The sequence below is a fragment of the Pseudomonas sp. OV546 genome (assembly GCF_900116845.1).
Taxonomy (GTDB): Bacteria; Pseudomonadota; Gammaproteobacteria; order Pseudomonadales; family Pseudomonadaceae; genus Aquipseudomonas; species Aquipseudomonas petroselini.
This window is the reverse complement of record NZ_FPCE01000002.1, coordinates 1-56070: the sequence shown is the minus strand read 5'-3', so window position 1 is coordinate 56070 and position 56070 is coordinate 1. Positions and strand designations below refer to the sequence as shown.

Genomic DNA, 56070 nt, shown 5'->3' with positions numbered 1-56070 from the left:
GGAGCGTGTCCTTTACCCAAAACCTCTACCTCGGCCCGTCACTGCTCGACGATCCCACAGGCAAACCGCTGTTTGCCTGCACGTGGGAGGTCACGAACATCGACGATCCGGACCAATATCGCCCGCTGCAGGAGTAGCCCATGTTCGATGCACTGCTACGCATGCAACTGGGGCCGATCGTCGAACGCCTGGCGGAAATGGAAACTCAGCTGGAAGACCTGTATCGACGCGCAGAGAGCTTTTGCCGGATTGGCGTGTGCCAGGAGGTCGACGCCGCCAGCAATACCTGCAAGGTCAGCCATGGTGATTTGCTCAGCCCGGCGATCCGATTCTTCAACCCAAGCGCTGGAGCGCAAACCGAAACGCGCATTCCTTCAGTGGGCGAACAATGCCTGCTGCTCAATTACGGCGGTGGGGAAGGGGGCGCGCAGTCAGTGGCGTTGTTCGGCCTCAACAGCAGTCTCTTTCCGTCGGTGTCCGCCGTTGCGTCGCTGACGCGGCGTCGCTACCAGGACGGCACCCAAAGCGACTACGACGACGCCAGCCACCTGTTCAATTGGGTTAACGGCCCGACCACGTTCAGCGGCTCCCGCGAGCAGGTCGACGTCAAGGTCGGTGCCGCCAGCCTGACCATGAATGCCCAAAGCATCACCCTGCAACTCGGCGCCACCGGCGTGTTGCTGGATGCCGCCGGCGTGCATTTGAGCGGCCCGGTGGTGGATCACCAAGGCCGCGTGATCAGCAGCGCATAAGGATTTGCCATGATCGGAATCGATAGGAACACCGGGGCAGCCGTCGATGACTGGCTGCAATTCGTGCAGCGCGCCACCCGAGCGCTGACCACCCCGCTGGGCACTCGGCAGAAACGCCCGCTGTACGGCTCGATGATCCCGCAACTGCTCGGCCAGAACCTCGGCGACGACCTGTTGATCCTCGCCCAAAGCCACGCCGCGCAGGCGTTCTACAACGCCCAGAACGGCATCGCCGACTTTCAACCCCAGGTCATCGTCGCCACCCGCCAGGGCGCCGGTTTGTTGCTGCGTTTTGCCGGCACCTGGAAAAACCGCCAACAATCCTTCGAGGTCGTGACATGAGCATGTTGATCCCTGGCCAGAACCAACTGGCGGAACCGGCCCTCATCGCTGTCGATGAGTTCGAACCCTTGTTGGCCGAGTTCAAGGCCTTCTTGGTCGACTACGTCGCCATCCGCGCGCCGCAAAGCGCGGCCAAACTCAGGGTCAGCCTCGACAATGAAAGCGAACTGCTGACCCTGGCCCTGGAAGCGTTTTGCGTGCGCCTGCAAACCCACGAGCGCAAGTACAACGCCCGCATCAAACAGATGCTGGCGTGGTGGGCCACCGGCAGCAACCTGGATGCACGCCTGGCCGACATGGGCCTGGAGCGCCAGGTGCTCGACCCCGGTGACCCGGCCGCCTTCCCGCCGGTGCCGCCGGTGCTGGAAAGCGACGACGACGCCCGCCTGCGTTACTACCTGGCCCCACACGCCCCGGCGGCGGGTTCGCGCATGCAATATCGCCGCGAGGTGTTCACCCTGGGCGAGCGGCCGTCGGTCAAGGTGCAAAGCGCCACGCCGGGTGTGGTCACCGTCAGCTATACCTTTGACCCGGACGGCTATGCGGCTCAGGTCAAGGACGGCAACGGCCGACGCATCGCCCCCGGCGAGGTGATGGTCACTGTGCTTTCAAGAGACGGTGATGGCACCGCGTCTGCCGATTTGCTTGACGGCGTACGGCGACATTTCGCACGACCCGATGTAAGGCCGGAAACCGATCTTGTCACCGTCCAAGGGGCACAGATCCAGCGCTATAAAATTCGTGTGGTCGCCAAGATCAACGCCGGTCCTGATTCGGGGTTGACCCAAGTGGCTGCTCAGCAACTGCTGCAAACCTACGCCGACTCCTGCCATCGCCTGGAAGGCCGAGTCGACCCAAGCTGGATCGACTACGCCATCCACAGCGCCGGCGCCGCGCAACTGCAGATCCTCGAACCGCTGGAGCCGATCATCAGCTCGGCATTCCAGGCTCCGTACTGCACGGGCGTCGAGGTGGAGGTGCGTACGCTATGAGTGAACCCAAAGCGAGCCTGTTGCCTGCCAACAGCTCACCGCTGGAAAAGGCGTTGGACCTGGGCTTCGGCTATTTGCTGGAACGGGTGACGCCACCCTTCCCTCAACTGATGGACCCGGATCACACACCGGCGGCGTTCTTGCCCTACCTGGCAGCGGACCGCGCGGTGAACGAATGGAGCACCACGGCCCCCGAGGCCGAGAAGCGCCTGACCGTCAAACTCGCTTGGCCTACCGCACGGCAGGCCGGCACCCGCCAAGCCCTGGAAAACGCCGCCAAGGGCCTGCAACTCAGCCCCGAAGTGCGCGCCTGGTACGAGCAAAAACCGCCCGGCGTGCCCTACAGCTTTGCCGTACGCGCCTGGACCGAATTGCCCTACAGCGAAACCATCGACGCCCGACTCGACCGCCGCTTGGCCGACGCCAAAAGCGAGCGCGACATCCTGTCGATCTCCGTGGGCCTGAGCGCCTCCGGTCGCCACAGCATCGGCGCCGCCACGCTGTGCGGCGAACTCACCACGATCTATCCCAACGTGCTGGCAGGGGTCGAGGCCTCAGGGCGCGCCTTTATGGCGGCCGGCCTCTACACCGTCGAAACCACCACCCTTTATCCACAGGAGCACTAAATGGCTGACTATTACACCCTGCTCACCGACGCGGGGATCGCCTACGAAACCGCCTGCAAGGCCGCCGGCGTGCCGATCAAACTGGCGCAGATCTCCGTCGGCGACGGCAACGGCGCTGTTTATAACCCTGATGCCAGCGCAAAAGCGCTGAAACGCGAAGTCTGGCGCGGGCCGTTGAACGCTTTATTCCAAGATGAGAAAAACGCCAACTGGTTGATGGCCGAAGTCACCATCCCGTCGGATGTGGGCGGCTGGTATGTGCGCGAAGCCGGTTTGTGGACGGATACCGGGATTTTGTATGCCATCGTTAAATACCCGGAGTCGTATAAGCCAGTGTTGGCGACGTCAGGATCGGGGAAGGAGTTTTATATTCGCTCGATTTTCGAGACGAGTAATGCGGCGATTGTGACGTTGTTGATTGATGACACGGTGGTGAAGGCTACTCGGGCTTGGGTGATGGATTATCTGGGTCGGCAGTTGGCTGAGGGAACGTATACCAAGGCTGAGATTGAGATGCTGATTGCTCAGTCTTCAGCGTTGCCTGTGGGGTCTATGGTTGCGTTTCCAGTCGATAAAGTCCCGGTAGGGTTCCTGGAAATTGACGGTAGCGTGAAGAGTGCCACGGCCTATCCTGATTTGGCGAAGTTTCTGGGTACGGCCTTCAATAAGGGTGATGAGGGCGCGGGCAATTTCAGACTGCCAGAGTCGCGTGGGGAGTTTTTGCGTGGGTGGGATCATGGGCGTGGTGTGGATGCTGGGCGCTTAGCGGGTAGCTATCAAACTGACCAGTTCAAGAGTCATACGCATGAGTACGACACTATGCAGGGCGGAGGGGCAGCGAATAGTGTCTCCGACACGATAGCTGCTCAAAGTAACGCAACTTCGCAAACGGGTCATATTACTGGTGGGGCAGGCGGGAGTGAAACACGTCCGCGTAACTTGGCTGTGATGTGGTGCATCAAGGCTTGGAATGCGCCAATCAATCAGGGAAATATTGACGTTGCGGCGCTTGTCCGAGAGTTAGATACACTTAAGTCGGCGATCCCGGTTGGCTCAATTGTCTCCTTCCCTATCGCAACAGTACCAATTGGATATTTGGAACTAGACGGCAGTGTACAAAGTATTGCGACATATCCCGACTTAGCTGCGTACCTTGGTTCCACATTCAACACAGGTGGTGAGTCGATTGGTTTCTTTCGGCTTCCTGATTATCGTGGCGAGTTTCTTAGGGGTTGGGATCATGGGCGTGGCGTAGATTCAGGGCGCCTCATTGGTAGTTCGCAAAAAGGTACATTGCAGACTTTTGACTACAGCTCTGATAGCCCGGCAACTTCAGGTCTTTGGCATACAGGGCTCGATGCTGGTGCTGCGAGTGCTCATGGTTTGGACTCGGTTGTGCAAAGCAGCTATCCGACGAGTTATGTTGTTTTCGGTAACGGGACCCAAACAATACAGAACATAGGTTTAGGGGTGATGCGTCCCCGAAACATGACAGTTATGTGGTGTATCAAAGCCTGGAACGCTCCAATTAATCAAGGAAACATCGATATTGCGGCGCTGGTACCTTTCACGTCGCAGTCTACGGAAATCAATCAGGGTACGGCAAAAATCGCAACACAGCCGTTGACGGATACCGGAACAGATGACGCGACTATCGTAACCCCGAAGAAAATGCGGTTCGGCTTCCAGTTCATTAAGGGAGTCAACGGAGCGATAATTTTTCCAACTTGGCTGGGTGGCTGGATTATTCAGTGGGGATCAACTCCTGAGATCCCTAACGCTACGGCAGCTACGTTCAATTACACCGTGCCTTTCCCTACTGCCGCGATTTGTCCGGGGGCTTTTCGTCGAACCCAAGGTAATAACTCGGCCACCGTATCCACGACACTGAGTCAGATCACCATCAACAACCGTCCGCATTACACACCTGATGTATCGGGCACTGCGAATCTTTACTATTTCTTTTGCTTTGGTTATTGAGGGGGCGCAATGCGCAAGTTTCTAGCTTTGAATGACAATCGAGAAGTGATTGCACACTTGATTGAGGGGGTGCATGAAATCCCGTTAGGTGCCGCCTTGATGGATGGCGAACTCTGGTATGAAGTTACACAGGACATTGGCTGCACTTGGCATGTGAGCGACGCTGGGGTTCTATCAAAGCGCTCCAAAGTTGACTTTCTTAAAGATCCCGCAACGTTCGAACGTGAGTGGCGCGGTGCTGAGTTGGCTGCCGTCATATGGCTGCGCGAACGTCACCGTGACGAGCAGGAACTTGGCGGAGAAACGACATTGTCCGCCGAGCAGTTCGCAGAGTTGCTGGCCTATATGCAGTCCCTGCGCAACTGGCCCCAATCGCCCGACTTTCCAGATAGCAGGCATCGGCCCATAGCCCCACCTTGGATCGCCGAGCAATCCGAATAAACGCCGCGCACTGACTGGGCGTTTTCTTTCCCGATCTGATACCCGCCGCCTTGAGCGGCTTTTTTGTGCCTGGAGATCCTACTATGCCCACCCGCCAAACCTACACCGTCCTCATCCCATTCCCCACCGGCGCCGGCCATTGGTCCACCGTCGGTCAGGAATTGGAGTTGCTGGACGTTGAAGCATCCGCCCTGCGCACCGCTGGCCGTCTGGAACTCACCAGCGTCCTTAACGCCACCCCGGCCAAAAAGGCCACTACCAAGAAGGCTGAATAACCATGGCTGAGGTTCTGAACTTCGAGCACAACGGCATCACCGTGAATGCCACTGAATCTCCCGAGGCCATGGGTGGCCTGGGTGACAACGTGATTGGCCTGGTCGGCACTGCGCCGAAGGCCCATGCGTCGATCCCGAAAAACGCGCCGTTCCGTATCAACAGTTTCACCACCCAGGCATTGCTGGACCCCACCGGTACCGAGTCGGGCACGCTGTTCCACGCGGTCTACCAGATCCTCAAGGTGGTCAAGGTGCCGGTCTATGTGGTGATCGTGGAGGAGGGCGCGACCCCGGCGGACACCCTCAACAATGTAATCGGCGGTGACGAGCCGGTTACCGGTCGCAAGCTGGGCCTGGCTGCACTGGCCAGCGTGCCGGAAGACCTGACCATCATCGGGGCTCCGGGCTTTACCGGTACCAAGGCCGTGGCCGGCGAGTTCGCCTCGTTCGGCAAGCGCATCAAGGCCCGCGTGGTGCTGGACGGCAAAGACGCAAGCGTTGCCGACCAGGTGACCTACAGCGGCGAACTGGGCGGTGCCGACCTGGGCTTCGACCGTTGCCTGCTGGTGCACAACATGCCGTCGGTGTACTCCAAGGCGGCGAAGAAGAACGTGTTCCTCGCGCCATCGTCCCTGGCTATCGCGGCGCTGGCCAAGGTCAAGCAATGGGAAAGCCCGGGAAATCAGGTGACGTTCGCCGAGGACGTTTCCCGCGTGGTTGAGTACAACATCCTCGACACTTCGACCGAAGGCGACCTGCTCAACCGTTATGGCGTGAGCTACTACGCCCGCACCATTCTCGGCGGTTTCTCGCTGCTGGGTAACCGCTCCATCACCGGCAAGTTCATCAGTTACGTCGGCCTCGAAGACGCCATCAGCCGCAAGCTGGTCAAGGCCGGCCAGAAAGCCATGGCCAAGAACCTCACCAAGTCTTTTATGGATCAGGAGGTCAAGCGCATCAACGATTGGCTGCAAACCCTGGTCGCCGACGAAACCATCCCCGGCGGCAGCGTGTACCTGCACCCGGAGTTGAACAGTGTCGAGAAGTACAAGAACGGCACCTGGTTCATCGTCATCGACTACGGCCGCTACGCGCCAAACGAACACATGATTTATCAACTCAATGCCCGCGATGAAATCATCGAGCAGTTCCTGGAGGACGTTCTCTAATGTTTACCAACCGAGTCAGACAGGCCATTGCGGCCACCCTTCAAGGCCTGCCGTTGTCCGCGACGGTGGACTCCTTCACGCCGCCGAAGATCGAGTTCGAAATGGAAGCCATGACCGGCGGCCGTTTCATTGCCGAAGAAATGGCCAGGAGTGGCAAGCCTTTGACCGCCACCTTGATTCTGCAAGGTGCCGGCCCGGAAATCATGCTGGCCTTGGGCGTGCGTCTGGGCGATGACATCCTGCTCAACGTGCGTGAAGCCGGCCAGGACCAGGACGGCAAGACCTATTTCACCTACCACACCGTTGGCGGCAAGCTCAAATCCTTGAGCGAGGCGGCGATGGTGATGAATACCAAGGCCACCACCACGCTGGAGCTGTCCTGCCGCACCTACAACCGCCTGGAAAACGGCATTCCGGTGATCGACATCGACGTGCGCACCCAGAAGTTCGTGCTCAACGGCGTCGACATTCTCGGCGATGCCCGCCGCGCCGTGCTGATGCCGTAATCCCCCGGGGGCGGGTTCGCTCGCCCCCTACTTCACCAAGGAGCTGCCCCATGGCCTGGATGCCACCGCTGCACCGCCTGCTCTCGCCGATCAACGCCGACACCGGCGCGACGATCGAACAGGTGCAACTCAAGCCGCTGTACTACGCCGCGCAAAAAGAAGCGCTGGCCCGGGCCGGTGATGACGAGGACGACCAGTTCTTCGAACTGGCGAAACTCGCCACCGGCCTGTCGGAAAAAGAGCTCGACCAACTCAAGCGCCCGGACTACGTGACCATTGCCCAATACGTACACGAGATGTCGACACGTCCCGCGTCGTTTTTCCTCGGCACGCCGGCGGAATCGGGCCACGACCAGCCCGTCCACTTGCTGCTGCCCCTCGATGCCGCCGGCCGTACCTTTACCGAGTTGTCCCTGGAAATGCCCGCCCTGCGCGCGACCAAGGTGATGAAGAAACTCGCCACCAACAAAGAGCGCGCCGAGTTCATCACCGCTCACTGCAGTGGCTTGATGATCCCTGATCTTGCCGGCTTGACCGTACCCGACTGGACCGAACTGCAGGCGCGCATCGACGATTTTTTAAATCAACCGGCGGCCTTCTTTCGCAACGCGACATCGAAGTGATCCTCGATGTGGTGCCGCTGGTTTACTCGGTAACTGAAGCGGAGATCCTCGACTGGGATGCCGCCAAAGCATTGCGCCGCTACGACATCGCGATCACTCGCCTTGGGGTTAAACAGGAGTAGAGCGGGATGCAGGAAACTAAATATGGGATCAAGCTCGCCCAGGAGGACTTCCGCTGGATGATCGGCGAGGCCGATCTCGGCAATGTGCTCGCACCGTTTTCCACCCGTGCCGCGGCACCTGTGAGCCTGGAGGCTGCCTCGCAGCCACAGTTGGAGCTGCGCTCTACGCTGGTCACACTCAGTGTGGACATCAACGCCTTGACCCAAGAGCAAGTGCGACTGCGCGAGACGTTGGAGACGCTTAACAGTACGTTGTTCATCAACAGCGATTCCCTGGCGCCCAGGGCGGCTGATGTCGCCGCGAGTGCGTTGAAAGATGAACCCAAGGCGCCCGCTGAGGGGGCTGTGATGGGCATGGTCAAGGCTGTTGGCGGCGAATTGTGGGATGCGCTGAAAGGCAAACTCGCAGAAAAGGCCATTGATGGGCTCCTGGACCCGATCAGCAAGAAGGTCAAAGGTCGCAAAAAAATCGGTGGGGGTGGTTCAGGCCTACTTAACCTGTTCGGGCAAGCCCGCCAGGCCCTGGGTGGCTCGCCACCAGGCATTCAGTCGGGTGCGACCTCGCAAGGCTTTCAGTCCTTTGCCGGGACAAGCGTCGCAGCGCCAAGGCTCAGCCTGCCAAGCGGCCCCTCGGGTGCCTTGACCGATACCGTTGCCACGCTCGGAACCGTCGGCATCCGGCGGCTCGCCCCCTTGAGAACCGCCGAAGCCGCCCTGGACGTGATCCAGGGCGTACGCAACGGCGATGCCAACGCCGTCGGTTCCGGCCTGAGTACTGCCGGTGGAGCCTGGGCCGGCGCCTCTGCCGGCGCAGCCATCGGCACTCTGGTTTTACCCGGCGTAGGCACTGCCGTCGGCGGCGCGATCGGTGGTCTGCTGGGCAGTGAGGCGGGCGCCTGGTTGGGGGACAAACTGTTCGGTTCGAGTGATCGCTTGCCGTCACCGAACGCGGTCAGCAAAGAACTCAACCATGCGCGCCCGGACAACGTTCAAGTCTCGATCGCCCCCAGTATCCAGATCACCGGGGTCAATCCTGCCGACGCCCAGCAGGTGGTCAACCAGGTTATCCAGGCCCTGCAATTCCAATGTGTGCCGATGCTCACCGATGCGTTGGGGATCCGGCGCAACGCGGCTTTGGCCGATCCAGGAGGTGATTGATGCGACAGCAAATGGTACTGGGCGCCTTTATTTTTGGCCTCTCCCGAGGGTTTGCCTATTCCACGTTGGCCCGTAGCAGCGATGGCGGCTGGAGCGACCTGGCGATAATCGCCAGCAAGCCGCAGTCGCGGCAGAGCGGCCAGAAGCTGGAAAAACTTACGTTCAGTGGCACGGCCATGTACGGCATCGGTATGCAGCGACTGGATGAATTGCGCGCGCTGCAAAATCAGCGCACGCCGTTGCCGCTGGTGGATGGGATCGGCCGTAACTGGGGCTTGTGGCGGATCAACTCGGTGATGGAAACCCAGAACAATGTGATCGATGACGGCACCGCCATGGTCATGACCTGGAGCCTTGAGCTGGAGGAATTCGTCAATGCGTAGAGTGCGAAGTATCGCCGGTGATTCGGTCAACCTGCTGCTCTACCGCGAGCTTGGGCGTTGCGATGATGGCGCCGAAGAAACCTTGTGGCGCCTGAACCCGGACCTTGCCGAGTACGGGCCGGTGCTTCCGGCCGGTGTGTGGGTGAGCGTGCCTGAAATGCAATCGCGGCCGACTGCGTTGCAGCCTGTTCTGGCATGGGATTGAGGAGGTTTTATGGCACAGGGATTTACGCCGATCGTGGAGTTTTACGGCGCCAACGCGGCGTTGCTCAATCAACGCATCATGCGTTGGAGTCACACTGACGCGGCGGGCATAGAGTCTGACCGGCTGGAACTGACGCTCAATATCGAAGGCCTTGAAGGCCTGCCAAGCTTGAGCGGCAAAGTCGGCATGCGCGTGGGTTACTCGGAGTCGGGGCTGGTAGAGAAGGGCGAGTTCGTCATCACCCAGCGAACCCCCGTGCTGTTTCCCATGCGCCTGATGATCGTGGCGACGGCCGCGCCTTTCAGCGTGGGCGACCCACACGGCTACCGTCAGCGTCGTTCCGCCAGTTACGGGCCTACCACGCTGGGGGCGCTGTTTCGGCAATTGGTCGGCCGGCATGGTTTTTCACCGCGTGTGGCGCCGTCGCTGGAGGGCATTCCGATTGCCCACATCGACCAATCCAACGAAAGCGATATGGCGTTTATCACGCGTCTGGCCAGGCGCTATAGCGCGGTGACCAAACCGTTCAACGAGCTGTATGTGCTGGCAGAGGCCGGGCAAGTCAAATCGCTGTCCCTTCAACAACTGCCGGAAGTGAAATTGTCCGTGACCCAGGACAACCGCCCCGGTGACCACGCCTTCATCACCGCCACGCTCAATGACAACGCGCGCTCCAAATACGGCGGCAGCCGTGTCACCTGGTGGGATGTTGCCGGGGGCAGGCAGCGCGTGGTTGAGATCGGGGTCGCGCCGTTCAAGACCGTGCGCCAGCGGTGTCAGAACGAAGAAGAAGCGCGTGCCGTCGCCGAAGGTGAGTTGCGCCGTGTGGGGCGGGAGGGGCTGGAGCTGTTGATCGATTGCCCCGGCAACCCGTTGTTGGCCGCCGAAGGGCTGTTGCGCCTGGACGACACCTGGCCGGCGTACATGCAGGGGCAATGGTCGATAACCAAGGTCATCAATGTGGGCGACCCGGTGACGGGGTATCGCAGTTCGATCACGGCCGGTGGTTTGTCCACCTAGGGGGCTTTCAAGGTGAGTGTGGTGGTGATAACTCAGCCTCAATTGATTCAAATCATGCCAGGAGCCCGCCGTGTAGCGGGCCTTTTTTTACCCGCGTTGAATGCGGCTTTCATTCGTTACGAAATCAACAGCGTGCAGCGTGCCGCTGCTTTTCTCGCGCAGATCGGCCACGAGTCCGGCGAACTGCACTACGTGCGCGAACTCGGCAGTGACGCCTATTTGAGCAAGTACGATACCGGTGCATTGGCTGCGCGCTTGGGCAACACGCCCGAGCCGGATGGCGATGGCCAAAAGTACCGAGGCCGCGGGCTGATCCAGATCACCGGTCGGCGCAATTACCTCGCTTGCAGCCAGGCGCTGTTCGGTGATGAACGATTATTGCGTGAGCCGGTGTTGCTGGAGCAACCCCAATGGGCTGCCGAGTCCGCCGCCTGGTTTTGGCAGAGCAATGGCCTGAACGAGCTGGCGGATAAGGATCAGTTCACCACCATCACGCGGCGTATCAACGGCGGGCTCAATGGCCTGGAAGACCGTTTGCGCTTGTGGGCGCGGGCGAAGGCGGTGTTATGCGCTTCTTAGGCGTATGCCGCCTCATCGGCGCGTGCTTGCTGGTGGCGCTGACCTGGCAGGTGCAGGCCTGGCGCCATGCTGCGCAGCTTGAACATGTGTTGATGGCGCAGGCGCAGGCGCTATCTGCGCAAAGCCAGGCAGCCTTGCATCAACAGCAGGCTGAACACGCCAAACGGCTGGCCCTAGAGCAACAGCTCAACGCCAGTGACCAACACCATGCGCGGGAGTTAAGCGATGCCCAACGTCACCAAGCTGCTCTGCGCGACCGCCTGGCCACTGCTGATGTGCGGTTGTCAGTCCTTCTCGACGCCACCGAGTCCACCAGTGGCTGCACAATGCCAGCCTCCGCCCCCGCCGGCAGCGTGGTTCATGCAGCCACGCGAGCCCGACTTGACCCGGCGCATGCTCAGCGAATTATCGGCATCACCGACGACGGAGACAACGCCCTGATTGCCTTGCGGGCCTGTCAGGCCTATGTGCGCGCGGTCGCCCGTTAATCTCTTGTTCCAGTCTGTCGCTTGCATGAGCGATTTGCTCCTGTAGGGTAGGCAAATCCCCGCCCACTTCTGGAGACGACCGTGAAGGAAATCACTCAATTGGCTGCCGAACTGGGTCGCCGCTTGCAGGTGCTCAATGCGCATGTCACCACGGCCGAGTCCTGCACCGGCGGCGGTATCGCGGAAGCCATCACGCGGGTCCCGGGAAGCTCGGCCTGGTTCGAGGCGGGTTACGTCACGTATTCCAACCGCCAGAAGACCCGGCAGTTGAATGTGCCGGAAACGTTGTTTCCAAAAGTCGGCGCGGTCAGCCAGGAAGTGGTGGAGGCGATGGTCCGTGGCGCACAGGAAAAAAGCCTCGCGCGATTTGCCGTAGCGGTCAGCGGCGTGGCTGGGCCGGACGGTGGTTCGCCGGACAAACCGGTGGGTACTGTATGGCTGGCCTTTGGCGTTGGTGACGAGCTGACGGCCGAGCTGCAGCACTTCCCCGGCAACCGCGACGAGGTCCGCCGACAAACGGTAAAGGCCGCGTTAGAGGGCTTGTTGCGACGAGCTGCAGCAGAAATAGAAAATCAGGGGTAGGCGATCTCCGATCTTTGTGGAACAATACTGTCTACTTATACAGGTGTTGGCCGCCCCGGCCTTATTGATTACGTGAGGACTTTAATGGACGACAACAAGAAGAAAGCCTTGGCTGCGGCCCTGGGTCAGATCGAACGTCAATTCGGCAAGGGTGCCGTAATGCGTATGGGCGATCACGACCGTCAGGCGATCCCGGCTATTTCCACTGGCTCTCTGGGTCTGGACATCGCGCTCGGCATTGGCGGTCTGCCAAAAGGCCGTATCGTTGAAATCTACGGTCCTGAATCTTCCGGTAAAACCACCTTGACCCTGTCGGTGATTGCCCAGGCGCAGAAAATGGGCGCCACCTGTGCGTTCGTCGACGCCGAGCACGCCCTCGACCCTGAATACGCCGGCAAACTGGGCGTCAATGTTGACGACCTGCTGGTTTCCCAGCCGGACACCGGTGAGCAAGCCCTGGAAATCACCGACATGCTGGTGCGCTCCAACGCCATCGACGTGATCGTGGTCGACTCCGTGGCAGCCCTGGTACCCAAGGCTGAAATCGAAGGCGAAATGGGTGACATGCATGTGGGCCTGCAAGCCCGTCTGATGTCCCAGGCGCTGCGTAAAATCACCGGTAACATCAAGAACGCCAACTGCCTGGTGATCTTCATCAACCAGATCCGTATGAAAATCGGCGTGATGTTCGGTAGCCCGGAAACCACCACCGGTGGTAACGCGCTGAAGTTCTACGCTTCGGTCCGTCTGGATATCCGCCGTACCGGCGCGGTGAAAGAAGGTGACGAGGTGGTGGGTAGCGAAACCCGCGTTAAAGTCGTGAAGAACAAAGTGGCACCGCCTTTCCGTCAGGCTGAGTTCCAGATTCTCTACGGCAAGGGTATCTACCTGAACGGCGAGATGATCGACCTGGGCGTGCTGCACGGTTTCGTCGAGAAATCCGGTGCATGGTATGCCTACAACGGCAGCAAGATCGGCCAAGGCAAGGCCAACTCAGCCAAGTTCCTGGCGGACAACCCGGACATCGCTGCCACGCTTGAAAAGCAGATCCGCGACAAGCTGCTGACCGCAGCGCCAGACGTGAAAGCTGCCGCCAACCGTGAACCGGTTGCAGAAGTTGAAGAAGCTGACACTGACATCTGAAGCAAACGATGACTGTTGTACTGGATACACTCGTCGCCGTTCGGCGCACCGCAATGGACCTGCTCGCTCGCCGCGAGCATGGTCGAGTCGAGCTGACGCGTAAATTGCGTCAGCGCGGCGCGGAGCCCGAGATGATCGAAACTGCCCTCGACCGCTTGACGGAAGAGGGGCTGCTTTCCGAGTCTCGTTACCTTGAAAGTTTTGTCTCCTACCGAGCCCGCTCCGGCTACGGCCCAGCGCGCATCCGTGAAGAGCTGAGCCAACGTGGTCTGCAACGTGCGGACATCGACCTTGCCCTGCGTGAGTGCGGTATCAGTTGGCAGGCGCAGCTGGAAGACACCTGGCGACGCAAGTTCTCTGGCCATCTTCCGATTGATGCCAGGGAGCGTGCGAAGCAGGGGCGATTCCTGAGTTATCGCGGGTTTTCTATGGAGATGATCAGCCGCTTGCTGAGCGGTCGGGATATGGACGCCTGAGTATCTTGGTGTACAGGCCGTTGTGGTGAGCGGGCGTACCGTGGCTAAGGCGCTTGCCGTGGCGAGGGGGCTTGTTGTGGCAAGTGAGCTAGCTGTGGCAAGGGGGCTTGTTGTGGCAAGGGAGCTAGCTGTGGCGAGGGAGCTTGCTCCCGCTGGGCTGCGAAGCAGCCCCATCACCATAACCCCATCCCCCCCACTGAGCCCCCCCAAAAAAGACCCACTATGAAAATAGTGGGTCTTTTTTTTTGCCCTCAAAAAATCAAGCCGGCTCCGGTGCCACCCGCTGCTGCGCCTTCCCCTGAGCCTGCGCCCAGTTCTCCGGCAAGTTGATGTAATCCACCAACTCGCGCAACCGCCCCTGATCGCGACCATTGAAGTTGAACACCAACCGCGTCAAATGGCCGAACCTCGGCTCATCATGCTCCTCGCCGGTGTACGCAAGCTGCTGAAACTCCCCGCTCAACCGCAGGCTGGCAAACTCACTCTGCAGATGGGCCAATGCCCGGTCACTGAGTGGGTGATGCATGCGCACCACAAACTCCCGCTTCAACCAGCGTGTGGAGTGGAAGTTGGCATAAAACTGGTTGATCTCTTCAACCGCCTCTTCGGCGCTGTACACCAGGCGTACCAGCTTGAGGTCGGTGGGCAGGATGTAGCGGTTGGCTTCCAACTGGCTGCGGATAAAGTCCAGGGCGCCTTGCCAGAACCCGCCGCCTGGCGCGTCCAGCAGCACCACCGGCACCAGCGGGCTCTTGCCGGTCTGGATCAGTGTCAGTACTTCCAGCGCTTCATCCAGGGTGCCAAAACCACCCGGGCACAAGACCAATGCATCGGCTTCCTTGACGAAGAACAGCTTGCGGGTAAAGAAGAAGTGGAAAGACAGCAGGTTCTCCGTGCCATCGATGGTCGGGTTGGCATGCTGCTCAAACGGCAGCGTGATATTGAACCCCAAGCTATGTTCCAGGCCCGCGCCTTCGTGGGCGGCGGCCATGATGCCACCACCGCCGCCGGTGATCACCATCAGGTCCGAGCGCGCCAGTGCAGCGCCAACTTCTCGGGCCAGGGCGTACAGCGGGCTTTCCACCGGGGTGCGTGCCGAACCGAACACGGTGACCTTGCGTCGGCCCTTGAACTGTTCCAGCACGCGGAAGGCGTGGTCGAGTTCGCGGATGGCTTGCAGGGTGATTTTGGCGTTCCAGCGGTTGCGGTCGTCCTGGGCCATGCGCAGCACGGTGAGGATCATGTCGCGATACAGAGGGATATTAGGGCTGTTGGGAGCGATCAGCTGGAGTTGGGCTTCGACCTGCTGTGTAAGGTCGGCGCCGTTTTCTTCAAAATGCCGGAGCAGGCTGTCATTCGGTTCGTAAGGCATTCAACTTCTCCTTCTTCACAGAGGCGGGGCCTGCGGCGAGAAATTCGTCCGGCGGCCGCGACACTGCATGTGTCGCTGCATGCCCAAGGCATTGCACATGTTCGCCAGGCGGCAAACGGGCTCTGTATGTTCCTTGTGATTTAAAAACCTTTGCACTGCACGTCGCAGGAGGGCAACCCTCTTTTGCCCTGAAAATGTTACAGAACGGCGTGAAAACCGTTGTGAACGGGCGGTTGGGATGGCTTGATCATGGGCCGAAAAACCCTTGGCTGGCAACCGCTTATTGGTCACTCATCAGGGAGTTTAGCCGCGTACAGGGCGTTGAAGCGGGGGGAGTGCGCGCCACCGGACAGCAGCGCGCGACGGTCAGGCCAAGGTTACTTTTTCTTCTTCGCCGCAGCCGGTGCCGGGCAATCCGCTTCGACGAACTTTACCGATGCCACAGGACGGTTGGTCTTGTTCTCGGTGATTTCGTAGCGCATCACCGCGCCCTTGGCCATCAGCTCGCGGTAGCCTTTGTTCAGGCACACGCTCTGGCCCAGTTGGAAATACACCGCCTTGGGGTTGGCGCGCATCTGTTCGGCGCGGTCGGGCAAGACGCTGAGGTGATCGATCAGCTGCATGCCTTCTACGGTGTAGGCGACTTCCAGGGTTTTTTCGTCGATTTCCCGGGGCAGGTCCTTGTTGCTCTCCGCCGCGACGCTTTGCAGCTTGCGGTTCATTTGGGCCTCCAGCAGCGAGGCCGCCTGGGCGCACACGGGCAATACCAGCGCGAGGGCGACGGATGGGGCGACAAAACGCAGCATGGAACGCAGCATGAAACTCTCCTGATTCGGTTACTGGTGCATAGACCAGCCACTGCGCTGTGCGTTCAGTGGCGCGCAATTATAGGTGAGCCCCTGCCACTACAGCCAGGCGTATCGCTGGTAAACTGCGGCCACTTCCGCCTTCCACGAGTTTTTACCGTGTCGATTTACCCGTTCCCACGGCGCATCCGATGAGCCACGCCGTTTCCCGCCTGCGCACCCAGCGCCTGGCCCGCGCCGTCCGGCCGTTCCTCAACCGTGGTTCGCGTGCCGAGCGTTGCCCTGGCTGCCGGGTCATCCCTGAATACTGCCTGTGTGCCTGGCGGCCCAAGGTCGCGGCGAAATCCGCCATGTGCCTGCTGATGCATGACGTTGAGCCGATGAAACCCAGCAACACCGGCTGGCTGATCGCCGATGTCATCGACGACACCACGGCGTTCGCCTGGTCGCGTACCGAAGTTGACCCTGAATTGCTCACTTTGCTGGCCGACCCACAATGGCAGCCCTATATCGTGTTCCCCGGCGAATTCGTCGCGCCCGAGCGTGTCGTCAGCGAAGTGACGGTGGCAGAGGGCAAGCGCCCATTGTTCATCTTGCTCGATGGCACCTGGAGTGAGGCGCGCAAGATGTTCCGCAAAAGCCCCTACCTGGAGCATCTACCGGTACTCAGCCTGGCGCCGGAACAGCTGTCACGCTACAAACTGCGTCGTTCCAAGCGCGACGACCACTTCTGTACCGCCGAAGTCGCCGCCCTGTGCCTTGAGCTGGCGGATGACCAGGCCGCCTGCGAAGTACTCGACGCCTACCTGGACGTGTTCAGCACCCATTACCTGGCGGCCAAGTTCCAATTACCCCTGGACCCGACGGACATCGTCCATACTCGTCTTGCGCCCTATGTAACGGCGGTATAACCAGACGACGTTTGCATGATGGCACCCTAAACCCGCACGCCGCTAAAATGCCCATGGGCGTAGTGCTTGACCCCCCAGGCTACGCTGGGCATGCTGGGCGCCGATTGGGGTGCAACCGTGAATTTTTCGACGTCGTTCCAGGGGCTTTTGACGTTGAGCGTGCCCTGTGGCGATAGCTGCCTGGCTGTCGCCTTGTGTACTGGCGAACCCTGAACCCATCAGGGCTCCCATAAAAAACAGGATCATTTAATCAATGGCCACATACGAAATCCTGATAGCCGACGACCACCCGCTGTTTCGCAGCGCGCTGCACCAAGCAGTGACCCTGGGCCTTGGCCCGGACGTGCGCCTGGTCGAAGTGGCCAGCATTGCCGAGCTGGAAGCCCGCCTCACCGAAAAATCCGACTGGGACCTGGTGCTGCTCGATCTGAACATGCCCGGCGCCTACGGTTTCTCCGGGCTGGTGCTGTTGCGTGGGCAATACCCGCAGATCCCCGTGGTGATGGTCTCCGCCCAGGAAGAGGCCGATGTGGTGGTGCGCTCCAAGGAGTTTGGCGCCAGCGGTTTCATTCCCAAGTCCAGTGCGATGGAAGAGATCCAGAAAGCGGTGCGCGCCGTGCTGGATGGCGATGTGTCCTGGCCGCCGCAGGCGTTTGAAGAAATCAATGTGTCCGACGAGGCCAAGGCCGCCCGTGATGGCCTCGCCAGCCTGACGCCCCAGCAGTTCCGGGTGCTGACCATGGTCTGTGAGGGCTTGTTGAACAAGCAGATTGCCTACGAACTGAGCGTGTCGGAAGCGACGATCAAGGCCCATGTGACGGCGATTTTCCGCAAGCTGGGCGTGCGTACACGTACCCAGGCGGCGCTGCTCTTGCAACAACTTGAGTCAATTTCGCAGCACTAGGCGTTCACCGCTTCACGCTTTTTTGACTTTGCGTGATCTAGTTTCCCCACTCCTTTGGTTCAGTTGCCTATCTCTATGTCGCCTTTCAAGGGTCAAACCGGTATCAAACGTATTTTCAATGCAGGGGGATATTCCCTGGACGGCCTGCGCGCAGCGTTCACCGGCGAGGCGGCGTTCCGCCAACTGGTGCTGCTCAACGTGATTCTGATCCCGGTGAGCTTTTTCCTGAATGTCAGCCGGGTCGAGCGGGCCTTGCTGATCGCCGTGTGCCTGCTGGCGTTGATCGTCGAGTTGCTTAACTCGGCGGTGGAGGCGGCGATCGACCGCATCTCCCTGGACCGCCACCCACTGTCGAAAAACGCCAAGGACATGGGCAGCGCCGCCCAGTTCGTCGCGCTGACCATGATTACTCTGGTGTGGGCCGTGATCCTGGTCTGACCCTCAGGCAATGCTCGGCAGCACGATCTCGTCGCTGCGCTGGACCCCGGCGGTGAAGGCGCGGCACAGCTCCAGGAACTCGCGCATGGCCGAGGTCTGGTACTTCTGTTTATGCCAGATGAAGTAGAACTGCCGGGCCAGGTCCAGGTCCGGGGTTTCCACCGGCACCAGGCTGCCACGGCGGAATGCATCGCGCAGCGCCAGCCGCGAAATGCAGCCGATCCCCAACCCTGACTCCACTGCACGCTTGATCGCCTCGGTATGTTCCAGCTCCAAGCGGATATTCAGCGTGCTGCGGTGGTGGCGCATGGCTTGGTCGAACGTCAAGCGCGTGCCCGAACCCTGTTCACGCAGGATCCACGCTTCGTGGGTCAACTCATCCATGCTCGCCATGCCACGCTTGGCCAGATGATGCTGCGGCGCACAAAACACCACCAATTCATCCTCGACCCAGGTTTGCACCTCGATATCCGGGTGGCTGCAGTCGCCTTCGATTAGACCCAGGTCAATTTCGTAATGCGCGACCTGGTGCACGATATGGGCAGTGTTCTGCACATGCAGCTTCACCTGGCTCTCGGGGTGCTGTTGCATGAAGCTGCCGATCAGCAGGGTGGCCAAATAGTTGCCGATGGTGAGGGTAGCGCCGACCGCCAGGGAGCCAAAGCCGGACTTGCCGTTCAGCAGGTCCTCGATCTCCTTGGCCTGGTCCAGCAGCGCCACGGCCTGAGGCAGCAACTGGTGGCCGAGGGCGTTGAGGCTCAGGCGTTTACCGGCGCGGTCGAATAATTGGCAGCTGGATTGACGCTCCAGCTCAGTAATGGAAGTGCTGGCGGCGGATTGAGATAAGGCCAGAAGGCCAGCAGCGCGTGAGACGCTTTCCTGCTGGGCGACGGCGACGAAGACTTGCAGTTGACGGAGAGTAAATCGCATATCGATATAACCGATAACCCTTATCTTAATAATCCAGTTAACAGATATTGTCGCCGCCATTAGAATGCTGTGCAATTGCGCATCCACACCTTTGGCGCAGACCCATTTCCAGGAGTTCCCCGTACATGAGCAACATGAACCACGAGCGTGTCCTCAGTGTTCATCACTGGAACGACACTCTGTTCAGCTTCAAGTGCACCCGCGATCCGGGCCTGCGCTTCGAGAACGGTCAGTTCGTGATGATCGGCCTGCAACAGCCCAACGGCCGCCCGCTCATGCGCGCTTACTCCATTGCCAGCCCGAACTGGGAAGAGCATCTGGAGTTCTTCAGCATCAAGGTGCCGGATGGTCCGCTGACCTCCCAATTGCAGCACTTGAAGGAAGGCGACGAGATCATCATCAGCAAAAAACCGACAGGCACCCTGGTGCTTGACGATTTGAAGCCGGGCAAACACCTGTACCTGCTCAGCACCGGTACTGGCCTGGCGCCATTTATGAGCGTGATCCAGGACCCGGAAACCTACGAGCGTTTCGAAAAAGTGATCCTGTGCCACGGCGTGCGTTACGTCAACGAAGTCGCTTACCGCGAGTTCATCACCGAGCACCTGCCGCAGAACGAATTCTTCGGCGAGGCCCTGCGTGACAAGTTGATCTACTACCCGACCGTGACCCGCGAGCCGTTCGAAAACGAAGGCCGCCTGACCGACCTGATGCGCAGCGGCAAGTTGTTCAGCGACATCGGCCTGCCGCCGATCAATCCTGAAGATGACCGCGCCATGCTGTGCGGCAGCCCAAGCATGCTGGACGAAACCAGCGAAGTGTTGAACAGCTTCGGTCTGAAGGTTTCGCCGCGCATGCGTGAGCCGGGTGATTACCTGATCGAGCGCGCGTTCGTCGAGAAATAAACACCGGTCAAAAAAATGTGGGAGGGGGGCAATCCCCCTCCCACATTTTGTTTCCGGTTTATTCAGTTAGCTGGCAGCACTTCAAGCACACAAATCACCCCAGCCTCCGGATAGTGCCAACGCACATCCACATCCCAGAATTGCGCACCGTATTCCCGCTCTGGTCCCGGTGTCTGGTACGCCGGCCGTGGATCCTGCGCCAAACACTGATCGATCAATTCCACTAGTGGCTCGCCAAGGCGCTGGGCATGGCCTTGTGCCTGTTGCAGGGCGGTCTTCAGCCACTGCACGGGGATCAACTGCGGCGCACCGCTGGCGATGTCATTGGTGGCCGTGTCGACGATGTCGGCATACGGCACATACGGCTTGATATCCAGCACCGGCGTGCCATCCAGCAAGTCGATCCCGGAAATCCACAACCGCCCCGGTTCCACCTTGTCCAGCTTCACCACCGACTGGCCAATGCCATTGGGTCGATGGGTCGCGCGCGTGGCAAACACGCCCATGGACGTGTTGCCGCCCAGGCGGGGAGGGCGCACTTTCAGGCGGGGTTTGTCTTCCAGCGCCTGGTGGAACAGGAACAGCAGCCATACATGGCTGACCTGTTCCAGGCCCTGCACCGCGTCACCGCCGTCGAATGGCGCCACCAGCTCCAACACACCACGGGCGGCGGGCGCCAGCTGTGGTTGGCGTGGGATGGCAAACTTCTCCTTGAAGCAGGAGCGCACGAACCCGACGGGCGAGACGTTGTAACTCATGGCTTACGCACGAACCCGCAGCGTCAGGCCCTTGAGGAAGTTACGCAGCAGCTGGTCGCCACAGGTCCGGTAGTTGGTGTGGCCGAACTTGCGGAACAGCGCGCTCAGCTCAGGCTTGGACACCGGAAACTCGGCGGCCTTGAGGATCGCATGCATGTCGTCTTCCTTCAGTTCGAAGGCCACGCGCAGTTTCTTGAGGATGATGTTGTTGGTCACCGGGGTCTCGATCGGCTGCGGCGGGCGGCTTTCGTCCTTGCCGCGCTTGAAGATCACCAGGCCATCGAGGAAGTGGGCCATGACCTCATCCGGGCAGAACACGAAGCCTTCTTCCTCATCTTTCTTGAGGTAGGTCAGCAGGTCTTCTTTGGTGACTTCCATGCCGCCGAGCTGGGTGATCTCGACCATCTTGTTGTCGCTGATGTCGAGCATGTAGCGCACGCTGCGCAGTACGTCATTGTGAATCATGGTGGGCAATCCTGGTTTTCAACGGTGGACACCGCCCAGGCAGGCGATGTCGATAATAGGGGAGCGGCTTAGAACTTCTCTTTGCCGGATAGGTACCGCCATTGGCCCACTGGCACTTTGCCGATGGACACGCCGCCGATGCGGATGCGGCGAATAGCGATAACCTTGAGGCCGACCGCTTCGCAGAACAGCGCGATGACACCCGGCTGCGGGTTCTTCATCGCAAAGCGCAGGCGGTTCTCGTTCTGCCAGCTGGCTTTGACCGCCGGCAGCTCTTTGCCTTTGTAGGTCAGGCCGTGGTTAAGGCGGTTGAGGCCGTGGGCAACCATGTCGCCTTCGACCTCCACCACATATTCCTGCTCGATCTTGGCGGCATCGGCGGTCAACTTGCGCAGAATCTTCCAGTCCTGGGTAAATACCAGCAGGCCGCTGGCCTTGGCTTGCAGGTCGGCGCTGGCGGTCAGGCGCAGGAAGTGGCCCTTGAGCGGGCGCTTGCTGAAGCGGTGCTCTTCGGACAGGGTCTCGGCGCTGATCGAGGCCATCGCCGTTTCTGCGTCCATACCTGCTGGCGCGTGCATCAGGATGGTCACCGGCTCGGGCACGGTGGCCTTCGCTTCGGGGTCGAGTTCGACTTTCTGGGTGGTGACCTTGAACTGCGGCTCGTCGATCACTTCACCGTCCACCGAGACCCAGCCGCCTTCAATGAACAGCTCAGCCTCCCGACGGGAGCAACCGACCAGTTCGATAAGGCGTTTGGAGAGGCGTATGGGGTCAGTCATGACAAGGGCCGTAACAAAAGGGGGCGGCTATTGTACCTGCCTGGCGCCGGTTAATCCCGGCCCCATTTCAGTGCTTTGTCTTTTTGTGGGCGCTGTGTTTCGTCAGCCACTGCGCTGTTGCTGCTGGCACAAACGCATACGCAGTAACGGATACGGCTGTCCCAGGCCATCATGCTCCGTGCGTCCGATCACCTCGAACCCCTGTTTGAGGTAAAAGCCCAGCGCCTGGGGGTTCTGCTCGTTCACTTCCAGCTCGTCGGCGTTCATATGCTCGATCGCATAGCGCAGCAATTGCCGGCCAAGGCCCTGGCCCCGGTATTTCGGGTCGATAAACAACATTTCGACTTTACCTGTGGCCACCCCGGCAAACCCGGTGATGCGTTGGTGCGAGTCTTTGGTGCAAATCAGCATCACCGTGTCCAGATAGTGAGTCAGCACCAGGTGCCTCAGGTGCTCGATGTAGCTATCCGGCAAAAAATCATGGGTCGCCCGCACGGAGGACTCCCATATTTCAGTCAGTTTTTGATAATCGCTGGTTTTAGGTGTGTGGATAACCGAATGCCGACGCATGCTCGCTGCCCCTGCCGATGATTGGCGATGGGCAAACGATAGACCTAAAAAAGTCCCACATCTTGATCAGATGCAGGGCTTTTTACAGGGTTACCGATCAGTCGCGCTTTTCAGCCCACAGGTCGTATTCGTCGGCGTCGGTCACGGTGCACCAGACCTTGTCGCCCGGCTTCAGGCCGCTGGCGTCGTCGATAAACACGTTACCGTCGATTTCCGGCGCATCGAAGAAGCAACGGCCGACGGCGCCTTGCTCGTCGACTTCATCGATCAACACTTCGATTTCCTTGCCGATACGCAGCTGCAGACGCGCCGAGCTGATGGCCTGCTGGTGCGCCATGAAGCGCTCCCAGCGGTCCTGCTTGACGTCGTCCGGCACCACGGCCAGGTCCAGCAGGTTGGCCGGGGCACCTTCGACCGGCGAGTACTGGAAGCAGCCAACGCGGTCCAGTTGGGCTTCGGTCAGCCAGTCCAGCAGGTACTGGAAGTCTTCTTCGGTTTCGCCGGGGAAGCCAACGATGAAGGTCGAACGGATGATCAGTTCCGGGCAGATCTCGCGCCAGTTCTTGATGCGCGCCAGGGTTTTGTCTTCGAAGGCCGGGCGTTTCATGGCCTTGAGCACCTTCGGGCTGGCGTGCTGGAACGGGATGTCCAGGTACGGCAGGATCTTGCCGGCGGCCATCAGCGGGATCAGTTCGTCCACGTGCGGGTACGGGTAAACGTAGTGCAGGCGCACCCACACACCCAGGCTGCTGAGGGCTTCGCACAGTTCGGTCATGCGGGTTTTCACCGGCGCGCCGTTCCAGAAACCGGTGCGGTACTTCACATCGACGCCGTAGGCGCTGGTGTCCTGGGAGATCACCAACAGCTCTTTGACGCCGGATTTGACCAGGCGCTGGGCCTCATCGAGCACGTCACCGACCGGACGGCTGACCAGCTTGCCGCGCATCGACGGGATGATGCAGAAGCTGCAACTGTGGTTGCAGCCTTCGGAAATCTTCAGGTACGCATAGTGGCGTGGGGTCAGCTTGATGCCTTGCGGCGGCACCAGGTCGATCAGCGGGTTGTGGTCCTGGCGCGGCGGCACTACATCGTGCACGGCGTTGACCACCTGCTCGTACTGCTGCGGGCCGGTCACCGCCAAAACGCTCGGGTGCACGTTGCGGATAGCGCCTTCTTCCACGCCCATGCAGCCGGTCACGATGACCTTGCCGTTTTCCTTGATGGCTTCGCCGATCACTTCCAGGGACTCTGCCTTGGCCGAGTCGATGAAGCCGCAAGTGTTGACCACCACCACGTCGGCGTCCTGGTAGGTGGACACAACGTCATAGCCTTCCATACGCAGTTGCGTGAGGATGCGCTCGGAGTCGACCAGAGCCTTCGGGCAACCCAGGGAAACAAAGCCAACCTTGGGGTTGGCTTTTGCGATGGTGGTGGACATGTCTAACCTCGGTATTGAATGACGCCGCCAGTCGGGCACGACAGGGCTGCGGATGGGCACTTGGTGTGCCTCTGATCAAAAAGTGCGCAATTCTAGCGACGGGCAGCGCACTTGACCAGCTTTATGCAGGGAAATGCGACGAGCGCTGCAGTGGGTCATTCGCACGGACCTTACCCCGCTCTTAAACCCGGATGTCTTGCTCCGCGCGGTGCGAGACAACTTTAGACATGCCTACACCTAACGCCTGAAGCACTTTCAGGAGGGTGGAGAGCTTTGGATCGCCGCCGACAGCGATGGATCTGTAGAGATTTGCTCTATTGAGCCCCGTGTTCTGCGACAAACTCAGCATGCCTCCACGCGCTTCCGCGACTCGACGGATAGCGACCAGGAAGGCGTCCTCACCCCCTTCCTCATCGATTTCCTCAAGTGCGACAGAAAGATATTCGAGGGCAAACGCTTCGTCGTTTCGAAGCATTTCAAGAACGCTATCCTCATGAGAACGAGTACGAGTGGTCATTGTTGCTGCACCTTGTAAGATTTCCAGAGAGCCTTGGCCTGATTGATGTCGTTCTGTTGTCTGGCCTTTGAGCCACCGCCCAATAGGAAAACAATTCTTCGATCCTGAATTGCGTAATACACGCGAAACCCAGGTCCGAAGTCGAGCTTCATCTCAAAGACCCCATCACCCACCGGCTCGGTAATGCCAAAGTGCCCAAGGGCCGCTCGGTCCACTCTTGTGGTGATTCTTGCTTTCGCACGCGCGTCTTGCACGGTGTCTAGCCAGGCTTGGTAGATATCCACGCCATTGACGGATAGTACGTGTTTCACTTCGTACATTCAGGACTGTACCTTAAAAGAGACAGGGCGATGATTGAGTTTCTATATCGACTGCGCGCGCCATGCAGGAGCACGATTTATTGATCGGGTAAGCCAGCCGGGGAGTGCCCGCTTACGCCGCTAAGGCAGCACTACTGAGCCGGGCCAAAATATACGGCCGGCCGTAATGTGATCAATGCAGGCGAAAAGACTCCAAAATGCCCTGACCACTATCAATGACAGCAGAAAACCGAGCCCAAATCACTTCAACAGCGAAATGCGACGAGTGCTGCGCTATGCTTCGCGCCGTTGCGGGTAGGTAAAATCCTAAGGTCAACAAAACGTCTGTTACGAGAAGTAAAACAGCGCATGCTAGGGTCAGCTTAGATGCGTTGTTTATAAAAGACCTCAGGTCAAAGGGCAGGAGTGGTTGATGGGTCAGGCAAGTAATCAGGCAGCAGGTGCCGAGCAGTCAAACGCCAAGCCGATTGGCATGCTGGTGGCAGCGGTCGGGGTGGTGTATGGCGATATCGGGACCAGCCCGCTCTACACCCTTAAAGAGGTGTTCAACGGCGGTTATGGAGTTCAGGTCAACCACGACGGTGTGCTGGGGATCCTGGCGCTGATCTTCTGGTCACTGATCTGGGTGGTCTCGATCAAATACATGCTGTTCGTGCTGCGCGCCGATAACCAGGGTGAGGGCGGGATCATGGCCCTGACTGCACTGGCACGACGGGCAGCGGGGGAGCGCAAGAAGCTGCGCAGTTTCCTGGTGGTGTGTGGCCTGTGCGGCGCGGCGCTGTTCTACGGTGACAGCATGATCACCCCGGCGATTTCCGTGTTGTCCGCGGTTGAGGGCCTGGAGTTGGCCTTCGACGGTCTGGAAAAATGGGTCGTGCCCATCGCCCTGGTGGTACTAGTGGCGCTGTTCCTGATCCAGAAGCACGGCACCGACCACATCGGCAAGCTGTTCGGGCCGGTGATGGTGACCTGGTTCCTGGTGCTGGGCGGCCTCGGTGTGTATGGGATCACCCTGCACCCTGAGGTGCTCAGTGCCATGAACCCGATGTGGGCCGTGCGATTCTTCGAGGCTCACCCTGGCATTGGCGTGGCCATCCTCGGCGCGGTGGTGCTGGCGTTGACCGGTGCCGAAGCGTTGTACGCCGACATGGGCCACTTCGGCCGCAAACCCATCGCTCGGGCCTGGTTCATCTTGGTGCTGCCGGCGCTGGTGCTCAATTATTTCGGCCAGGGCGCGATGCTGCTCGGCGACCCTGAAGCCGCGCGTAACCCGTTCTACCTGCTGGCGCCGAGCTGGGCGCTGATCCCGCTGGTGGTGTTGTCTACCCTGGCGACGGTGATTGCCTCCCAGGCGGTCATCTCCGGCGCATTCTCGCTGACCCGCCAGGCGATCCAGTTGGGTTACATCCCGCGTATGCATATCCAGCACACCTCCAGTGCCGAGCAAGGCCAGATCTATATCGGCGCGGTGAACTGGTCGCTGATGGTCGGCGTGATCCTGCTGGTGCTGGGCTTCGAGTCCTCCAACGCCCTGGCGTCGGCCTACGGCGTCGCGGTGACCGGCACCATGCTGATGACCACCATCCTGGTGTCGGCGGTGATGCTGCTGCTGTGGAAATGGCCGCCGGTGCTGGCCGTGCCGGTTCTGGTCTGCTGCCTGTTGGTCGACGGGCTGTACTTTGCCGCCAACGTGCCGAAAATCATCCAGGGTGGCGCCTTCCCGGTATTGGCCGGGATCGTGTTGTTCGTGCTGATGACCACTTGGAAGCGCGGCAAGCAATTGCTGGTGGAGCGTCTCGACGAAGGCGGTCTGCCGCTGCCGATCTTCATCAGCAGCATCCGTGTGCAACCGCCCCATCGGGTGCAGGGCACCGCCGTGTTCCTCACCGCGCGCCCGGACGCCGTGCCTCACGCGTTGTTGCACAACCTGCTGCATAACCAGGTATTGCATGAGCAAGTGGTGCTGCTGACCGTGGTCTACGAAGATATTCCGCGCGTTCCGGCCGCACGGCGGTTTGAAGTGGATGCCTATGGCGAAGGCTTCTTCCGCGTCATCCTGCACTTCGGTTTCACCGACGAGCCGGATGTGCCCCAAGCGCTGAAGTTGTGTCACCTCGATGAGCTGGACTTCAGCCCGATGCGCACCACTTACTTCCTTAGCCGCGAGACGGTCATCGCCTCGCGAATCAAGGGCATGGCCCGTTGGCGCGAAGCTTTATTTGCCTTCATGCTGAAGAACGCCAACGGCAACCTGCGCTTCTTCAAACTCCCGGTAAACCGCGTGATCGAGCTGGGTACCCAGGTCGAAATGTAGGCTTTTTCAGCACGGGAGCCGGCAATCGGCTCCCGCTTTCCTTTCTGAACCCTGTGCAATCCAGCGTTGTCGACTAGGCTCTAAGCACTGTTTGAATAGTGCCCACAGAACCCAGAAGAGGTGCGCCATGAGTCAGCTGCTCGAACCCTACACCCTGCGCCAATTGACCCTGCTCAACCGCATCGCGGTTTCGCCCATGTGCCAATACTCAAGCGTCGATGGCCTGGCCAATGACTGGCACCTCGTCCACCTCGGCAGTCGTGCCGTCGGCGGCGCGGGGTTGATTTTCACCGAAGCCACCGCCGTGACCGCCGATGGCCGCATCACTGCCGAAGACCTCGGCCTGTGGAAAGATGAGCAGATCGAACCGCTGCAACGCATCACGCGTTTCATCGCGGCCCAAGGCGCGGTGGCCGGCATTCAACTGGCCCACGCCGGGCGCAAAGCCAGTACCCATCGGCCCTGGATCGGCAAGCACGGCAGCGTCAAGCCGGAAGACGGCGGCTGGGTGCCGGTAGGGCCATCGCCGATTGCCTTCGACCCTCAGCACACCCAACCCAAGCCTTTGGACGAAGGGCAGATCCAGCAAGTGATCGCCGATTTTGTCGCCGCCGCCAAGCGCGCCCTGACCGCAGGCTTTGAAGTGGTGGAAATCCATGCAGCCCACGGTTACTTGCTGCATCAATTCCTCTCGCCCATCAGCAATCAGCGTCAGGACCAGTACGGTGGCTCGTTTGAAAACCGTATCCGGCTGGTGTTGCAAGTGACCCAGGCCGTGCGCGAAGTCTGGCCCCAGGAACTGCCGCTGTTTGTGCGGGTGTCGGCCACCGACTGGGTGGAGGATGGCTGGAACCCGGATGAAACCGTGGAGCTGGCACGTCGCCTGAAGGACCTGGGGGTCGACCTGATCGACGTCTCGTCCGGGGGCACGGCCGCCAACGCCGAGATCCCCACCGGCCCCGGCTACCAGACCCGCTTCGCCGAGCGCGTGCGCAAAGAGTCGGGGATGGCCACCGGCACCGTGGGCATGATCACCGAACCCGCCCAGGCCGAGCACATCCTGCGCACCTGTCAGGCCGACATCATCTTCCTCGCCCGTGAGCTGCTGCGTGATCCGTACTGGCCGCTGCATGCCGATGATGACCTGGGCGGGCGCAAGGCCACCTGGCCTGCGCAGTATCAGCGCGCCACCCATCGTGACCAGCCGATCCATGAGTCTGACTTGAGGGATTGAGCCGCTGCGCGCTTCACCAGAGCCCACCCTGACCCGGTGGGTTTTTTTACGGCTGTAGCGTGGGAAATGGCTGTAGGTCTTTGTTACCGCGATACTTTTTTAAGTGAATACTCTAAAAAAATCCCACAGATTTCGAGATCGTTTCTACGCTTAGGGTAAAGCTGACTTCTGGCCCAGGAAGTCAGTCGGTTTGCTCACTGAGGCATTGCGCTTCATGGGAGGCGGGTAATGGGCAACAGGAGTTTTTGATGGATATCAGGAGAAGCAGTCCATGGCCAAGTCCTATGGTGTAGCGGGTGTGGTGGTGTGTTTTCTGACGCGCAGGGTGTCTCTACGGGGGCGAAGGTTGAGTTCGGATGAAGTGGAATTGCTGGCGCAGTACCGCGCCTTGACCGAGAACGATCAGGTGGCAATGCGGTATCTGATTGGGGCGATGAAGAGTGTGTCGCGGTTCTGATGCCTGCCTTTGAGCCCTGTGGGAGCGGCGGTGCGCCGCTCCCACAGTTGGCATCATGTGTATTTACGCGCCTCGGGTGCCGGCGGGAAATACTGATACAGCCAGGTTTCACTCAAGGTGCGGTCTTGCGTGCGGATAAACAGGCGCAGTTCCACCGGTTCCACGCTGTCGCTGGTCGGGTACCAGTCAAACAGGATGCGGTAGCCCTTGATGTTGTCGAGTACCAGCACGCTGAAGTCCTTCACTTCGCCGTGGGAACAGGTCACCACTGGCTCGATCCCGGTGCCCGCTGGCAGGCGATCCAGGCCGCCACCCTTGAAGTCCACGGCAAATCGGCGGGCCCAGACTTCCGGGTAGTGCTCACCCGGTGCCCAGCCTTCGGTAAAGCCGCCCATGCCGGAACGGGTGGCATCGACCTGTGCCAGCGGCGTGCTCACCGGTGGCAGCGCGCTCCAGTACAGCTTGTAGCCGTAGTTCAGCGAATCGCCGGCCGCCACGGGTTTTTTCGGGGTCCAGAAGGCCACGATGTTATCGAGGGTCTCGCCGGTGGTAGGAATTTCCAACAGGTCGATCGAGCCTTCGCCCCATGCGGTGGTCGGTTCGACCCACAGGCTCGGGCGCTTGCTGTACCAGTCCACCGTGTCCTGGTAGCTGGCGAACTCATGGTCGGTCTGCACCAGGCCGAAGCCTTTCGGGTCTGTATCGGCAAACGCGTTGAATTGCAGCTTGGCCGGGTTATTCAGCGGACGGCAGATCCACTCGCCGTTGCCGCGCCACATCGCCAGGCGGTCCGAGTCGTGGATTTGCGGGTGGATGGTGTCGCACATGCGGCGCTCGTGGGTGCCGCAGCTGAACATGCTGGTCATCGGCGCGATGCCCAGTTGCTCGATGGTGGTGCGCGCATTGATATGGGCGTCGATGGCCATCACCACCTGGTTGGCCTGGCAGTCGATGTCGAAGCGATAGGCGCCGGTCGCGCTGGGCGAGTCGAGCAGGGCGTAGACCACGAAGCGAGTGGCGTTCTTGTCCGGGGTTTCAAACCAGAACTGTGTGAAGTCGGGGAATTCTTCGCGTTTTTTCGCGTAAGTGTCGATGGCCAGGCCACGGGCCGACAGGCCGTACTGGCCGGTTGAGTCCACCGCACGGAAGTAGCTGGCGCCGAGGAATGACAGTACGTCATGCCGGTCCAGTTCGGGTGCCTTGAACAGCTTGAAGCCGGAGAAACCGAGATCGCCGGTCAATTGCTTAGTGTCGACCGTGGTTTTTTCATAATTGAACAGCGAAGGGCGGAAATGCACCTCACGCGCTTCACGGGTCTTGGGGTCGACGCTGTGCATGCGCACCGGCGTCTTGAACCCCATGCCGACGTGGAAGAACTGCACGTCGAGTTGGCCGTTCAATTCCTTCCACAGCGAATGGTTGCCGTCGTAGCCGATGGCATTGAAATTCTGCGGGGTCATGGTCGCCAGGGTCGGCGGCAGCACCTGTCGGGTGTCTTTGTAAGCGGTTCCGGCGAGTTGTTTGGCCTGGGCCTTGAGCGATTCGAAATCGAACGCCACGGCCTTGCCATCGGCGGCACGGTTCCCGGCCCAGGCGGCAAGCAGGCCGCTGGCGGATAAACCGGTGTAAGCCGCAATGGCCATGGACGCTTTGAGCAAATTCCTGCGGTGCATAGAGACAACCTGTCGTGAGCAAATCCCGCGCCGTTCCTGGCACGTGCTGGATCAGAAATTACGGTTCGGACATGCCTTCGGCCAAACGCAACGGACATTAAACAGACGCCGGATAGCTTAAGCGGTTCGATGACGTAGGAAAATTGATTGATAGCGGGGTGATGGCATTGCAAATGCGACAAGACATTTCCACAAGACCTTTGCAATTGTCAGGCAGCCCTGTAGTGAGCGGGCTTGCCCCGCGCTGGGCGGCGAAGCAGCCCCAAATCCAGGCGCCGCGAAATACCTGAAGGCATGCGGTGATCCGGTTAGGGCCGCTTCGCTGCCCAGCGCGGGGCAAGCCCGCTCACTACAAGTCCTCAGTTCAGCTCACTTCACCCACTGCGCGGTAAGCCTCATCAATCGCCGCATGCGCATACGCACTCCACGCCGCGTCCGAGTTGGCGATGCTCACGTGCCCCACCGGCTTGCGCGCCAGGTTCATCCACGCTTCGCTTTCATCGGCGTCATCAAACAGGCTGTTAGAGAAGCTCGCATACCCATGTGACCAGCGGTTGACAGTGATCGCCAGAATATCGGTCTCATGGTTGAACCCTCCCGGCCCCAGCATGCGCTGCAACTGATCACGCAACTGCGCTTCCAACTGTTCGAATGTCTGCCCATACAACTTGCCCCGCCCGGCACGGGCCTGGTCGCGGGCGTTCATGCCGCTGTTGGGACTGGTGGGCACGTAGACCATGTGCAAGCCAATCGGCTGCGTCGGGTCACGCGGGTGGTCGTAGCCGCCCATGCTCACCGGGTAGTCCAGCTTGATCCGGCTGTAAGGCTGGGTCGCCGCATAAATCTCATGCACGCCGAGTGTCTGGAACGACTGCCAGTTGCGGATCACCACCTTGGTGTACACCAGCGGGTACTTCACGTTCTGGCTCAGCGCGTGGGCTTGCGGCGCCGGCAAATCCTTCAACAGATACGGAATCATCATGTTGTAGCAGGCCAGGATGCAGCGTTTGCCGCGTACCTGTGCGAGTTGTCCGCCACGGCTGTAGCCGATGTGCACGCCATCGCCGACGTTACGCACGCTGACCGCCGTGCTGTTCAGCCGCAACCGCACGGCCGCCTTGGGCTGGTCGAGCTTGGCGTAGTCAAACGCCGCCAGCACGATATCGTCCATGGTGTGCCCCGGCGCCACACCTGGGATCAGGCTGCGCACCAGCAACCGCGCCACCGACGCATTGCCATCCGGGAAGTGGTAGATGTAGGGCTCTTCCATTTCCGCCGCCGCTTCTTCGCTGATAGGCGCCAGGTCCATCCCGGCAAAGCCCGGGAAACCCACGCTGTACGCATCGGACGAGGCGACTGCATCGATGCTCAGGGCCATGAAGTCATTGGTACGGCTCTGGAAATACTTCACTGCACCTTCTGACAACCCTACGTTCTTGAGCAGGAAATCGCGGTAGCTGGTGGCCGCCAGGTAGTCGGCCTTTTCTTCGGCAGACTTGCCCGGCAGGTAGTCCTTGGGCGCCGTGTGCAGGGCGATCAGGGCCTGGCGGTCAGCCGGCGGCAATGGGAAGTCATTGATGAAATCGCTGATGGCCCGCGCATTCAGTTGGTCCGGCGCGATGTCATCGGCGACCATCGGCGTCGGGTCGCCGGTCACCAGTTTGTCTTCGCCGAAGTTTTCCTGGTCGAAAAACACCCCGCGCGACAGCCCAAGGCTTGGGTAGAACTGACGGTCAAAGGCGGTTTCGAAGCGCTTGATGTTTACCCCGAGTTTCTTCAACAGCCCGTTCACTTCCTTGCTGTACAGGTGGTTGGGCGACTGGAACGCCTCGCTGCCGCCGTAGCCGATGAGCATGCGGCCACCGGCCTGGAACTCATTGCGCTTGGCATGGCCGCCGAAGTCGTCGTGGTTTTCCAGGATCAGGATCTTCGCTTTGGGGTGCTTCTCACGGTAGAACCACGCCGCCGACAAACCGCTCAAGCCGCCGCCGACGACCACCAAGTCATAGTCCTCGGTGATCGGCAGCTTATCGGTGTCGAACACCTTCTTCTCCCAACCCATCTGGTGCGCCACTTCGAACGAGCCGACATGGCTGCCGCGCAAGCCGGTGAGGGCGGGTGGGTAGTAGCGGCCGTCGGGGGCGGCGTGCAGGATTTGCAGCGGGGTCATACCGGCGGCAATAGTGACAGCGACGCCGTTGAGGAAGTCGCGGCGGGTGATATCCATGGGGGAGAACCTGAGTTTTATTGTTATGAGAGCGGCGTTGTCGGAGCGCATTGTTATGGCGAGGGAGCAAGCGCCCTCGCCACAGTAAGCTCGCTCCTCGTCAGTGCTTGAACATCACATGGCGAACGGTGGTGTAGTCCTCCAACCCGTACATGGACATATCCTTGCCATACCCCGACAGTTTCTGACCGCCGTGGGGCATTTCGCTGACGAGCATGAAGTGGGTGTTCACCCAGGTGCAGCCGTACTGCAGGCGCGCGGCCAAGCGATGGGCGCGTCCTACGTCGGCGGTCCACACGGATGACGCCAGGCCGTAGTCCGAATCATTGGCCCAGCCCAGCACCTGCGCTTCATCGGTGAACTTGGTCACCGATACCACCGGGCCGAACACCTCGCGGCGCACGATCTCGTCGTCCTGCTGAGCGTCGGCCAGCACGGTCGGTTCAAAGAAGTAGCCATTACCTTCCACCGCCTTGCCGCCGGTGACCAGGCGAATGTGCGGCTGTGCCACGGCGCGCTCGACAAACCCGGCGACACGGTCGCGATGTTGCGCGGTAATCAAAGGGCCCAACTCGGTGGCCGGATCATCCTGCAAGCCATATTTGATGCTGGCGACCGCTGCGCCGAGCTTCTCGACAAACGCATCGTAGATCTGCGCTTGCGCGTAAATCCGGCACGCAGCGGTGCAATCCTGGCCGGCGTTGTAGAAGCCGAAAGTGCGAATGCCTTCCACGGCCGCGTCGATATCCGCGTCGTTGAAGATGATCACCGGCGCCTTGCCGCCCAGTTCCATGTGCATGCGCTTCACGCTGTCGGCGGTGCTGGAGATGATATTCGCGCCGGTGGCGATGGAGCCGGTCAGCGACACCATGCGCACTTTAGGATGAGTCACCAGCGGGTTGCCCACCGTCGGCCCACGGCCGAACACCAGGTTGAGCACGCCGGCCGGGAAGATATCCGCCGCCAGTTCGACCATCCGCAGCGCGGTCAGCGGGGTTTGTTCCGACGGCTTGAGCACCACGGTATTACCGGCGGCCAGGGCCGGGGCGATTTTCCAGGCGACCATCATCAACGGGTAATTCCACGGTGCGATGGACGCGATCACGCCCACCGGGTCGCGGCGGATCATCGAGGTGTGGCCGGGCAAATATTCACCGCCCGCCGAACCGCTCATGCAACGGTTGGCGCCGGCAAAGAAGCGGAACACGTCGGCAATCGCCGGGATTTCATCATTGAGCGCGGCGCTGTAGGGCTTGCCGCAGTTGTCCGACTCCAGCTTGGCCAACTCTTCACCGTGGGCTTCGATCGCGTCTGCCAATTTCAGCAGCAGCAGCGAGCGATCCTTGGGCGCGGTTTGCGACCAACCTTCGAACGCCGCATCGGCGGCGCGCACGGCGGCGTCGACCTGGGCTTCGCTGGCTTCCTTGATTTCTACCAGTACGCGGCCGAGGGCCGGGTTGAATACGGCTTGGGCCGGGCCTTCGCCTTCGATCAGTTGGCCGTTGATCAGTAATTTGGTTTGCATGGTTCAGCTCTCCACAAACTATTGTTATTTCCTTGAATAAACTGGCTCTAAATGTGGGAGGGGCTTGCCCCCTCCCTCATTTGAACCGTGTTCCTTCAATGGCGACGTTATTTACCGCCACTACCGGCCACGCTTTCACCGCCGCGCGTCAGGTAATAGGCACCGAGAATCGGGAACATCGTCACCAACATCACCAGCATCGCCACCACGTTGGTCACCGGCACATCCCGTGGGCGGCTTAACTGGTTGAGCAGCCACCGCGGCAAGGTGCGCTCGTGGCCGGCGGTGAAGGTGGTGACGATGATTTCGTCGAACGACAGCGCAAAGGCGAGCATGCCGCCGGCCAGCAGCGCCGAGCCCAGATTGGGCATGATGATGTAGCGGAAGGTCTGCCAGCCGTCGGCGCCCAGGTCCATCGAGGCTTCGATCAGGCTGTGGGACGTGCGGCGCAAACGCGCGATGACGTTGTTGTAGACGATCACCACGCAAAAGGTCGCGTGGCCGACGATGATGGTGAACATCCCCGGCTCGATGCCCAGTGTCTTGAAGGTCGCCAGCAGCGCGATACCGGTGATGATCCCCGGCAGTGCAATCGGCAGGATCAGCATCAACGACACGCCTTGCTTGCCGAAGAACTCGCGGCGATACAGCGCAGCCGAAGCCAGGGTGCCGAGCACCATGGCGATCAGGGTGGCGATGGCCGCAATCTGCAACGACAGCTTGATCGCTTCCAGCACGTCCGGCCGGGCGAAGGCCACGCTGAACCACTTCAGGGTGAAGCCCTGGGGCGGAAAGCTGAACGCGGCTTCTTCGGTGTTGAAGGCGTAGAGGAAGATGATCAGGATCGGGAAATGGAGAAAAACCAGTCCACCCCACGCTGCGATCTTCAGGCCCATAGACGATTTTTCAGAGTGCATCGAAGGCCCCCAGGCGTTTGACGATGGACAGGTAAACCGCGATCAGCACGATCGGCACCAGGGTGAACGCCGCGGCCATGGGCATATTGCCGATGGCGCCTTGCTGCGCGTACACCATGCCGCCGACGAAGTAACCCGGCGGGCCGACCAGTTGCGGCACGATGAAGTCGCCCAGGGTCAGCGAGAACGTGAAGATCGAACCGGCGGCAATCCCCGGCACCGACAGCGGCAGAATCACCTGCATAAAGGTCTGGCGTGGCTTGGCGCCCAAATCCGCCGAGGCTTGCAGCAACGAGGGCGGCAAGCGTTCCAGGGAGGCCTGGATCGGCAAGATCATGAACGGCAGCCAGATATAGACGAACACCATGAAGCGCCCCAGGTGCGAGGTGCTCAAGGTGCTGCCGCCCACGCCGGGAATGCCCAGCACGAACTGCAACACCGGCTCCAGCCCCAGGTGTTGCACGAACCACTGCGCCACGCCGCCCTTGGCCAGCAGCAAGGTCCAGGCATAGGCCTTGACGATGTAGCTGGCCCACATCGGCATCATCACCGCGATATAGAAGAACGCCTTGGTCTTGCCCGTGGTGTAGCGCGCCATGTAGTAGGCGATGGGGAAGGCGACGATGGCGCTGGCGATCGACACCACAATCGCCATGCTCAAGGTGCGCACGATGATGTCGAAGTTCGACGGCTGGAACAGCGCGGCGAAGTTGGCCAGGGTCAAGTCCGGCGTGACCGCCATGGTGAAGTCGTCGAAGGTATAGAAACCTTGCCACAGCAGGGTCAGCAGCGAGCCGAGGTAGATGGCACCGAACCAGATCAGCGGCGGCACCAGCAGCATCGCCAGGTAGAGGTTGGGCTTGCGGTACAGCAGGTTGGAAAACCTGCGCATCGGCGGGTGGGAAAGGGCCAGGCTCATGTCACACCTCGCCTGCGCTGTCGGTCAGCGGGGTCATGGCTTCCCGCGCCCAACGGGCGGTGATGGACTGGCCGACCTGATGGCCGCTGCTGATGTCCAGCCACTGATTGTTGGCCTGGCTGATGTTCAACGCCTGGCCGTTCTCCAGCTTCAGTTCATAGCGGGTGGCGCTGCCCTGGTATTGAATATCGTGGAGCAGACCGCTGATTTCTAGCTCGCCGGCGCCCAGCGGGCCGTCGGCAAAGCGCACGTGTTCCGGGCGGATCGAGAACGGCTGCGCGCTGCCGCTGAGGCGCTGGGCCAGCTCGCCGCGAATCACGTTGGAGGTGCCGACGAACTCGGCTACGAACGCGGTGGCCGGTTTCATGTAGAGGTTGCGCGGGGTGTCGACTTGCTCGATGCGACCTTTGTTGAACACCGCCACACGGTCGGACATCGACAGGGCTTCGGTCTGGTCGTGGGTCACGAAGATAAACGTGATGCCCAGCTGGCGCTGCAGCTTCTTCAGCTCGCTTTGCATCTGCTCGCGCAACTTGAGGTCAAGGGCGCCCAGTGGTTCATCCAGCAGTAATACTCGCGGGCGATTGACCAGTGCGCGAGCCAGGGCCACCCGTTGGCGTTGGCCGCCGGAGAGCTGCACCGGCTTGCGGTCGCCGTAGCCGCCGAGGGCGACCATGGCCAGGGCTTCCTCGGCACGGTTCAGGCGTTCGGCCTTGCCGACGCCCTTGACCTTGAGGCCGTAGGCGACGTTGTCGCGCACATTCATATGGGGGAACAGCGCGTAATCCTGGAACACGGTGTTTACGTCACGCTGATACGGCGGCAAGCCGGCGGCTTCCTCGCCATGAATGCGGATCGAGCCTGCGCTCGGCTGCTCGAACCCGGCGATCAGGCGCAGGCAGGTGGTCTTGCCTGAGCCGGAAGGGCCGAGCATGGAAAAGAACTCGCCGTCCTGGATATCGATGGAAACCCGGTCAACGGCTTTCACTTCGCCGAACTGACGGGAAACGTGGGTGAATTGGACTGCAAGCGTCATGGTGCGGTGCTCCGAAAAGGCGCGGGTCGTCGCAGCGGCCCGGCCTGGACTTCTGAAAAAACAAAACATCTATGAGTGCGGTCAATGTAGGAGGGGGGTTGCCCTCTCCCACAGGGGACCTAGGTCGTTTGGAAGGCCTTACCTGCCGCCCATGATCGCGATGTAATCCTGGGTCCAGCGGCTGTACGGCACGAACTTGCCGCCTTCAGCTTGCGGGGTTTTCCAGAAGGCGATTTTTTCGAACTGGTCGAAACCATTGGTCTTGCAACCCTCGGCGCCGAGCAGTTCACTTTCCTTGCAGGCCGCAGGCACGGCCGGCAACGAACCGAACCAGGCGGCGACATCGCCCTGGACCTTCGGCTGCAGCGACCAGTCCATCCACTTGTAGGCGCAGTTCGGGTGCTTGGCCTCGGTGTGCAACATCGTGGTGTCGGCCCAGCCGGTGGCGCCTTCCTTCGGAATCGTCGAAGCAATCGGCTGCTTCTCGTTCTGCAGGCCGTTGACCTGATACGGCCAAGCGCTGGAGGCCACCACGCCTTCGTTCTTGAAGTCACTCATTTGCACGGTGGTGTCGTGCCAGTAGCGGTGGATCAGCGGTTGCTGGGCGCGCAACAGATCGAGCACGGCCTTGTACTGGGTTTCGGTCAGTTCGTATGGGCTTTGAATGCCCAGTTCCGGCTTGGTCGACTTAAGGTACAGCGCCGCGTCGGCGATGTAGATCGGCCCGTCATACGCCTGCACGCGGCCTTTGTTCGGCTTGCCGTCCGGCAGGTTCTGCGCGTTGAACAGCACGTCCCAGCTGGTGGGCGCGGTCTTGAACACGTTGGTGTTGTACATCAACACGTTCGGGCCCCACTGATACGGGGTGCCATAGGTTTGCTGACCGACCACGTACCACGGCGCATCCTTCAGGCGCGGGTCGATGTTCTTCCAGTTGGGGATCAGCGCGGTGTTGATCGGCTGCACGCGCTTGCCGACGATCAGGCGCAGCGATGCGTCGCCCGACGCGGTGACCAGGTCATACCCGCCCTTGGCCATCAGGCTGACCATTTCGTCCGAGGTGGCGGCGGTTTTCACATTCACCTTGCAGCCGGTTTCCTTCTCGAAACCGCTGACCCAGTCGTAGGCCTTGTCGCTTTCGCCACGTTCTATATAGCCGGGCCAAGCGACGATATCCAACTGGCCTTCACCCGCGCCAACGGCTTTAAGCGGTTCGGCGGCCTGTAGGCTGGCGCTGGCCAGCAGCGCTGTGGTCAGGGCACTGAGCAGTGCGGTCTTGTGCGCAGACATGGGGGTTCCCTCTTCTTTAATTATGGTCGGGGCAGTTGTGTGCAACCGGTAACGCAAGAGCTTAGTTGTTGTTTTAAAGATGTTGGCCGTGGCGCGCCATGATGTGCCGTACCACGCTGTAGTCCTGCAGCGAATCGCTGGACAGGTCTTTCCCGTACCCCGAGCGTTTCAAGCCGCCGTGGGGCATTTCGCTGACCAGCATGAAATGGCTGTTGATCCAGGTGCAGCCGTATTGCAGGCGCGCGGCCACTTGCATGGCCTTGTCGAGGTTCTGGGTCCACACCGACGAGGCCAGGCCGTATTCGGAGTCGTTGGCCCAGTCCACCGCCTGTTCCAACTCGTCGAAGCGCGTCACCGTGACGACCGGGCCGAAGACTTCGCGCTGCACGATTTCGTCGTTCTGTTTGCAGCCGGCGAGCAGGGTAGGTTGGTAATAGAAGCCCGCACCGGAATGCACGGCGGCGCCGGTGATGCGTTCGATATGCGGCTGGCCGAGGGCCCGTTCGACAAAACTGGCGACGCGGTCGCGCTGGCGCGTACTGATCAGCGGGCCGAGTTCGTTATCGGCATCGCGTTTGCCGGCAAAGCGCAGGCTGCTCACGGCCGCGCCCAGTTCGGCGACCAGTTTGTCGTGGATTCCGGCCTGGGCGTAGATGCGGCACGCGGCGGTGCAATCCTGGCCGGCGTTGTAGTACCCATAGGCGCGCACGCCCTCGACCACGGCTTGCAGGTCGGCATCGTTGCATACGATCACGGGGGCTTTGCCGCCGAGTTCCAAGTGCGTGCGTTTTAGGGTTTTGGCGGCGGCCTGCAGGATCTTCTGCCCGGTGACGATATCGCCGGTCAGCGACACCATGCGCACCTTGGGGTGGCTGACCAGATGGCTGCCAACACCTTCGCCGCCGCCACACAGAATGTTGATCACGCCGCGCGGCAGCAGATCTTTAAGCACCGGGGCGAGGGCCAGGATCGACAGCGGCGTGTGTTCCGACGGCTTGAACACCAAGGTGTTACCGGCAGCCAGGGCCGGGGCGATCTTCCACGCGGCCATCATCAGCGGGTAATTCCACGGCGCGATGGAGGCCACCACACCAATCGGATCGCGGCGCACCATGCTGGTGTAGCCCGGCAGGTACTCGCCGCTCAGTTGCCCGGTCTGGCAGCGCACGGCCCCGGCGAAGAAGCGGAACACATCGACGGTGGCGCTCAGGTCATCCTGGCGCGCCAGGTGCAACGGCTTGCCGCAATTCAGTGATTCCAGGCGGGCCAGGTAGTCGGCTTGTTTTTCGATGGCGTCGGCGATGCCCAGCAGGATGTTCGAGCGTTGCTGCGGCGTGGTCCGTGACCAACCGGCAAAGGCGCGGTGGGCGGCGAGGATTGCGCTTTCGACCTGCTCGGTACTGGCTTCGGCGATCTGGGTGAGCACTTCACCGGTGGCCGGGTTGAGGATCGGCTCGGCAAAACCCTGGCCCTGGACCAGTTCGCCGTCGATCAGCAACGCAGTGAGCAGCGGGGTGGGCGCGCCGGACATTTTTCGCGATCTCTTTTCTTGTGTGGCCATGGGCGTTCTCTTACAAGGCGCCCGGCGTTCTCTTATGGATTAGCTGAGAGTAGAGGCCAGGCGCGAGGTCAACAAATACTAAATACTGAATGCAGCATTCGATTAAATAGATGGCTTGCGCGGGTGCGGCTGTTCGCGGGCCACGGTCAGGAAGGGGTCGACCAGCGCCGGACGCGCGGTGCCACGGCGCCAGGCCAGGCCCACGTCGAGGGTCTGGCTGAGGTCGGCAATCGACCGCGCTTCAATAATGTCGCCTTCCAGGGACCAGGGCCGGTAGGTCATGTCCGGCTGAATCGACACGCCGAGACCCGCCGCCACCAGGCTTCGCACCGCTTCGGTCGACGCGGTGCGCAAGGTCACCCGAGGTTGCAACCCGGCTCCAGCCCATAGGCGTTGGGCGTTGTGGCCCATTTCATCGACATTCAGCTGGATCAACGGCTCACGCGCCACATCGGCCAGGTTGATGCTGTCGTGTTCCAGCAATGGGTGTTGCGCCGGCAGCCACAAACGGTGGGGCGAGTGGGTCAACACTTCGGTCTGCAGCGCGTGGCGGTCCTCGAGATTGGAGAGGATCAGCACGCCAACGTCGATCTCGCCGCTGACCAGTAAATGCTCGATATACGGACGTTCGTCCTCCATCACGCGGATTTCCACGTTGGGGTAGGCGCGTTGGAAGCGCGTCAGCAGATCGGCCAGATAATAACCGGCCACCAGGCTGGTCACGCCGATGATTAACTGGCCCGCCACTTGGTCGGTGCTCTGTTGCAGGCTGCGCTTGGCGTTATCGACGGTGGCGAGGATCAGGTGCGCCTGGCGCAGGAATTGATGGCCCTGGTGGGTGAGGGTCATGCCCTTGGCATGCCGGTTGAACAGGTTGACGCCGATTTCCTGTTCCAGTTGCTGGATGGCGAGGGTCAGTGTCGACTGGGAAATAAACGCGGTCTGCGCGGCGGCGGAGATCGAGCCGGTCTCGGCCACGGCGATAAAGTGCCGGATTTGACGCAAGGTCATCATGCTGGAATTACCAGTGAGGTGTTTTTATAGATTCACTCGAGTGTATATCGGTTTTTGCGAAGGGCGCCCGCGTTACATCTGGAAGCAATCTAGATCGAGGCTTTTTGGCACTTAGTTTTACGCTGGGGGCCTATTGGTCCTATGAACCCAAGTGTCTGGAGGCTACGAATGAATACCCGTGGATTGCTCGATCAACTGCTCAAGTCTGGCCAGGACATGTTGCAAAACAAGGCTGGCGGCCAACGCAAGCAGGATGACAAAGGCGCTCTCGGCGGTTTGCTGGGCGGTGGCGGGCTGGGGAGTTTGCTCGGTGGAGCGGGTGGCGGCGCCCTGGCGGCCGGCGCCATGGGCTTGCTGATGGGCAACAAGAAGGCGCGCAAATTTGGCGGCAAGGCCCTGACTTACGGCGGCTTGGCGGCCTTGGGGGTGATTGCCTATAAAGCCTATGGCAACTGGCAGGCCAATCAAGCCAATGCGCCGCAGGGCGAACCGCAGACTATCGACCGCCTGCCACCGGCCCAGGTCGAGCAACACAGCCAGGGCATTCTCAAGGCGCTGGTCGCCGCCGCCAAGGCCGACGGCCATGTGGATGCGCGCGAACGCGAGCTGATCGAAGGCGAGTTCACCAAGCTGGATAACGACCGCGAGCTGCAAAGCTGGCTGCACGCTGAACTGAACAAGCCCTTGGACCCGGCCGATGTAGCACGGGCGGCCAGTACCCCGGAGATGGCGGCTGAGATGTACATCGCCAGTGTGATGCTGGTGGATGAGGAGAACTTTATGGAGAAAGCGTACCTGGATGAGCTGGCACGCCAACTGAAACTTGAGCCTGGTTTGAAGCAGGAGCTGGAAAAACAGGTTCGTCAGGCGACAGAGTGATGACCGTCCCCATGGCTGGGAACGATCAGGGTCGTGTTCTCGGTATCAGCTGACTCTGTCGACCATAGAGTGGCCGCCGCCTATGTCTATTTCAAAACGGCGATGGAAGGGTAGGTAATAGTCAATGGCGGACTGCTCTGCGAGTGCATCCGCCCTCGGTAAAATGATGCCGGCTCGCGCGTTGTTACCGATCGTTTCGCTGAGCCCGTAGTAGTCGGGCCGGCTTTTCTTCAAGACATCGTTAAAGACGTCAGGCCCCGTTACTTCAAATATCTTGCTCTCATACTCATTGAATTCCCGTATGGCCTCAGGGCTGGGATTTTCCCTCTCAAGGTAAGGTCGGTGTGTGTCCAGCCAGGGTTTGTTTTCCCGGAATCGTTTGTAGGATTCCTCACTGATCTCTTTCAGGACCCGGTTGTTGGGATGGCTGGCGAACACGTTAGTGTTGTAGCCCGAGAACGAGAGTTCGGAATGCTTCACATGGGAGTTGAGCAATAGGTCATCGGTACCTGCTTTGAGCTCGATATCTCCAATCTGCTTGGTGATCAAGTCATCACTGTCCAGGTAGATGCCGCCCCGGTGGTTGATCAGCGGATAGCGCAGAGCATCTGAAGCCGCCGCGTAATTGTGTGTTTTGCCCTGACGAAAATACTGGTACATCTCACCGGCTTGCGTGGTCTTGAACTCTTGGAAGAAAGGATCTTCATTCAGATTTCGCACTTCCAGGTTGGGCGTTTTTTTGTCCAGGGCCGCTTTGATCGATGCAAACTTTTCCGGGCTGTCTGCGTCGACATGGACCACTGATTGGAAACCGGGTGTCTTACGTGCATTCTCCAGCATCAGGCTGAGCCGATCATCCGGAATCATGGCGCCAGCCCATATGTAATTGATTTCCTTCTTGATCGGCGTAACGGCCGTGGGAACGGGGGCAAGGGCTGCGTGAACTGTTTCAAAGGTGGTTGGCTTGGGCAGTGTCGCCTTGACCCGCAAGAACTCGTCCAGGCTGCCACTTTTCCACTCGTAGGGGCCTGTTCGCCAAAAAGGGGCGCCCAGGGTTTTACCGTCGCCTAGCTTGCGCCAAACGTCATTGGCTACATCAAACTCTACTAAAACGCAAAAATTGGCATAAAGCCTTGTCTTGCCATCATCACTAAGTACGCGGTTGACTTCGTCCATTGGGACTTCATAGCTTTTATAAGGCATTCCCTCGACACCGCCCGGCAGCCCCAGGCGTTGCCATTGATCGGCGCCGGTTTTGTTTAATATGAATTCAGTTTGTCGGTAGGTCTTGGGGTTGATGACACGAACCTGCACCGAACTCATGGGGCTACCGCCCGAAGCTTCTCGAACCTGATAGACAGAAGCCTTGCCAGACTTGTCGACGTGGCGGATGTATTGACTCTGGCCATCGAGGCTGTGGTAAACCCCTTGGCTATCCGGGCTCAGGCCGACGAGGCGCGAGGGTGAAACGGTATATTTTTCGACCACTGCGAGTTCACCCGGCAGGCCGGGTGGATGCTTCAACTTGAACGCGCGAGCAGCCGTTGAAAGCATTTGGCGCGTGCCTTGACCCAAACCCTCGGCCAGCGCGCCAAGGCCGTCCGCTGGGTTAAGAGCGCCGACTGCCGCGGCGCCGATTATTTTGGCCCCGGTGAACAGTTTTGTTCCGAGTTTTCCAGTGAGCTTGGTCGCCTGGCTGACCGCCTTGCCCACCGGAATAACAAAACCCAGCAGGTCCAGAGCGAAGTCCCCAACGGCCCCCCATACATCGCCTTTTACTGCCTTTTCAATACCGCTTTTCAGGGGCAGGAAGTCCATGACGGCGCCCAGTTCATCCACCAACTGTTTTTCTTGCTCTTCAACAGCATTGGTTCCACTGGCGTAGGCCTTGAGCGCGTCGCGGCCATAGAGGATAAACTTTTCGATCTCGTTGGCCAGGTGTTGCTCACGCTCACTGGCCCATGGCGCTGTAGGCGAACGGTCTTGCCCGGTCTTTTCTCCCCATGCCTTTGGAAAAGAAAAAGGCACCGGATCAATGGAAAGGCCTGAAGACACGACCTCCTTTGGCGGCGCGCCGGTTTTGTAGGCGTCCAAGTCAATGTCGAGCGACTTGCCTTTGGCCTTTTCAAGAAAGTAATCATCCGGGTCATCGTAGCCACGTAGGGGCGTTTGATGAACGCTGCTGCCCCATAGTTGATGGTTGCGGCGAACGAGCCCCTGCATCGGCAACACTTCGTAAATCCGCACGTCACCTTTGTTTTTTACACACATCAGTAGACCGTGACGTGCTCTGGACGCGTCGACTTGAGCGGGTGTCTCAGTGTCGCCGTTGGCTTCGCGCACAGAGTGGAAGGTGATGTCGCCGACCGCGATATGTTGGCGTTCATCAAGAGGCAGTTGGGAAAACTGGTATTGCATCGCGGTGTTTATGCCTGTCCTCAATCCCTTGATGTAGGCATCGAACTGCTCATTGAAAATGGCCGTGATGTCCGGAAGGGGTCTGACCCCCGTGCGGCGGGTCGGGCTCAATACGACGCTCTGGTCAACGATACGGTCCATCTTCCCTGCCGTATAAATGTCCACCAGTGCATGCTTGGTCTCACTGCCGTCAAGGTTGACGATGGGGGTCAGCGGCTGCTCGAAGTCATAGTCGCCATATACCTTCTTCAATTCTGCGCAGGCCAATGCCCTGCGCGTAGGCAGAAAGGCGGTGAGGCCTTTATTGGCAGTGCCTAATGTTTCTAGCAATGCGTTGAATTTGTCTCGCGCAACGGTGATCTGTTCGGGCGTAAACGCATGATCGTTAGCCTTATTCAGGACGTCATTGGCGATGGCCCAATCGATGACGGCATGTGTCTGAGCCCCCGCCTCAATGCCAGCATCCTTAAGCGTGACCGGGCTTCTGTTGCCAAAACTCATGACTTGGCCAAACGTCATGTTACGGGTGGCGCCCGGCTCCAGCGCCTCAATGCGCGCGACAGCGGTGCTCAGGCTGGCCCAGGTGTGGGACCCATACACCAAGCCGCCAGGGAGGTCCTTGACCAGGAACGCAGGTGCTGCGCTGGCGAGCAATAGCTGTGCCGCCGCAGGGGCCAGGTCGTGATCGACTCGGCCTTGCTGCTTAAGATGCTCGACGAGTCGCGCTGTTATAGCGGCAGGTGACAAGCCCCGGTGAGCTGCCTGGGCCAGGTCGTAACCGGCGACGACGTTGCGTTGGGTGCCCACGGCGGGGTCCAGGTCGAGCGCCAGCGCGATCATCGCCCAGTCGCTGGCTGTGCTGGTTGACCAGGTGTCCGCGAACGCGCTTTGCAGGCGCTTACCCAGCGCCTGTGCCTGCGGACTGGCAATCAGAGCCTGCAGGCGTTGCGCGGGGCTATCAGCGGTGGTGAGATCTGGAGTTTTTTTAGCCAGGTGGTTGAGAAGGCAGGTGCCCCCCTCCAACCCATTTTGTGCCTCTTCACTGACGATGTTCTGGACGCGTTCGCGCTCGTCACGTCCGAGTTGGCGCGTGTCCGACAGCAGTCCCCAGTGCCTCGAGTTGTCAGGCGGTTGTGGTACCGGGTCTGACAGAACGGCAATAAGGTTCGACAGCTCGGCCTTGTCCTGGGGAATCATCAAGCCGTGCACATGCAAAAACGGCTCAAGCTTCAAACCGCTTTCCGGCATGCCTGGGTAAGTCTTCGCGAATACGGAATCCGGGTGGACGGGGACACGGTGCGAATCGATGTGTTCGGCCAGCGTCGTGTTTGAATTCGTTGAGGCCAGCACACTGATACGGGTGAGCGTATGGATAAGGCTTAGTCGGTTGCGTCTGTCACCCAGGTTTTGTTTCTGAAGCTCGAGGGCTTCAGGGGTGCGTGTATGGGGAGGTCTTAACCCATCCGATGGGTCGAGTGGTCGGAAACCCTGGCCTTCATTCAATTGTGCAACACGCGTTGCCACCTGGGCCTGGCTGAGGTTGTCGAGGTTTTCCCCATAGAACCGCCCGATAAGCTCAAAGGGCGCGCTGTGTACAGGTAGCATTGCGGGGTTCCTGATACTGAAGGTATCGGGCGCGATCACCTTGCCGGCGTCGAGTATGGGCCCGGCCACCGCCGCCCAGCGCGCATCGTTGTTGAGGGTAAAACTGACGACGCTCTGGTCGGCTTTTCGCCTGGCGTGTAAGGCGCCTTTGGAGGGAGTGATCTCGACAGTGCTGCTATCGAGACCCTCCGAAAGCATCCAGGCGGTGAAGTCCGGGCTATTCAACGCCTCCCGAAAGTATTGCCACCATTTTCCGAACGTTGAGTCGGGGGGAATGCCGGCAACAATCACCTCTCGTTGGCTGTCCCCGCCGCGCGCGCGTGCCAGCGCGTCGCCGTAGTAACCTGCCAGGAGCTTGTCCGGGTAACCCATCGCTAAAGCATTGCCTGCGGCGATGCTGGCTTTCGCTCTATTTGAAGGCAGCAGACTCAACGGCAACGGCGACTTTGCTGGCGTCTTGGCGGCCTCGGGCAAGGAGTTTGTGGAGGCTCTGTCGCTGCGATGCTGGCTGAATGGGTTGCCGGTGGTAGGAGGGGCGATCCGTGTGTTTGGCGGCGAGGTAATGGCTAGCGGGGTAGAGGGGGCGGAAATATTCAATGGCTATGCTCCTTGCAGGGATAGGCGCTGAAGCGCCAGGCGTGGGCAGGCAGTTCTACGCCCTCGTCGCTGTCTCGCAGAGTGCGTTTGTTTTTTCGGGTGTTTCCGAGCGGCTCCAGCCTGCGTAAAACCTGGGTGCGTGGGTTGTATCTTCTATTGTCCACTGTAAAAAAAAGAGCACGACTTGAGGTTGCTGAGGTGGGTCCCCGCCTTTCGATTTCGGATTCGACCCTTACTGATATTCAGCGAGGAGCACGTCAGTGGAGGCGGTGTTGAGGTAGGAGGGGGCGGCAATCACCCCGCGAGGATTTTTTGCCTGTCGAGCGTTCTATCCGATAACCCATTGATAAACGATGGCACTGCCTCAGCTATACTCCCCTCCATTTGAATGGCCCTTCGAGGAATTACTGTGAAGAACTGGACCTTGCGCCAACGCATCTTGGCAAGTTTTGCGGTCATTATCGCCATCATGCTGTTAATGGTCGTGGTCTCTTATTCACGGTTGCTGAAGATCGAAACCAGCCAGGAAGCCGTCCGGGACGACGCGGTGCCGGGCGTTTACCTCAGTTCGATGATCCGCAGCGCCTGGGTCGACAGCTATTTGCAGACCATCGACATCATCGGCCTGCGCGACGACAAAACCTTCACCAATACCGATAAGAACGACTACAAGTCGTTCGAAGCGCGTATTGAACAGCAGATGGCCAACTACGAAAAAACCATTCATGGCCAAGCTGACCGCATGGAGTTCGATAACTTCAAGGCGGCGCACATCAACTACAACAAAGTGCTGGCCCAGGTGCTGGAACGCGTTGAAGCCAATGACCTGTCGGGCGCGAATCAATTGCTCGAGGAGCAATTGACGCCGATCTGGACCGAAGGGCGCATGAAGCTCAACGACATCATTACTGAAAACAAGAACGTGTCTGACCGGGCGACGGCGGCGATCGACGAGGCGGTACTGTCGGCCAAGATCAGCATGGCCGTGTCGCTGCTCATCGCCATCTTGGCTGCCGGACTGTGCGGCCTGTTGCTGATGCGCGCGATCATGGCGCCGATGCAACGCATCGTCGATATCCTCGAAACCATGCGCGACGGCGACCTGAGCAAACGCCTTAACCTGGAGCGCAAGGACGAGTTCGGCGCCGTCGAAACCGGCTTTAACGACATGATGACCGAGCTCACGGCCCTGGTGTCCCAGGCCCAGCGCTCGTCGGTGCAGGTCACCACCTCGGTGACCGAAATTGCCGCCACGTCCAAGCAGCAACAGGCCACCGCGACTGAAACGGCCGCGACGACCACTGAGATCGGTGCTACGTCGCGCGAAATCGCGGCCACCTCCAAGGACTTGGTCCGCACCATGACCGAAGTGTCCACCGCCGCCGACCAGGCGTCGGTGGCTGCCGGCTCCGGCCAGCAAGGACTGGCGCGCATGGAAGAGACCATGCACTCGGTGATGGGCGCGGCCGACCTGGTCAACGCCAAGCTGGCGATCCTCAATGAGAAGGCCGGCAACATCAACCAGGTGGTGGTGACCATCGTCAAGGTGGCCGACCAGACCAACCTGCTGTCGCTCAACGCAGCCATCGAAGCGGAAAAAGCCGGCGAGTACGGTCGCGGTTTTGCCGTGGTCGCCACCGAAGTGCGGCGCCTCGCGGACCAGACCGCCGTGGCCACCTATGACATCGAGCAGATGGTGCGCGAGATCCAGTCCGCAGTGTCTGCGGGGGTGATGGGCATGGACAAGTTCTCCGAAGAAGTGCGCCGCGGCATGTTCGAAGTGCAGCAAGTGGGCGAGCAGTTGTCGCAGATCATCCACCAGGTACAGGCGCTGGCGCCGCGGGTGTTGATGGTCAACGAAGGCATGCAGGCCCAGGCCACCGGCGCCGAGCAGATCAACCACGCCCTCGTGCAACTGGGCGATGCCAGCAGCCAGACGGTGGAGTCCCTGCGCCAGGCCAGCTTTGCCATTGATGAACTGAGCCAGGTTGCGGTGGGTCTGCGCAGCGGCGTGTCGCGTTTCAAAGTCTGATGAGCGAACTCGCGGCTAAACGCGGCGCCGTCCCGGCAGCGAAAAAGGCGTTGTTCCTGGTGTTCCATATCGGTCAGGAACGCTATGCCCTCAAGGCTACCGAAGTGGCCGAAGTGCTGCCGCGCCTGCCTTTGAAACCCATTGCCCATGCACCGCTGTGGGTCGCCGGGATCTTTGCCCATCGTGGGGCGCTGGTGCCGGTCATTGACCTCAGCGCCTTGACCTTCGGCAACCCGGCCCAGGCCCGCACCAGCACGCGGCTGGTGCTGGTCAATTACCAACCCGACGCCGGGTCCCAAGCGCGTTGGCTGGGACTGATCCTGGAGCAGGCCACCGACACCCTGCGTTGCGACCCCGCCGAGTTCCAGCCCTACGGTCTGGCCAACCGCCAGGCACCCTACCTGGGGCCGGTGCGCGAAGATGCGCTGGGCCTGATGCAATGGATCGGTGTAAACGACCTGCTGACCGATGACGTGCGCGCCGTGCTGTTTTCTGCCGAGCTGAGCGTATGAGCAACGACCCGCGTTTTTTTGCCTTTCTTAAAGAGCGCATCGGCCTGGACGTCGCGTCGGTGGGCGAAGCCATCATCGAGCGCGCCGTGCGCCAGCGCAGCCAGATCGTCCAGGCACCCACGCCGGGCGAATACTGGCAGCACCTGCAAAGCTCCCAGGACGAACAGCAAGCGCTGATCGAAGCAGTGATCGTCCCCGAAACCTGGTTTTTCCGTTACCCCGAATCCTTTGCGACCCTGGCGCGCCTGGCCAAGGCCCGCCTGGTCGATATCAAGCAGATGCGCGCATTGCGCATCCTCAGCCTGCCGTGCTCCACCGGCGAAGAACCCTATTCGATTGCCATGGCGCTGCTCGATGCTGGCCTCGCGCCGCATCAGTTCAAGGTACAGGGGATGGACGTCAGCCCGCTGTCGGTGGAGCGTGCGCGACGCGGGGTGTACGGCAAGAACTCCTTTCGCGGCGGCGATATTGCCTTCCGTGACCGCCACTTCACTGAATACAGCGACGGCTTCCACATCGCCGATCGGGTGCGCGAACAAGTGCGCCTTCAAGTCGGCAACCTGCTCGACCCGGCGCTGCTGGCCAATGAGGCCGCCTACGACTTCGTGTTCTGCCGCAACCTGCTGATCTACTTCGACCAGCCCACCCAGAAACAAGTCTTCGATGTGCTCAAAGGCCTCACCCACGTGGACGGTGTGCTGTTTATCGGCCCGGCCGAAGGCAGCCTGCTGGGGCGCCACGGCATGCGTTCGATTGGGGTGCCGCAGTCCTTTGCGTTCAGCCGGCAGGGCTCGCCGCAGCTGCCCGAGCCAGCGTTTATACCGACGCCTGCTCCCACGCCTCCGCGCAGCACTGCGCCGATTTCAGCTAAACCACGGCCGTTCAGCACCGTCAGCGCCCACGTCTTGCCGATCAAGGCTGCGCCCTCCGATGCAGGCACCTTGCTCAGCCGGATCGCCACCCTGGCCAACGAAGGCAAAAGTGCCGAGGCCCGGGCCGCGTGTGAAGACTATTTGAACAGCCACCCGCCGGCCGCCCAGGTGTTTTACTGGCTGGGGCTGCTCAGCGACGTGGCCGGCAGTGCCCTGGAAGCCCAGGGCTATTATCGAAAAGCCTTGTACCTGGAACCCCAGCACCCGCAGGCCTTGATGCACTTGGCCGCGTTGCTCGAGTCCCGGGGCGACAGTGCGGGGGCGCGCCGTCTGCAGGCGCGAGCCGCCCGTAGCGAGCGAGCCGACAGTGAGTCCAAACCATGAGTAACACCGAGGCGCTCGACACCACCGGCCTGGACCTGACCCTGGCCGACACTCAAGCCATCGACGACTGCTGGAACCGCATCGGCATCCATGGCGATAAGTCCTGCCCACTACTGGCTGACCATATCCATTGCCGCAACTGCTCGGTGTATTCCGCCGCCGCCACGCGTCTGCTGGACCGCTACGCCTTGCAGCAGGACGACCGACGCCCGCAGGCGGCCGAAGTCGACACGGAGGTGGTCACCCGTTCGCTCTTGATGTTCCGCCTCGGCGAAGAATGGCTGGGCATCGCTACACGCTGCCTGGTGGAAGTCGCGCCGTTGCAACCGATCCATTCCCTGCCGCATCAACGTTCCCGCGCCTTGCTCGGCGTGGCCAACGTGCGCGGCGCGCTGGTGGCGTGCTTGTCGCTGGTGGAACTGCTGGGCCTGGACGCCACCAGCAGCGGCGCCACCGGCGGGCGCATCATGCCGCGCATGTTGATCATTGCCGCCCAGGATGGCCCGGTGGTGGTGCCGGTGGATGAAGTCGACGGCATCCATGCCATCGATGAGCGCACCTTGAAGGCCGCATCGGCGTCCGGCACCCAGGCCAGCGCGCGCTTTACCCAGGGTGTATTGCCGTGGAAAGGCCGCAGCCTGCGCTGGCTGGACGAGGCGCAATTGTTGTCCGCCGTGACCCGGAGCCTCTCATGACCCCCGACCAGATGCGTGATGCCTCGCTGCTGGAATTGTTCAGCCTGGAAGCCGATGCGCAGACCCAGGTGTTGAGCGCGGGCCTGCTCGCCCTGGAACGCAACCCGACCCAGGCGGACCAGCTCGAAGCCTGCATGCGCGCGGCGCACTCGCTCAAGGGCGCCGCGCGCATCGTTGGGGTGGATGCCGGGGTCAGCGTGTCCCACGTCATGGAGGATTGCCTGGTCAGCGCCCAGGAAAACCGCCTGTACCTGCAACCCGAACATATCGATGCGCTGCTGCAGGGCACTGATCTGCTGATGCGCATCGCCACGCCAGGCAATGACGTCGGGCCGGCGGATGTCGAGGCCTACGTCGCGTTGATGGAGCGTCTGCTGGATCCGTCCCAGGCGCCTGTCAACGTCGCGCCGCCGCCGGAGCCAGCGCCCGTCGTCGAAGAACTGCCGCCGGAACCCGAACCCGCGCCGCCGGTGACCAGCGAGCCGCCGCGTCAAGGCAAGCGCATGACCGAAGGCGGCGAACGCGTACTGCGCGTCACCGCCGAGCGCTTGAACAGCCTGCTGGACCTGTCGAGCAAATCCCTGGTGGAAACCCAGCGGCTCAAGCCGTACCTGGCCAGCCTGCAACGCCTCAAGCGCATTCAAAGCCAGGGGATACGGGCGCTGGATACGCTGGACGGGCAACTCAAGACCCAGGTCCTGAGCCTCGAGGCCCAGGAAGCCCTGGCCGACACGCGCCGTTTGTTGAGCGAAGCCCAGGCCTTGCTGGCGGAAAAGCACGCCGAGCTGGACGAGTTCGGCTGGCAGGCCGGGCAGCGCGCCCAAGTGTTGTATGACACTGCACTGGCCTGCCGCATGCGCCCGTTTGCCGATGTATTGGCTGGGCAAGTGCGCATGGTGCGCGACCTCGGCCGCAGCCTCGGCAAGCAAGTGCGCCTGGAGATCGAGGGCGAAAAGACCCAGGTCGACCGTGACGTACTGGAAAAACTTGAGGCGCCGCTCACCCATTTGTTGCGCAATGCCGTCGACCACGGCATCGAAATGCCTGAGCAACGCCTGCTGGCGGGCAAGCCGGCTGAAGGCTTGATCCGCCTGCGTGCCTCCCATCAGGCCGGTTTGCTGGTGCTGGAGCTCAGTGATGACGGCAATGGCGTCGACCTGGAGCGGCTGCGCGGCACCATCGTCGATCGGCACCTGTCACCGGTCGAAACCGCCCTGCGCCTGAGCGAAGAAGAGTTGCTGACGTTCCTGTTCCTGCCGGGGTTCAGCCTGCGTGACACGGTCACCGAAGTGTCCGGGCGCGGCGTGGGCCTGGACGCGGTGCAGCACATGGTCCGCCAACTGCGCGGCGCGGTGGTGCTGGAGCAGACGGCGGGGCAGGGCAGTCGTTTCCACCTTGAGGTGCCGTTGACCCTGTCGGTGGTACGCAGCCTGGTGGTGGAAGTCGGTGAGGAAGCCTATGCGTTCCCGCTGGCGCATATCGAACGCATGTGTGACCTCGCGCCCGATGACATCGTGCAACTGGAAGGTCGCCAGCATTTCTGGCACGAGGGCCGGCATGTTGGCCTGGTCGCCGCCAGCCAGTTGTTGCAGCGCCCGGCGGGGCAGAGTCCGTCAGAAACGCTGAAAGTGGTGGTGATCCGCGAGCGCGATACGGTGTACGGGATTGCCGTGGAGCGCTTTATCGGTGAGCGTACGCTGGTGGTGTTGCCGCTCGATGATCGCCTGGGCAAGGTCCAGGATATTTCCGCCGGTGCCTTGCTGGATGATGGCTCGGTGGTGTTGATCGTCGACGTTGAAGACATGTTGCGTTCGGTGGACAAACTGCTGAACACCGGCCGATTGGAACGTATTGCGCGGCGCAGCCAACAAACCACCGAGGCACCGCGTAAGCGCGTGCTGGTGGTCGATGACTCGCTGACCGTGCGTGAGCTGCAACGCAAATTGCTCCTTAATCGTGGTTATGAAGTGGCCGTGGCGGTCGATGGCATGGACGGCTGGAACGCCTTGCGCTCCGAAGACTTTGACCTGTTGATCACTGATATTGATATGCCCCGCATGGACGGTATTGAATTGGTCACACTCTTGCGCCGTGACAGTCGCCTGCAATCGTTGCCGGTGATGGTGGTGTCCTACAAAGATCGCGAAGAAGACCGACGTCGAGGACTCGACGCCGGTGCGGACTATTATTTAGCCAAAGCCAGTTTCCACGATGACGCCCTGCTGGACGCCGTGGTGGAACTGATCGGAGGCGCACGGGCATGAGGATTGCGATCGTCAATGACATGCCCCTGGCAGTGGAGGCCTTGCGCCGCGCCTTGAGCTTCGAGCCTGCGCACCAAGTGGTGTGGGTGGCCAGCAATGGGCTGGAAGCGGTGCAACGCTGCGCCGAACTGACGCCGGACCTGATCCTGATGGACCTGATCATGCCGGTGATGGACGGCGTGGAAGCCACTCGCCAGATCATGGCCGAGACGCCGTGCGCCATCGTTATCGTGACCGTCGACCGCCAGGCCAACGTGAGCCGGGTGTTCGAGGCCATGGGCCACGGCGCCCTGGACGTGGTGGACACCCCGCCCCTCGGCGTGGGCAACCCCAAGGATGCGGCGGCGCCGTTGCTGCGCAAGATCCTCAATATCGGCTGGCTGATCGGCCAGCGCGGCACCCGCGTGCGCGCCGAAACCGTGCCGGCGCGCGCATCCGGCAAACGTCAAAGCCTGGTGGCTATCGGCTCCTCGGCGGGTGGTCCGGCTGCCCTGGAAATCCTGCTCAAGGGTTTACCTCGCGACTTTCCAGCCGCCATCGTGCTGGTGCAGCATGTGGACCAAGTGTTCGCGGCGGGCATGGCCGAGTGGCTGAGCAGCGCCTCGGGCCTGCCGGTACGCCTGGCCCGCGAAGGCGAGCCGCCGCAAAGCGGCGTGGTGCTGCTGGCCGGCACCAACCACCACATTCGTTTATTGAAGAATGGCACGCTAGCCTATACGGCAGAGCCGGTGAACGAAATTTACCGGCCATCGATCGATGTGTTTTTCGAAAGCGTGGCCAGCCACTGGAATGGCGATGCCGTCGGTGTGCTGCTGACCGGCATGGGGCGCGACGGGGCCCAGGGCCTCAAATTGCTACGTGAACAAGGTTATTTGACCATCGCCCAGGATCAGCAAAGCTCGGCGGTGTATGGCATGCCCAAAGCGGCGGCGGCGATTGATGCTGCTGTTGAAATTCGCCCACTGGATAGAATTGCGCCCCGGTTGCTGGAGGTCTTTGCCAAATGAACATGACCTCTCGCGGCTGGCTTGCAGGCAGTAATTCAGGTGACTGCACATGAATGATTTACAGATCGACGACATCAAGACCGACGAAAACGCCGCCATGGTGTTGCTGGTCGACGACCAGGCCATGATCGGTGAAGCCGTGCGGCGTGGCCTGGCCCATGAAGAAAATATCGACTTCCACTTCTGCGCCGACCCACACCAGGCGATTGCCCAGGCGATCCGTATCAAGCCGACCGTTATCCTGCAGGATCTGGTGATGCCAGGTCTGGACGGCCTGACACTGGTGCGCGAGTACCGCAACCACCCGGCCACGCAGAACATCCCGATCATCGTGCTTTCCACCAAGGAAGACCCGCTGATCAAGAGCGCAGCGTTCTCGGCCGGGGCCAATGATTACTTGGTCAAGCTGCCGGATAACATCGAACTGGTTGCACGCATTCGCTATCACTCGCGCTCGTACATGACCCTGTTGCAACGGGATGCGGCTTATCGCGCGTTGCGGGTCAGCCAGCAACAACTGTTGGACACCAACCTGGTGCTGCAGCGGCTGATGAACTCCGATGGCCTCACGGGGCTGTCCAACCGTCGCCATTTCGACGAGTACCTGGAACTGGAATGGCGCCGTGCCATGCGTGATCAGACTCAGCTGTCGTTGTTGATGATTGATGTGGATTTCTTCAAGACCTACAACGATAGCTTTGGGCATGTCGAAGGTGACGAGGCTTTGCGCAAGGTTGCGGCGACCATTCGTGAGGCCAGCAGTCGGCCTTCGGATTTGCCGGCGCGCTATGGGGGGGAGGAGTTTGCCCTGGTGCTGCCTAATACCTCGCCGGGCGGGGCGCGGTTGGTGGCTGAGAAGCTGCGGATGGCGGTTGCCGCGCTGAAAATTCCGCACATTGCGCCGACTGAGGGGTCGAGTCTGACCATCAGTATTGGGCTGTCGACCATGACGCCGCAGCAGGGGACGGATTGTCGGCAGGTGATAGTGGCGGCGGATAAGGGGTTGTATACGGCTAAGCATAATGGGCGTAATCAGGTGGGGATTGAGTAGGGCTGAGTGCTTCTGTGTACATATCCGTTGCTGCGGTCACGGCCACTAATGGTTCCGCTCTTACAGCGGGTCACTTTTTGAAAAGCGCAAAAAGTAACCAAAAACGCTTCGCCCCAACACTCGGCACCTCGCCTAGGCTCGGTGTGCCCTCACTCCGGCTTGAATCCGTGGGCCGCCGCGATGGGCCATCCTTGGCCCAGGACGGCTAACCCGGCGTCCTGCCGGGTTACCCACGGATTCAAGCCTGCGTTCGGCCAGCGTGTTTGACGGGGCGCCTCAGATCAAAAGCAAAAGCGCGGCGGCCTTAGAGCCGACCGGGGTTGGGGGTGCGTTACTGGGTTAAAAATGTGGGAGGGGGCTTGCCCCCGATGGCGGTGTGTCAGTTGATGCATCTGTGGCTGTCACACTGCCATCGGGGTGTAGAACCGTAGACATCGTTTACATCTGAAACCGGGGACATCGTTTACACATTTGAGGCTTGGACGCGGGTCATACCCCGTCCAAGCCTCCCCAAGGAATAATCACACAGGTACAAATCCCAGACATCATCCTCAGCTTCTTTGAGCCCTATCCTTTCCCCGGATAATGCCTCGCTGACAAATACCAACTTGC

56 protein-coding genes and 1 pseudogene (1 of these 57 only partly in view) are annotated in these 56070 nt (G+C 60.6%); 36 read left to right on the top strand and 21 right to left on the bottom strand.

From position 1 onward, the window contains the following. From BM403_RS05480 to recX, 21 genes are all read left to right on the top strand, one after another. Positions 1-137 carry the final stretch of a hypothetical protein gene (locus BM403_RS05480; RefSeq protein WP_093541992.1) on the top strand. 379 nt of this gene lie to the left of the window's left edge, so only the last 137 of its 516 coding nucleotides appear in the window; its start codon lies off the left edge, out of view; its stop codon occupies positions 135-137. Positions 138-140: 3 nt separating this feature from the next. Beyond that, positions 141-752 (top strand): phage baseplate assembly protein V, encoded by a 612-nt coding sequence (locus BM403_RS05475; protein WP_046034445.1) that lies wholly within the window; start codon positions 141-143, stop codon positions 750-752. 9 nt (positions 753-761) lie between these two features. Continuing rightward, a complete protein-coding gene (locus tag BM403_RS05470; protein ID WP_046034446.1) occupies positions 762-1094 on the top strand; it encodes a phage baseplate protein in 333 nt (110 codons plus the stop codon). After that, positions 1091-2086 (top strand): baseplate J/gp47 family protein, encoded by a 996-nt coding sequence (locus BM403_RS05465; RefSeq protein WP_093541990.1) that lies wholly within the window; start codon positions 1091-1093, stop codon positions 2084-2086. The genes BM403_RS05470 and BM403_RS05465 overlap by 4 nt, the downstream gene beginning before the upstream one ends. Further along, entirely contained in the window at positions 2083-2712 is a 630-nt protein-coding gene (locus tag BM403_RS05460; protein ID WP_012722506.1) for a phage tail protein I, read from the top strand. Before BM403_RS05465 ends, BM403_RS05460 begins: the two co-directional genes overlap by 4 nt. Next, positions 2713-4692: a phage tail-collar fiber domain-containing protein gene (locus BM403_RS05455; protein ID WP_093541988.1), complete on the top strand. Its 1980-nt coding sequence runs from the start codon at positions 2713-2715 to the stop codon at positions 4690-4692. Between the two features lie 9 nt (positions 4693-4701). After that, complete coding sequence (locus tag BM403_RS31345) at positions 4702-5133, top strand: phage tail assembly chaperone (protein WP_256577128.1); 432 nt, start codon at positions 4702-4704, stop codon at positions 5131-5133. Positions 5134-5216: 83 nt separating this feature from the next. Next, positions 5217-5408 (top strand): hypothetical protein, encoded by a 192-nt coding sequence (locus BM403_RS05445; RefSeq protein ID WP_093541987.1) that lies wholly within the window; start codon positions 5217-5219, stop codon positions 5406-5408. A gap of 2 nt (positions 5409-5410) precedes the next feature. Continuing rightward, positions 5411-6577, top strand: coding sequence for a phage tail sheath protein (locus BM403_RS05440; RefSeq protein ID WP_012722510.1), 1167 nt, complete (start codon positions 5411-5413; stop codon positions 6575-6577). Further along, positions 6577-7083: a phage major tail tube protein gene (locus tag BM403_RS05435; protein WP_093541985.1), complete on the top strand. Its 507-nt coding sequence runs from the start codon at positions 6577-6579 to the stop codon at positions 7081-7083. Before BM403_RS05440 ends, BM403_RS05435 begins: the two co-directional genes overlap by 1 nt. A gap of 50 nt (positions 7084-7133) precedes the next feature. Continuing rightward, positions 7134-7706 carry a phage tail assembly protein gene (locus BM403_RS05430; protein WP_046034451.1) on the top strand — a complete coding sequence of 191 codons (573 nt, stop codon included), beginning with the start codon at positions 7134-7136 and terminating at the stop codon, positions 7704-7706. Further along, positions 7703-7828, top strand: a complete 126-nt coding sequence (locus tag BM403_RS32130; RefSeq protein WP_012722513.1) for a hypothetical protein — start codon at positions 7703-7705, stop codon at positions 7826-7828. The genes BM403_RS05430 and BM403_RS32130 overlap by 4 nt, the downstream gene beginning before the upstream one ends. Before the next feature lie 6 nt (positions 7829-7834). Next, on the top strand, positions 7835-8986 hold the full coding sequence (locus BM403_RS05425) for a glycine zipper domain-containing protein (RefSeq protein ID WP_093541983.1): 1152 nt from the start codon (positions 7835-7837) through the stop codon (positions 8984-8986). Continuing rightward, positions 8986-9369 carry a phage tail protein gene (locus BM403_RS05420; protein ID WP_046034453.1) on the top strand — a complete coding sequence of 128 codons (384 nt, stop codon included), beginning with the start codon at positions 8986-8988 and terminating at the stop codon, positions 9367-9369. The genes BM403_RS05425 and BM403_RS05420 overlap by 1 nt, the downstream gene beginning before the upstream one ends. Then, positions 9362-9574: a tail protein X gene (locus BM403_RS05415; RefSeq protein ID WP_012722516.1), complete on the top strand. Its 213-nt coding sequence runs from the start codon at positions 9362-9364 to the stop codon at positions 9572-9574. The genes BM403_RS05420 and BM403_RS05415 overlap by 8 nt, the downstream gene beginning before the upstream one ends. A 9-nt stretch (positions 9575-9583) precedes the next feature. Continuing rightward, a complete protein-coding gene (locus BM403_RS05410) occupies positions 9584-10594 on the top strand; it encodes a contractile injection system protein, VgrG/Pvc8 family (RefSeq protein ID WP_093541982.1) in 1011 nt (336 codons plus the stop codon). A gap of 21 nt (positions 10595-10615) precedes the next feature. Then, entirely contained in the window at positions 10616-11173 is a 558-nt protein-coding gene (locus BM403_RS05405; protein ID WP_046034455.1) for a glycoside hydrolase family 19 protein, read from the top strand. Further along, positions 11161-11661 (top strand): lysis system i-spanin subunit Rz, encoded by a 501-nt coding sequence (locus BM403_RS05400; protein WP_012722519.1) that lies wholly within the window; start codon positions 11161-11163, stop codon positions 11659-11661. Before BM403_RS05405 ends, BM403_RS05400 begins: the two co-directional genes overlap by 13 nt. Before the next feature lie 81 nt (positions 11662-11742). Further along, a complete protein-coding gene (locus tag BM403_RS05395; protein ID WP_012722520.1) occupies positions 11743-12243 on the top strand; it encodes a CinA family protein in 501 nt (166 codons plus the stop codon). A gap of 84 nt (positions 12244-12327) precedes the next feature. Continuing rightward, positions 12328-13386, top strand: a complete 1059-nt coding sequence (recA, locus tag BM403_RS05390; protein WP_012722521.1) for a recombinase RecA — start codon at positions 12328-12330, stop codon at positions 13384-13386. 8 nt (positions 13387-13394) lie between these two features. Continuing rightward, the gene (recX, locus tag BM403_RS05385; protein WP_093541980.1) at positions 13395-13862 is read left to right on the top strand and encodes a recombination regulator RecX; all 468 of its coding nucleotides are present in this window, start codon (positions 13395-13397) and stop codon (positions 13860-13862) included. 259 nt (positions 13863-14121) lie between these two features. On the opposite strand, the gene BM403_RS05380 is transcribed toward recX, so the two are convergent. Further along, on the bottom strand, positions 14122-15234 hold the full coding sequence (locus BM403_RS05380; protein ID WP_012722523.1) for an LOG family protein: 1113 nt from the start codon (positions 15232-15234) through the stop codon (positions 14122-14124). A 377-nt stretch (positions 15235-15611) separates the two neighbouring features. Continuing rightward, positions 15612-16052: a PA3611 family quorum-sensing-regulated virulence factor gene (locus BM403_RS05375; protein ID WP_034102440.1), complete on the bottom strand. Its 441-nt coding sequence runs from the start codon at positions 16050-16052 to the stop codon at positions 15612-15614. 179 nt (positions 16053-16231) lie between these two features. Here BM403_RS05375 and BM403_RS05370 point away from each other — a divergent pair, with 179 nt between their 5' ends. The 3 genes from BM403_RS05370 to BM403_RS05360 all read left to right on the top strand — a co-directional run bounded on the left by BM403_RS05370 (position 16232) and on the right by BM403_RS05360 (position 18293). After that, a complete protein-coding gene (locus tag BM403_RS05370; protein WP_012722525.1) occupies positions 16232-16951 on the top strand; it encodes a tRNA-uridine aminocarboxypropyltransferase in 720 nt (239 codons plus the stop codon). Between the two features lie 253 nt (positions 16952-17204). After that, positions 17205-17855, top strand: a complete 651-nt coding sequence (erdR, locus tag BM403_RS05365) for a response regulator transcription factor ErdR (protein WP_012722526.1) — start codon at positions 17205-17207, stop codon at positions 17853-17855. 69 nt (positions 17856-17924) lie between these two features. Then, on the top strand, positions 17925-18293 hold the full coding sequence (locus tag BM403_RS05360; RefSeq protein WP_173390397.1) for a diacylglycerol kinase: 369 nt from the start codon (positions 17925-17927) through the stop codon (positions 18291-18293). A gap of 3 nt (positions 18294-18296) precedes the next feature. On the opposite strand, the gene BM403_RS05355 is transcribed toward BM403_RS05360, so the two are convergent. Further along, positions 18297-19223, bottom strand: a complete 927-nt coding sequence (locus BM403_RS05355) for a LysR family transcriptional regulator (protein WP_012722528.1) — start codon at positions 19221-19223, stop codon at positions 18297-18299. A gap of 125 nt (positions 19224-19348) precedes the next feature. Here BM403_RS05355 and fpr point away from each other — a divergent pair, with 125 nt between their 5' ends. Then, positions 19349-20128, top strand: a complete 780-nt coding sequence (fpr, locus tag BM403_RS05350; RefSeq protein ID WP_003189055.1) for a ferredoxin-NADP reductase — start codon at positions 19349-19351, stop codon at positions 20126-20128. A gap of 62 nt (positions 20129-20190) precedes the next feature. Here the strand turns inward: fpr and tsaA are convergent, their stop codons facing one another. The 7 genes from tsaA to BM403_RS05315 all read right to left on the bottom strand — a co-directional run bounded on the left by tsaA (position 20191) and on the right by BM403_RS05315 (position 24975). After that, positions 20191-20886: a tRNA (N6-threonylcarbamoyladenosine(37)-N6)-methyltransferase TrmO gene (gene tsaA / locus BM403_RS05345; RefSeq protein ID WP_012722529.1), complete on the bottom strand. Its 696-nt coding sequence runs from the start codon at positions 20884-20886 to the stop codon at positions 20191-20193. A gap of 3 nt (positions 20887-20889) precedes the next feature. Continuing rightward, entirely contained in the window at positions 20890-21351 is a 462-nt protein-coding gene (locus BM403_RS05340; protein WP_012722530.1) for a YehS family protein, read from the bottom strand. Positions 21352-21419: 68 nt separating this feature from the next. Further along, positions 21420-22130 (bottom strand): rRNA pseudouridine synthase, encoded by a 711-nt coding sequence (locus tag BM403_RS05335; RefSeq protein WP_012722531.1) that lies wholly within the window; start codon positions 22128-22130, stop codon positions 21420-21422. A 102-nt stretch (positions 22131-22232) separates the two neighbouring features. Next, on the bottom strand, positions 22233-22700 hold the full coding sequence (locus BM403_RS05330) for a GNAT family N-acetyltransferase (RefSeq protein WP_012722532.1): 468 nt from the start codon (positions 22698-22700) through the stop codon (positions 22233-22235). A 97-nt stretch (positions 22701-22797) separates the two neighbouring features. Next, positions 22798-24138 carry a 30S ribosomal protein S12 methylthiotransferase RimO gene (gene rimO / locus BM403_RS05325; RefSeq protein ID WP_046034459.1) on the bottom strand — a complete coding sequence of 447 codons (1341 nt, stop codon included), beginning with the start codon at positions 24136-24138 and terminating at the stop codon, positions 22798-22800. A 181-nt stretch (positions 24139-24319) separates the two neighbouring features. Then, the gene (locus tag BM403_RS05320; RefSeq protein ID WP_093541978.1) at positions 24320-24655 is read right to left on the bottom strand and encodes an addiction module antidote protein; all 336 of its coding nucleotides are present in this window, start codon (positions 24653-24655) and stop codon (positions 24320-24322) included. Beyond that, positions 24652-24975: a type II toxin-antitoxin system RelE/ParE family toxin gene (locus BM403_RS05315; RefSeq protein WP_093541975.1), complete on the bottom strand. Its 324-nt coding sequence runs from the start codon at positions 24973-24975 to the stop codon at positions 24652-24654. The genes BM403_RS05320 and BM403_RS05315 overlap by 4 nt, the downstream gene beginning before the upstream one ends. 412 nt (positions 24976-25387) lie before the next feature. On the opposite strand from BM403_RS05315, the gene BM403_RS05310 reads away from it, so the two are divergent. The 3 genes from BM403_RS05310 to BM403_RS05300 all read left to right on the top strand — a co-directional run bounded on the left by BM403_RS05310 (position 25388) and on the right by BM403_RS05300 (position 28980). Then, a complete protein-coding gene (locus BM403_RS05310; protein ID WP_012722534.1) occupies positions 25388-27289 on the top strand; it encodes a potassium transporter Kup in 1902 nt (633 codons plus the stop codon). 127 nt (positions 27290-27416) lie between these two features. Continuing rightward, positions 27417-28523, top strand: a complete 1107-nt coding sequence (locus BM403_RS05305; protein WP_012722535.1) for an NADH:flavin oxidoreductase/NADH oxidase — start codon at positions 27417-27419, stop codon at positions 28521-28523. A 271-nt stretch (positions 28524-28794) separates the two neighbouring features. After that, entirely contained in the window at positions 28795-28980 is a 186-nt protein-coding gene (locus BM403_RS05300) for a hypothetical protein (protein ID WP_012722536.1), read from the top strand. Between the two features lie 53 nt (positions 28981-29033). Here BM403_RS05300 and BM403_RS05295 read toward each other — a convergent pair whose 3' ends face one another. The 9 genes from BM403_RS05295 to BM403_RS05255 form a co-directional block, all read right to left on the bottom strand. Further along, positions 29034-30653 carry a glucan biosynthesis protein D gene (locus BM403_RS05295; protein ID WP_093541973.1) on the bottom strand — a complete coding sequence of 540 codons (1620 nt, stop codon included), beginning with the start codon at positions 30651-30653 and terminating at the stop codon, positions 29034-29036. Positions 30654-31017: 364 nt separating this feature from the next. After that, positions 31018-32880 carry an NAD(P)-binding protein gene (locus BM403_RS05290; RefSeq protein ID WP_093541971.1) on the bottom strand — a complete coding sequence of 621 codons (1863 nt, stop codon included), beginning with the start codon at positions 32878-32880 and terminating at the stop codon, positions 31018-31020. A gap of 100 nt (positions 32881-32980) precedes the next feature. Next, entirely contained in the window at positions 32981-34405 is a 1425-nt protein-coding gene (locus BM403_RS05285; RefSeq protein WP_093541969.1) for a gamma-aminobutyraldehyde dehydrogenase, read from the bottom strand. 107 nt (positions 34406-34512) lie between these two features. Continuing rightward, a complete protein-coding gene (locus BM403_RS05280; RefSeq protein WP_093541967.1) occupies positions 34513-35322 on the bottom strand; it encodes an ABC transporter permease in 810 nt (269 codons plus the stop codon). Beyond that, complete coding sequence (locus tag BM403_RS05275; RefSeq protein WP_012722541.1) at positions 35312-36241, bottom strand: ABC transporter permease; 930 nt, start codon at positions 36239-36241, stop codon at positions 35312-35314. The genes BM403_RS05280 and BM403_RS05275 overlap by 11 nt, the downstream gene beginning before the upstream one ends. A 1-nt stretch (position 36242) precedes the next feature. Continuing rightward, positions 36243-37277 carry an ABC transporter ATP-binding protein gene (locus tag BM403_RS05270; protein WP_093541965.1) on the bottom strand — a complete coding sequence of 345 codons (1035 nt, stop codon included), beginning with the start codon at positions 37275-37277 and terminating at the stop codon, positions 36243-36245. A 138-nt stretch (positions 37278-37415) separates the two neighbouring features. Next, a complete protein-coding gene (gene ydcS / locus BM403_RS05265) occupies positions 37416-38567 on the bottom strand; it encodes a putative ABC transporter substrate-binding protein YdcS (RefSeq protein WP_064054931.1) in 1152 nt (383 codons plus the stop codon). Between the two features lie 73 nt (positions 38568-38640). After that, on the bottom strand, positions 38641-40098 hold the full coding sequence (locus tag BM403_RS05260) for a gamma-aminobutyraldehyde dehydrogenase (protein WP_012722544.1): 1458 nt from the start codon (positions 40096-40098) through the stop codon (positions 38641-38643). Positions 40099-40230: 132 nt separating this feature from the next. Then, entirely contained in the window at positions 40231-41142 is a 912-nt protein-coding gene (locus tag BM403_RS05255; RefSeq protein ID WP_093541963.1) for a LysR family transcriptional regulator, read from the bottom strand. A 168-nt stretch (positions 41143-41310) separates the two neighbouring features. On the opposite strand from BM403_RS05255, the gene BM403_RS05250 reads away from it, so the two are divergent. Beyond that, positions 41311-42021: a tellurite resistance TerB family protein gene (locus BM403_RS05250; RefSeq protein ID WP_012722546.1), complete on the top strand. Its 711-nt coding sequence runs from the start codon at positions 41311-41313 to the stop codon at positions 42019-42021. A gap of 45 nt (positions 42022-42066) precedes the next feature. On the opposite strand, the gene BM403_RS05245 is transcribed toward BM403_RS05250, so the two are convergent. After that, positions 42067-46641: a glycosyltransferase gene (locus BM403_RS05245; protein WP_139237940.1), complete on the bottom strand. Its 4575-nt coding sequence runs from the start codon at positions 46639-46641 to the stop codon at positions 42067-42069. A 409-nt stretch (positions 46642-47050) separates the two neighbouring features. Between BM403_RS05245 and BM403_RS05235 the strand changes: the two genes are divergently transcribed. Genes BM403_RS05235 through BM403_RS05205 form a run of 7 tightly spaced genes read left to right on the top strand, consistent with a single transcriptional unit; the run spans position 47051 to position 55458 of the window. Next, positions 47051-48673, top strand: a complete 1623-nt coding sequence (locus BM403_RS05235) for a methyl-accepting chemotaxis protein (protein WP_093541957.1) — start codon at positions 47051-47053, stop codon at positions 48671-48673. Next, the gene (locus BM403_RS05230; protein WP_012722549.1) at positions 48673-49185 is read left to right on the top strand and encodes a chemotaxis protein CheW; all 513 of its coding nucleotides are present in this window, start codon (positions 48673-48675) and stop codon (positions 49183-49185) included. The genes BM403_RS05235 and BM403_RS05230 overlap by 1 nt, the downstream gene beginning before the upstream one ends. After that, on the top strand, positions 49182-50441 hold the full coding sequence (locus BM403_RS05225; protein ID WP_093541955.1) for a CheR family methyltransferase: 1260 nt from the start codon (positions 49182-49184) through the stop codon (positions 50439-50441). Before BM403_RS05230 ends, BM403_RS05225 begins: the two co-directional genes overlap by 4 nt. Beyond that, complete coding sequence (locus tag BM403_RS05220; protein WP_012722551.1) at positions 50438-51136, top strand: chemotaxis protein CheW; 699 nt, start codon at positions 50438-50440, stop codon at positions 51134-51136. Before BM403_RS05225 ends, BM403_RS05220 begins: the two co-directional genes overlap by 4 nt. Further along, positions 51133-53400 (top strand): hybrid sensor histidine kinase/response regulator, encoded by a 2268-nt coding sequence (locus BM403_RS05215; RefSeq protein WP_064054939.1) that lies wholly within the window; start codon positions 51133-51135, stop codon positions 53398-53400. The genes BM403_RS05220 and BM403_RS05215 overlap by 4 nt, the downstream gene beginning before the upstream one ends. Next, positions 53397-54407, top strand: coding sequence for a chemotaxis response regulator protein-glutamate methylesterase (locus BM403_RS05210; RefSeq protein WP_093541953.1), 1011 nt, complete (start codon positions 53397-53399; stop codon positions 54405-54407). The genes BM403_RS05215 and BM403_RS05210 overlap by 4 nt, the downstream gene beginning before the upstream one ends. A 49-nt stretch (positions 54408-54456) precedes the next feature. Beyond that, entirely contained in the window at positions 54457-55458 is a 1002-nt protein-coding gene (locus BM403_RS05205) for a diguanylate cyclase (protein ID WP_012722554.1), read from the top strand. A 463-nt stretch (positions 55459-55921) separates the two neighbouring features. Here BM403_RS05205 and BM403_RS32450 read toward each other — a convergent pair. Then, a pseudogene (locus BM403_RS32450) lies at positions 55922-56070 on the bottom strand (IS481 family transposase); the annotation flags it as partial.

Bases quoted from the DNA above. Each gene is read 5' to 3' on its own strand.
- BM403_RS05475 (WP_046034445.1), top strand. From the start codon at position 141: ATGTTCGATGCACTGCTACGCATGCAACTGGGGCCGATCGTCGAACGC.
- BM403_RS05470 (WP_046034446.1), top strand. From the start codon at position 762: ATGATCGGAATCGATAGGAACACCGGGGCAGCCGTCGATGACTGGCTG.
- BM403_RS05465 (WP_093541990.1), top strand. From the start codon at position 1,091: ATGAGCATGTTGATCCCTGGCCAGAACCAACTGGCGGAACCGGCCCTC.
- BM403_RS05460 (WP_012722506.1), top strand. From the start codon at position 2,083: ATGAGTGAACCCAAAGCGAGCCTGTTGCCTGCCAACAGCTCACCGCTG.
- BM403_RS05455 (WP_093541988.1), top strand. From the start codon at position 2,713: ATGGCTGACTATTACACCCTGCTCACCGACGCGGGGATCGCCTACGAA.
- BM403_RS31345 (WP_256577128.1), top strand. From the start codon at position 4,702: ATGCGCAAGTTTCTAGCTTTGAATGACAATCGAGAAGTGATTGCACAC.
- BM403_RS05445 (WP_093541987.1), top strand. From the start codon at position 5,217: ATGCCCACCCGCCAAACCTACACCGTCCTCATCCCATTCCCCACCGGC.
- BM403_RS05440 (WP_012722510.1), top strand. From the start codon at position 5,411: ATGGCTGAGGTTCTGAACTTCGAGCACAACGGCATCACCGTGAATGCC.
- BM403_RS05435 (WP_093541985.1), top strand. From the start codon at position 6,577: ATGTTTACCAACCGAGTCAGACAGGCCATTGCGGCCACCCTTCAAGGC.
- BM403_RS05430 (WP_046034451.1), top strand. From the start codon at position 7,134: ATGGCCTGGATGCCACCGCTGCACCGCCTGCTCTCGCCGATCAACGCC.
- BM403_RS05425 (WP_093541983.1), top strand. From the start codon at position 7,835: ATGCAGGAAACTAAATATGGGATCAAGCTCGCCCAGGAGGACTTCCGC.
- BM403_RS05420 (WP_046034453.1), top strand. From the start codon at position 8,986: ATGCGACAGCAAATGGTACTGGGCGCCTTTATTTTTGGCCTCTCCCGA.
- BM403_RS05415 (WP_012722516.1), top strand. From the start codon at position 9,362: ATGCGTAGAGTGCGAAGTATCGCCGGTGATTCGGTCAACCTGCTGCTC.
- BM403_RS05410 (WP_093541982.1), top strand. From the start codon at position 9,584: ATGGCACAGGGATTTACGCCGATCGTGGAGTTTTACGGCGCCAACGCG.
- BM403_RS05400 (WP_012722519.1), top strand. From the start codon at position 11,161: ATGCGCTTCTTAGGCGTATGCCGCCTCATCGGCGCGTGCTTGCTGGTG.
- recA (WP_012722521.1), top strand. From the start codon at position 12,328: ATGGACGACAACAAGAAGAAAGCCTTGGCTGCGGCCCTGGGTCAGATC.
- recX (WP_093541980.1), top strand. From the start codon at position 13,395: ATGACTGTTGTACTGGATACACTCGTCGCCGTTCGGCGCACCGCAATG.
- BM403_RS05380 (WP_012722523.1), bottom strand. From the start codon at position 15,234: ATGCCTTACGAACCGAATGACAGCCTGCTCCGGCATTTTGAAGAAAAC.
- BM403_RS05375 (WP_034102440.1), bottom strand. From the start codon at position 16,052: ATGCTGCGTTCCATGCTGCGTTTTGTCGCCCCATCCGTCGCCCTCGCG.
- BM403_RS05370 (WP_012722525.1), top strand. From the start codon at position 16,232: ATGAGCCACGCCGTTTCCCGCCTGCGCACCCAGCGCCTGGCCCGCGCC.
- erdR (WP_012722526.1), top strand. From the start codon at position 17,205: ATGGCCACATACGAAATCCTGATAGCCGACGACCACCCGCTGTTTCGC.
- BM403_RS05355 (WP_012722528.1), bottom strand. From the start codon at position 19,223: ATGCGATTTACTCTCCGTCAACTGCAAGTCTTCGTCGCCGTCGCCCAG.
- fpr (WP_003189055.1), top strand. From the start codon at position 19,349: ATGAGCAACATGAACCACGAGCGTGTCCTCAGTGTTCATCACTGGAAC.
- tsaA (WP_012722529.1), bottom strand. From the start codon at position 20,886: ATGAGTTACAACGTCTCGCCCGTCGGGTTCGTGCGCTCCTGCTTCAAG.
- BM403_RS05340 (WP_012722530.1), bottom strand. From the start codon at position 21,351: ATGATTCACAATGACGTACTGCGCAGCGTGCGCTACATGCTCGACATC.
- BM403_RS05335 (WP_012722531.1), bottom strand. From the start codon at position 22,130: ATGACTGACCCCATACGCCTCTCCAAACGCCTTATCGAACTGGTCGGT.
- BM403_RS05330 (WP_012722532.1), bottom strand. From the start codon at position 22,700: ATGCGTCGGCATTCGGTTATCCACACACCTAAAACCAGCGATTATCAA.
- rimO (WP_046034459.1), bottom strand. From the start codon at position 24,138: ATGTCCACCACCATCGCAAAAGCCAACCCCAAGGTTGGCTTTGTTTCC.
- BM403_RS05320 (WP_093541978.1), bottom strand. From the start codon at position 24,655: ATGACCACTCGTACTCGTTCTCATGAGGATAGCGTTCTTGAAATGCTT.
- BM403_RS05315 (WP_093541975.1), bottom strand. From the start codon at position 24,975: ATGTACGAAGTGAAACACGTACTATCCGTCAATGGCGTGGATATCTAC.
- BM403_RS05310 (WP_012722534.1), top strand. From the start codon at position 25,388: ATGGGTCAGGCAAGTAATCAGGCAGCAGGTGCCGAGCAGTCAAACGCC.
- BM403_RS05305 (WP_012722535.1), top strand. From the start codon at position 27,417: ATGAGTCAGCTGCTCGAACCCTACACCCTGCGCCAATTGACCCTGCTC.
- BM403_RS05300 (WP_012722536.1), top strand. From the start codon at position 28,795: ATGGCCAAGTCCTATGGTGTAGCGGGTGTGGTGGTGTGTTTTCTGACG.
- BM403_RS05295 (WP_093541973.1), bottom strand. From the start codon at position 30,653: ATGCACCGCAGGAATTTGCTCAAAGCGTCCATGGCCATTGCGGCTTAC.
- BM403_RS05290 (WP_093541971.1), bottom strand. From the start codon at position 32,880: ATGGATATCACCCGCCGCGACTTCCTCAACGGCGTCGCTGTCACTATT.
- BM403_RS05285 (WP_093541969.1), bottom strand. From the start codon at position 34,405: ATGCAAACCAAATTACTGATCAACGGCCAACTGATCGAAGGCGAAGGC.
- BM403_RS05280 (WP_093541967.1), bottom strand. From the start codon at position 35,322: ATGCACTCTGAAAAATCGTCTATGGGCCTGAAGATCGCAGCGTGGGGT.
- BM403_RS05275 (WP_012722541.1), bottom strand. From the start codon at position 36,241: ATGAGCCTGGCCCTTTCCCACCCGCCGATGCGCAGGTTTTCCAACCTG.
- BM403_RS05270 (WP_093541965.1), bottom strand. From the start codon at position 37,277: ATGACGCTTGCAGTCCAATTCACCCACGTTTCCCGTCAGTTCGGCGAA.
- ydcS (WP_064054931.1), bottom strand. From the start codon at position 38,567: ATGTCTGCGCACAAGACCGCACTGCTCAGTGCCCTGACCACAGCGCTG.
- BM403_RS05260 (WP_012722544.1), bottom strand. From the start codon at position 40,098: ATGTCCGGCGCGCCCACCCCGCTGCTCACTGCGTTGCTGATCGACGGC.
- BM403_RS05255 (WP_093541963.1), bottom strand. From the start codon at position 41,142: ATGATGACCTTGCGTCAAATCCGGCACTTTATCGCCGTGGCCGAGACC.
- BM403_RS05250 (WP_012722546.1), top strand. From the start codon at position 41,311: ATGAATACCCGTGGATTGCTCGATCAACTGCTCAAGTCTGGCCAGGAC.
- BM403_RS05230 (WP_012722549.1), top strand. From the start codon at position 48,673: ATGAGCGAACTCGCGGCTAAACGCGGCGCCGTCCCGGCAGCGAAAAAG.
- BM403_RS05225 (WP_093541955.1), top strand. From the start codon at position 49,182: ATGAGCAACGACCCGCGTTTTTTTGCCTTTCTTAAAGAGCGCATCGGC.
- BM403_RS05220 (WP_012722551.1), top strand. From the start codon at position 50,438: ATGAGTAACACCGAGGCGCTCGACACCACCGGCCTGGACCTGACCCTG.
- BM403_RS05215 (WP_064054939.1), top strand. From the start codon at position 51,133: ATGACCCCCGACCAGATGCGTGATGCCTCGCTGCTGGAATTGTTCAGC.
- BM403_RS05210 (WP_093541953.1), top strand. From the start codon at position 53,397: ATGAGGATTGCGATCGTCAATGACATGCCCCTGGCAGTGGAGGCCTTG.
- BM403_RS05205 (WP_012722554.1), top strand. From the start codon at position 54,457: ATGAATGATTTACAGATCGACGACATCAAGACCGACGAAAACGCCGCC.